The sequence below is a fragment of the Amycolatopsis sp. NPDC005232 genome (genome assembly GCF_040607795.1).
Taxonomy (GTDB): Bacteria; Actinomycetota; Actinomycetes; order Mycobacteriales; family Pseudonocardiaceae; genus Amycolatopsis.
Map to the genome: position 1 here is coordinate 55647 of NZ_JBEXHL010000030.1, position 55865 is coordinate 111511.

General features: G+C 70.7%; 52 protein-coding genes and 1 pseudogene (2 of these 53 cut by a window edge). 26 read left to right on the forward strand and 27 right to left on the reverse strand.

The window, feature by feature from the left end:
* The 3 genes in view from ABZU76_RS39035 to ABZU76_RS39045 are tightly spaced (at most 22 nt apart) and all read right to left on the reverse strand, a layout consistent with a single transcriptional unit that may run on beyond the window.
* On the reverse strand, positions 1-562 hold the 5' portion of the coding sequence (locus ABZU76_RS39035; protein ID WP_354879415.1) for an SMP-30/gluconolactonase/LRE family protein. Its footprint begins 356 nt before the window's first position; 562 of the gene's 918 nt are visible here — the first part of the coding sequence; its start codon is at positions 560-562; the stop codon falls past the left edge of the window.
* Positions 563-572: 10 nt separating this feature from the next.
* Positions 573-1229 (reverse strand): histidine phosphatase family protein, encoded by a 657-nt coding sequence (locus ABZU76_RS39040; RefSeq protein WP_354879418.1) that lies wholly within the window; start codon positions 1227-1229, stop codon positions 573-575.
* Positions 1230-1251: 22 nt separating this feature from the next.
* Positions 1252-2004 carry an SDR family oxidoreductase gene (locus ABZU76_RS39045; protein WP_354879421.1) on the reverse strand — a complete coding sequence of 251 codons (753 nt, stop codon included), beginning with the start codon at positions 2002-2004 and terminating at the stop codon, positions 1252-1254.
* 412 nt (positions 2005-2416) lie between these two features.
* Between ABZU76_RS39045 and ABZU76_RS39050 the strand changes: the two genes are divergently transcribed.
* Positions 2417-3343, forward strand: coding sequence for a hypothetical protein (locus ABZU76_RS39050; protein WP_354879424.1), 927 nt, complete (start codon positions 2417-2419; stop codon positions 3341-3343).
* Between the two features lies 1 nt (position 3344).
* Here the strand turns inward: ABZU76_RS39050 and ABZU76_RS39055 are convergent, their stop codons facing one another.
* Positions 3345-4982 (reverse strand): acyl-CoA synthetase, encoded by a 1638-nt coding sequence (locus ABZU76_RS39055; RefSeq protein WP_354879427.1) that lies wholly within the window; start codon positions 4980-4982, stop codon positions 3345-3347.
* 145 nt (positions 4983-5127) lie between these two features.
* Here ABZU76_RS39055 and ABZU76_RS39060 point away from each other — a divergent pair, with 145 nt between their 5' ends.
* The 4 genes from ABZU76_RS39060 (at position 5128) to ABZU76_RS39075 (ending at position 8380) form a co-directional block, all read left to right on the forward strand.
* Positions 5128-6819, forward strand: a complete 1692-nt coding sequence (locus ABZU76_RS39060) for a bifunctional 3'-5' exonuclease/DNA polymerase (protein WP_354879430.1) — start codon at positions 5128-5130, stop codon at positions 6817-6819.
* Positions 6820-6905: 86 nt separating this feature from the next.
* Positions 6906-7283 (forward strand): hypothetical protein, encoded by a 378-nt coding sequence (locus ABZU76_RS39065; RefSeq protein ID WP_354879433.1) that lies wholly within the window; start codon positions 6906-6908, stop codon positions 7281-7283.
* Between the two features lie 99 nt (positions 7284-7382).
* A complete protein-coding gene (locus ABZU76_RS39070; protein ID WP_354879436.1) occupies positions 7383-7853 on the forward strand; it encodes a hypothetical protein in 471 nt (156 codons plus the stop codon).
* A gap of 95 nt (positions 7854-7948) precedes the next feature.
* Positions 7949-8380 carry a hypothetical protein gene (locus ABZU76_RS39075; protein WP_354879439.1) on the forward strand — a complete coding sequence of 144 codons (432 nt, stop codon included), beginning with the start codon at positions 7949-7951 and terminating at the stop codon, positions 8378-8380.
* A gap of 3 nt (positions 8381-8383) precedes the next feature.
* On the opposite strand, the gene ABZU76_RS39080 is transcribed toward ABZU76_RS39075, so the two are convergent.
* Positions 8384-9466: an aldo/keto reductase gene (locus ABZU76_RS39080; protein WP_354879442.1), complete on the reverse strand. Its 1083-nt coding sequence runs from the start codon at positions 9464-9466 to the stop codon at positions 8384-8386.
* 152 nt (positions 9467-9618) lie between these two features.
* Between ABZU76_RS39080 and ABZU76_RS39085 the strand changes: the two genes are divergently transcribed.
* Positions 9619-10491 carry an AraC family transcriptional regulator gene (locus ABZU76_RS39085; RefSeq protein ID WP_354879445.1) on the forward strand — a complete coding sequence of 291 codons (873 nt, stop codon included), beginning with the start codon at positions 9619-9621 and terminating at the stop codon, positions 10489-10491.
* 26 nt (positions 10492-10517) lie between these two features.
* Here ABZU76_RS39085 and ABZU76_RS39090 read toward each other — a convergent pair whose 3' ends face one another.
* From ABZU76_RS39090 to ABZU76_RS39105, 4 genes are all read right to left on the reverse strand, one after another.
* A complete protein-coding gene (locus tag ABZU76_RS39090) occupies positions 10518-11141 on the reverse strand; it encodes a hypothetical protein (RefSeq protein WP_354879448.1) in 624 nt (207 codons plus the stop codon).
* A 127-nt stretch (positions 11142-11268) separates the two neighbouring features.
* On the reverse strand, positions 11269-15144 hold the full coding sequence (hrpA, locus tag ABZU76_RS39095; protein ID WP_354879451.1) for an ATP-dependent RNA helicase HrpA: 3876 nt from the start codon (positions 15142-15144) through the stop codon (positions 11269-11271).
* A 62-nt stretch (positions 15145-15206) separates the two neighbouring features.
* Positions 15207-16388 (reverse strand): cation:proton antiporter, encoded by a 1182-nt coding sequence (locus tag ABZU76_RS39100; RefSeq protein WP_354879454.1) that lies wholly within the window; start codon positions 16386-16388, stop codon positions 15207-15209.
* A gap of 43 nt (positions 16389-16431) precedes the next feature.
* Complete coding sequence (locus ABZU76_RS39105; RefSeq protein ID WP_354879457.1) at positions 16432-16743, reverse strand: hypothetical protein; 312 nt, start codon at positions 16741-16743, stop codon at positions 16432-16434.
* 113 nt (positions 16744-16856) lie between these two features.
* On the opposite strand from ABZU76_RS39105, the pseudogene ABZU76_RS39110 reads away from it, so the two are divergent.
* Positions 16857-17285 (forward strand): annotated as a pseudogene (locus ABZU76_RS39110) (DUF4262 domain-containing protein); the annotation flags it as partial.
* Positions 17286-17387: 102 nt separating this feature from the next.
* Here the strand turns inward: ABZU76_RS39110 and ABZU76_RS39115 are convergent.
* Positions 17388-18224, reverse strand: a complete 837-nt coding sequence (locus ABZU76_RS39115; protein ID WP_354879460.1) for an LLM class flavin-dependent oxidoreductase — start codon at positions 18222-18224, stop codon at positions 17388-17390.
* Positions 18225-18326: 102 nt separating this feature from the next.
* Between ABZU76_RS39115 and ABZU76_RS39120 the strand changes: the two genes are divergently transcribed.
* The 3 genes from ABZU76_RS39120 (at position 18327) to ABZU76_RS39130 (ending at position 21406) form a co-directional block, all read left to right on the forward strand.
* On the forward strand, positions 18327-19487 hold the full coding sequence (locus ABZU76_RS39120) for a saccharopine dehydrogenase NADP-binding domain-containing protein (RefSeq protein WP_354879463.1): 1161 nt from the start codon (positions 18327-18329) through the stop codon (positions 19485-19487).
* 323 nt (positions 19488-19810) lie between these two features.
* Positions 19811-20659 carry a chitosanase gene (locus ABZU76_RS39125; RefSeq protein WP_354879466.1) on the forward strand — a complete coding sequence of 283 codons (849 nt, stop codon included), beginning with the start codon at positions 19811-19813 and terminating at the stop codon, positions 20657-20659.
* Between the two features lie 63 nt (positions 20660-20722).
* Positions 20723-21406, forward strand: a complete 684-nt coding sequence (locus tag ABZU76_RS39130; RefSeq protein ID WP_354879469.1) for a L,D-transpeptidase family protein — start codon at positions 20723-20725, stop codon at positions 21404-21406.
* A 1-nt stretch (position 21407) separates the two neighbouring features.
* On the opposite strand, the gene ABZU76_RS39135 is transcribed toward ABZU76_RS39130, so the two are convergent.
* The 3 genes from ABZU76_RS39135 to ABZU76_RS39145 are packed head-to-tail and all read right to left on the reverse strand — an operon-like array spanning position 21408 to position 23578.
* Entirely contained in the window at positions 21408-22391 is a 984-nt protein-coding gene (locus tag ABZU76_RS39135; RefSeq protein ID WP_354879472.1) for a PHP domain-containing protein, read from the reverse strand.
* Between the two features lie 18 nt (positions 22392-22409).
* The gene (locus tag ABZU76_RS39140; RefSeq protein ID WP_354879475.1) at positions 22410-22913 is read right to left on the reverse strand and encodes a metallophosphoesterase; all 504 of its coding nucleotides are present in this window, start codon (positions 22911-22913) and stop codon (positions 22410-22412) included.
* A gap of 5 nt (positions 22914-22918) precedes the next feature.
* Positions 22919-23578 carry a GntR family transcriptional regulator gene (locus tag ABZU76_RS39145; RefSeq protein ID WP_354879478.1) on the reverse strand — a complete coding sequence of 220 codons (660 nt, stop codon included), beginning with the start codon at positions 23576-23578 and terminating at the stop codon, positions 22919-22921.
* Positions 23579-23724: 146 nt separating this feature from the next.
* On the opposite strand from ABZU76_RS39145, the gene araD reads away from it, so the two are divergent.
* The 4 genes from araD to ABZU76_RS39165 all read left to right on the forward strand — a co-directional run bounded on the left by araD (position 23725) and on the right by ABZU76_RS39165 (position 28448).
* Complete coding sequence (gene araD / locus ABZU76_RS39150) at positions 23725-25443, forward strand: L-arabinonate dehydratase (RefSeq protein WP_354879481.1); 1719 nt, start codon at positions 23725-23727, stop codon at positions 25441-25443.
* A gap of 90 nt (positions 25444-25533) precedes the next feature.
* Positions 25534-27297 carry a VanW family protein gene (locus ABZU76_RS39155; RefSeq protein WP_354879483.1) on the forward strand — a complete coding sequence of 588 codons (1764 nt, stop codon included), beginning with the start codon at positions 25534-25536 and terminating at the stop codon, positions 27295-27297.
* The gene (locus ABZU76_RS39160; protein WP_354879486.1) at positions 27298-27537 is read left to right on the forward strand and encodes a hypothetical protein; all 240 of its coding nucleotides are present in this window, start codon (positions 27298-27300) and stop codon (positions 27535-27537) included.
* A gap of 89 nt (positions 27538-27626) precedes the next feature.
* A complete protein-coding gene (locus ABZU76_RS39165; RefSeq protein WP_354879594.1) occupies positions 27627-28448 on the forward strand; it encodes a type 1 glutamine amidotransferase domain-containing protein in 822 nt (273 codons plus the stop codon).
* Position 28449: 1 nt separating this feature from the next.
* Here the strand turns inward: ABZU76_RS39165 and ABZU76_RS39170 are convergent, their stop codons facing one another.
* On the reverse strand, positions 28450-29262 hold the full coding sequence (locus ABZU76_RS39170; protein WP_354879489.1) for a class I SAM-dependent methyltransferase: 813 nt from the start codon (positions 29260-29262) through the stop codon (positions 28450-28452).
* A 144-nt stretch (positions 29263-29406) separates the two neighbouring features.
* Between ABZU76_RS39170 and ABZU76_RS39175 the strand changes: the two genes are divergently transcribed.
* A complete protein-coding gene (locus tag ABZU76_RS39175; RefSeq protein WP_354879597.1) occupies positions 29407-30159 on the forward strand; it encodes an ABC transporter ATP-binding protein in 753 nt (250 codons plus the stop codon).
* Positions 30135-31727: a hypothetical protein gene (locus ABZU76_RS39180; RefSeq protein ID WP_354879492.1), complete on the forward strand. Its 1593-nt coding sequence runs from the start codon at positions 30135-30137 to the stop codon at positions 31725-31727. Before ABZU76_RS39175 ends, ABZU76_RS39180 begins: the two co-directional genes overlap by 25 nt.
* Positions 31728-31767: 40 nt before the next feature.
* On the opposite strand, the gene ABZU76_RS39185 is transcribed toward ABZU76_RS39180, so the two are convergent.
* Positions 31768-33120, reverse strand: a complete 1353-nt coding sequence (locus tag ABZU76_RS39185) for a TrpB-like pyridoxal phosphate-dependent enzyme (RefSeq protein ID WP_354879495.1) — start codon at positions 33118-33120, stop codon at positions 31768-31770.
* Positions 33121-33218: 98 nt separating this feature from the next.
* On the opposite strand from ABZU76_RS39185, the gene ABZU76_RS39190 reads away from it, so the two are divergent.
* Positions 33219-33941 (forward strand): dienelactone hydrolase family protein, encoded by a 723-nt coding sequence (locus ABZU76_RS39190; RefSeq protein WP_354879600.1) that lies wholly within the window; start codon positions 33219-33221, stop codon positions 33939-33941.
* On the opposite strand, the gene ABZU76_RS39195 is transcribed toward ABZU76_RS39190, so the two are convergent.
* Entirely contained in the window at positions 33881-34381 is a 501-nt protein-coding gene (locus ABZU76_RS39195) for an SRPBCC family protein (RefSeq protein WP_354879498.1), read from the reverse strand. The two genes, ABZU76_RS39190 and ABZU76_RS39195, sit on opposite strands and share 61 nt — an antisense overlap.
* Before the next feature lie 52 nt (positions 34382-34433).
* Between ABZU76_RS39195 and ABZU76_RS39200 the strand changes: the two genes are divergently transcribed.
* Positions 34434-34781 (forward strand): dienelactone hydrolase family protein, encoded by a 348-nt coding sequence (locus tag ABZU76_RS39200; RefSeq protein ID WP_354879501.1) that lies wholly within the window; start codon positions 34434-34436, stop codon positions 34779-34781.
* Between the two features lie 170 nt (positions 34782-34951).
* A complete protein-coding gene (locus tag ABZU76_RS39205; RefSeq protein ID WP_354879504.1) occupies positions 34952-35959 on the forward strand; it encodes an FAD-dependent oxidoreductase in 1008 nt (335 codons plus the stop codon).
* A 268-nt stretch (positions 35960-36227) separates the two neighbouring features.
* Here ABZU76_RS39205 and ABZU76_RS39210 read toward each other — a convergent pair whose 3' ends face one another.
* The gene (locus tag ABZU76_RS39210; RefSeq protein ID WP_354879507.1) at positions 36228-36980 is read right to left on the reverse strand and encodes an MBL fold metallo-hydrolase; all 753 of its coding nucleotides are present in this window, start codon (positions 36978-36980) and stop codon (positions 36228-36230) included.
* Positions 36981-37047: 67 nt separating this feature from the next.
* Here ABZU76_RS39210 and ABZU76_RS39215 point away from each other — a divergent pair, with 67 nt between their 5' ends.
* Positions 37048-37923, forward strand: coding sequence for an aminoglycoside phosphotransferase family protein (locus tag ABZU76_RS39215; protein WP_354879603.1), 876 nt, complete (start codon positions 37048-37050; stop codon positions 37921-37923).
* A 13-nt stretch (positions 37924-37936) separates the two neighbouring features.
* Here the strand turns inward: ABZU76_RS39215 and ABZU76_RS39220 are convergent, their stop codons facing one another.
* Entirely contained in the window at positions 37937-38932 is a 996-nt protein-coding gene (locus ABZU76_RS39220) for a helix-turn-helix domain-containing protein (RefSeq protein ID WP_354879510.1), read from the reverse strand.
* 156 nt (positions 38933-39088) lie between these two features.
* On the opposite strand from ABZU76_RS39220, the gene ABZU76_RS39225 reads away from it, so the two are divergent.
* Together ABZU76_RS39225 and ABZU76_RS39230 are read left to right on the forward strand one after the other, a co-directional pair.
* A complete protein-coding gene (locus ABZU76_RS39225; protein WP_354879513.1) occupies positions 39089-42784 on the forward strand; it encodes a S8 family serine peptidase in 3696 nt (1231 codons plus the stop codon).
* A 111-nt stretch (positions 42785-42895) separates the two neighbouring features.
* Positions 42896-43357, forward strand: coding sequence for a phage tail protein (locus tag ABZU76_RS39230; RefSeq protein WP_354879516.1), 462 nt, complete (start codon positions 42896-42898; stop codon positions 43355-43357).
* 6 nt (positions 43358-43363) lie between these two features.
* Here the strand turns inward: ABZU76_RS39230 and ABZU76_RS39235 are convergent, their stop codons facing one another.
* Complete coding sequence (locus tag ABZU76_RS39235) at positions 43364-45175, reverse strand: substrate-binding domain-containing protein (RefSeq protein ID WP_354879519.1); 1812 nt, start codon at positions 45173-45175, stop codon at positions 43364-43366.
* Positions 45162-45857 carry a DUF6313 family protein gene (locus ABZU76_RS39240; RefSeq protein WP_354879522.1) on the reverse strand — a complete coding sequence of 232 codons (696 nt, stop codon included), beginning with the start codon at positions 45855-45857 and terminating at the stop codon, positions 45162-45164. The genes ABZU76_RS39235 and ABZU76_RS39240 overlap by 14 nt, the downstream gene beginning before the upstream one ends.
* Before the next feature lie 171 nt (positions 45858-46028).
* On the opposite strand from ABZU76_RS39240, the gene ABZU76_RS39245 reads away from it, so the two are divergent.
* Complete coding sequence (locus ABZU76_RS39245) at positions 46029-46649, forward strand: glyoxalase (protein ID WP_354879525.1); 621 nt, start codon at positions 46029-46031, stop codon at positions 46647-46649.
* A 290-nt stretch (positions 46650-46939) separates the two neighbouring features.
* Here ABZU76_RS39245 and ABZU76_RS39250 read toward each other — a convergent pair whose 3' ends face one another.
* Entirely contained in the window at positions 46940-47440 is a 501-nt protein-coding gene (locus tag ABZU76_RS39250; RefSeq protein WP_354879528.1) for a carboxymuconolactone decarboxylase family protein, read from the reverse strand.
* Between the two features lie 112 nt (positions 47441-47552).
* Here ABZU76_RS39250 and ABZU76_RS39255 point away from each other — a divergent pair, with 112 nt between their 5' ends.
* Positions 47553-48431 (forward strand): RNA polymerase sigma-70 factor, encoded by an 879-nt coding sequence (locus ABZU76_RS39255; RefSeq protein WP_354879531.1) that lies wholly within the window; start codon positions 47553-47555, stop codon positions 48429-48431.
* 63 nt (positions 48432-48494) lie between these two features.
* On the forward strand, positions 48495-49289 hold the full coding sequence (locus ABZU76_RS39260) for a PIG-L family deacetylase (RefSeq protein WP_354879534.1): 795 nt from the start codon (positions 48495-48497) through the stop codon (positions 49287-49289).
* On the opposite strand, the gene ABZU76_RS39265 is transcribed toward ABZU76_RS39260, so the two are convergent.
* Positions 49284-49682 (reverse strand): RidA family protein, encoded by a 399-nt coding sequence (locus tag ABZU76_RS39265; protein WP_354879537.1) that lies wholly within the window; start codon positions 49680-49682, stop codon positions 49284-49286. The genes ABZU76_RS39260 and ABZU76_RS39265 overlap by 6 nt on opposite strands.
* Positions 49683-49745: 63 nt before the next feature.
* Between ABZU76_RS39265 and mtnA the strand changes: the two genes are divergently transcribed.
* A complete protein-coding gene (gene mtnA, locus ABZU76_RS39270) occupies positions 49746-50732 on the forward strand; it encodes an S-methyl-5-thioribose-1-phosphate isomerase (RefSeq protein WP_354879540.1) in 987 nt (328 codons plus the stop codon).
* 53 nt (positions 50733-50785) lie between these two features.
* Here mtnA and ABZU76_RS39275 read toward each other — a convergent pair whose 3' ends face one another.
* From ABZU76_RS39275 to ABZU76_RS39295, 5 genes are all read right to left on the reverse strand, one after another.
* The gene (locus ABZU76_RS39275) at positions 50786-51841 is read right to left on the reverse strand and encodes an MSMEG_0565 family glycosyltransferase (RefSeq protein WP_354879543.1); all 1056 of its coding nucleotides are present in this window, start codon (positions 51839-51841) and stop codon (positions 50786-50788) included.
* Positions 51842-51843: 2 nt separating this feature from the next.
* On the reverse strand, positions 51844-52674 hold the full coding sequence (locus tag ABZU76_RS39280) for a carbon-nitrogen hydrolase family protein (RefSeq protein WP_354879546.1): 831 nt from the start codon (positions 52672-52674) through the stop codon (positions 51844-51846).
* On the reverse strand, positions 52675-53502 hold the full coding sequence (locus tag ABZU76_RS39285; protein WP_354879549.1) for a carbon-nitrogen hydrolase family protein: 828 nt from the start codon (positions 53500-53502) through the stop codon (positions 52675-52677).
* Positions 53503-53607: 105 nt separating this feature from the next.
* Positions 53608-54981, reverse strand: a complete 1374-nt coding sequence (locus tag ABZU76_RS39290; protein ID WP_354879552.1) for an MSMEG_0567/sll0787 family protein — start codon at positions 54979-54981, stop codon at positions 53608-53610.
* Position 54982: 1 nt separating this feature from the next.
* A protein-coding gene (locus tag ABZU76_RS39295) for an MSMEG_0568 family radical SAM protein (RefSeq protein ID WP_354879555.1) crosses the window boundary here: on the reverse strand, positions 54983-55865 show its 3' portion. 173 nt of this gene lie beyond the right edge of the window; the window shows 883 of its 1056 coding nt (coding positions 174-1056); the start codon falls outside the window, past its right edge; its stop codon occupies positions 54983-54985.

Below are 55865 nucleotides of genomic sequence, written 5' to 3' on the forward strand. Positions count from 1 at the left end.
GGGTGCCGTGGAGCCAGAAGCGGGTGACGCGAAACTCACCGGTTTCGGCGACGGCCACGAAGGACTCGTCCGGCGGCAGGGCGACGCCGTTGGCGAACTGGAGGCCGTCGGCGATCAGATCGATGCTGCCGTCCGGGGCGCGGCGCAGAAGACGGCCACCGGCTGTCTGTTCGATGAGGTCGTCGCGCCAGCGGTCGATGCCGAAGCGGCGCGAGGAGTCGGTGAAGTAGATCGTGCCGTCCGTGGCGACGGCGGCGTTGTTGCAGAACACCAGGTCGAGGCCGGCGGCGGAGGTCGCGAGGGTGCGCACCGCTCCCCCGGCCAGCGGCATCGTGAGCAGGCCTGCGCGGGCGTCGCAGATGAGCAGGTCGTCGCCGTAGAGCTCCAGGCCCAGCGGGCGGCCGCCGGTGTCGCCGAGGACGTCGATGCGACGGCCGTCGAGAGCGACGCGCAGGATGCGGCCGTCGTCGACGCCGGTGTAGACCCGGCCTTCGGCGTCGACCACCACGTCTTCGGGTGCGTGCCCGTTGACCGGGACCACCGTGACGTCACCGAAGTCCATCACGAACCTCCTACCGGTAGGTGAGCAGCTGCGCCGCCTCCGCTTCGAAGTGCGGGTGTTCGTTGAACGTCAACAGGTTCACGCCGCCGCGGCCCGAGGTGAGCTTGGTGATGCCGGTGTTCACGGTGACGCGGTTGAACTTCAGCAAGCCGACCTCGGGCACGCCCAGCACCGCGCCCGCGATCGTGCTGATCACGCCCCCGGAGGTGAAGACCAGCGCGTGCTCGCCCTTGCCGAGTGACTCGACGACGTCGGTCAGCCCGGCCGTGCAGCGTTCGAGGAACGCCGGCCACGTCTCGGCGCACGGCCCGTCGGCGCCCGCCGCCACCCACGCACCGAGCGCGGCGTCGAGCAGGCCCTGGTACTCGCGGGAATCCTCCTGCGGGGCGCCGCCGGCGTGGTGGCGCGAAATGTCCACGTGGTCGTATTCGTTCCACCGCGGGTCCTCGACCACGGCCACGTCCGCACCGAGTGTCTTCAGCGCCGTCGCCGCCGTGTCGCGCTGGCGGGCGAGCGAGCCGGAGCGCACCTGTGCGAACTCGACGCCGCGCCGCGCGAGCTCACGACCGACCACAGTGGACTGTTCGAAGCCGCGCTCGGACAGCGCGTCGTAGTCGGCCGCCCCGAACGAGGCCTGACCGTGGCGGACGAGGTAGATCGCACCCAACGCATTTGCTCCTTTTGGCTCGTCAGGAGAACTTGGCCAGCAACCCGGCGGGCAGCACGCGCATGACCGCACTGAGCGGCACCCACGGCCACGAAGGAACGTACGCCATTTTCGGCTCCGCCTCGATCGCCTTGGCCATCGCGCGGGCCCCCGCCTCGGCGCCGGTCAGCAACGGCGTGGTGCCGCTGCGGTCGGTCATTTCGGACGCGATGTAGCCGGGGCGGATCTCGGTGACGCTGATGTCCGTGCGACGCAGCTCGACCCGCGTGCCCGCCACGAAAGCGGAAATCCCGGCCTTCGAAGCGGCGTACGCGGTGAGGTTCTTGGGCAGGCCGCGGATCGCGCTGAACGACGAGACCACGGCGAGGTGCCCTTCGTGCTGCTCGCGGAAGATGCCGACGGCGGCCTCGATCTGCGCGGCCGCGGCGACGAAGTTGGTCTCCAGCGTCTGGCGGTTGGCGTCGAAGCGGCCCTTGCCCACGGGCTGGCCCTTGCCGAGCCCGGCGTTCACGATCACGCGGTCGAGCGAGCCGAGCTCGCCGCGGAACTCTTCGAAGACGGTGAACACGCGGTCGTGGTCGTTCACGTCGAGCGGGCGGGTGACGACCGTGATCCCGGGGAAGGCGGCTTTGAGCTCGGCCGCGAGCTCGTCGAGGCGGTCGGTGCGCCGCGCGCAGAGGGCGAGGTTGCGGCCGCGTGCCGCGAACTGGCGCGCCATGCCTTCGCCCAGCCCCGAACTGGCGCCGGTGATCAGGATGTTCTTCCGCAGGACCATGGGCCGGATCCTACCGGTTGGTAACCACCGTGCCTTGGCCCTTGACCGGTGGCCCGGCGCTGGGGGCATCGCCGGGCCACCGGTACCGGGTACGGCCGCCGGCCGTGCACGGGGCGCGGACCGCGGGCCGGGGCCGAAGTAGCTGCGCCGCAACCGGGATCGCCGGCGCGGGGCTCGATGGCCATACAAACGCGACCCCGCAGGTCAGGGCAATGGTTCACAGTTGCCAGTACTAGCCCGTTCGCCCCAGTGGTGACGCGGAGTGCCTGGTCGGCTGCTGATACGGTCTCGAGTGTCGGTTCGGACACTGTGGGTTTTCAGGCACTCCGTTTGGAGGACCACAGGTTTTTCGGACACGGGTTTTCACGGGTTTCACCACGAACCGGTGCGGTGCGAGACCACGGGCGGGGGCATGGCTGGTGGAACTGCGGACGAGTCCGGGGCCGACGGCGCCCGGACCGCGTTCGCGAGCGCGCTGCGCGCGGCGATCACCGCCAGCGGCCTGTCGCTCGACCGGATCCAGGCGCGGCTGCGCGCCCGCGGCGCGGCCGTCAGCGTCACGGCGCTGAGCTACTGGCAGTCGGGCAAACGCCAGCCCGAACGCGCGGGTTCGCTGTCCGCGGTGCGCCTGCTGGAGGAGATCCTCGACGTCCCGGCCGGCTCGTTGCTGGGCCTGCTGCCGCCGCCCCGCCCCCGCGGCGCGACCCGCCGCGACCGCGTCGGCGAAGAGCCTTTGACGTTCACGCGCGAGACGCTGCAACCGCTGCTGGACCGCGTCGGCGCGTCGAACATGCTCGACCAGCAGCAGCACCTCAAGCTCGTCGGCCTGCACGACCGCTGCGAGATCGCCGCGGACGGCGGCCAGCAGGCCGTCACGTCCCGCGCCGTCTTCCAGGCCGGCGCCGACGGCCTCGACCGCTGGCTGCTCGTCTACGCCCAGGACGACGCCGCGTCCGTGCCGCAGGTCCACGCCGTGCGCAACTGCCGCGTCGGCCGCTTCGAGGCGGATTCCTCGCACGGGATCCTGGTGGCGGAGCTGCTCTTCGACCGCCCGCTGGACCGCGGCGAGACGAACCTGATCGAGTACTCGCTGACCAACGCGGGCCCGCCCTACCCGCAATGCCGCGCCACGCACTACCGCGAGTTCCGCCGCCCCGTGCGCGAATACCTGCTGGAAATCCGCTTCGCCCCGGAAGCCGAGCCCGCGCGCTGCTGGCAGTACTCCCGCGGCGGCGACACCACCCCGTCCCGCCGCCGCCTCCGCCTCGACTCGGCGGGCGGCGTGCACGCCGTGGCGCTCGACTTCGGGCCGGGGATCTTCGGCATCGGGTGGGAGTGAGTCAGCTGAGCTTGGAGCGCAACACCTTCCCGGTCGCATTGCGCGGAAGCTCGTCCAGGAACTCGACGTCGCGCGGCACCTTGTAGCGGGCGAGATTCGACTTCACGTAGTCGCGCACCCCGTCGGCGTCGAGCGTGGAGTTCTCGCTGCGCACCACGAACGCCTTGAGCCGCTGGCCGAACTTCTCGTCCTCGACGCCGATCACGGCGGCCTCGATCACGTCTTCCCGCTCCACCAGGAGGTTCTCCACCTCCACCGGGAACACGTTCTCGCCGCCGGAGACGATCATCTCGTCGTCGCGGCCGTCGATGAAGAGCAAGCCGTCTTCGTCGAAGTGGCCGACGTCGCCGCTGGAAAGCAGGCCGTCGATGATCTCCTTGTGGCGGCCGTCGGTGTAGCCGCCGAAGCTGAGGCCGCTGCCGACGAAGACGCGGCCCGTCACGTTCGGCTCGGTGATCTGGCGGCCGTGCTCGTCGTACAGCGCGACGCGGCAACCCACGGGCGCGCGTCCGACGGTGCCCGGCGCCTTGCGCCAGTCTTCCGGCGTGGCGACGGTCGCGACGGCGACTTCCGTTGAGCCGTAAAGGTTGTGCACGACGTCGCCGAACTGCTCGTTGGCCCGGTTGCCCAGATCCGGCGACAGCGCGGAGCCCGCGACGAAGATGATCCGCAGGCACGAGGTGTCGTACCGGTCGCGCACCTCCTGCGGCAGGTCGACGATGCGCTGCAGCATCGTCGGCACCAGCACGAGCGTCGTGCAGCGGTGCTCGGCGACACCTTTCAAAGTCTGCTCCGGGTCGAACTTGCGCCGCATCACCACCTTGCAACCCAGCGCGAAGCTCAGGATGAACTGCGAAAGCCCGGTGCCGTGAAAGAGCGGCGCGCCCATGTACGTGGCTTCGCCCGCGCGCAGCGGGATGCGGTCGAGGAACTGCGCGGATGCAAGCGGCGACGTGTGCGGCCGCGGCGCGCCCTTGGGCGTGCCGGTGGTGCCGCTGGTGAGCAGCACGAACCCACCGGGCTTGGCGGGCGCGGGCAGCGGGCGGTCGTCGGTGCTGGCGATGATCTCGTCGAGCACGGGCACGGAGTGATCGCCCGGCTCGTCGACCCACGCGAGGTAGCGCTCGACGTCACCGGGGATCGCGTCGAGCAGGCCGGTGAACTCCTGGTCGTACACGAGCGCGGTGACGCGTTCACGCTTCGCGACGTCGGCCAGCTGCGGCTTCGCAAAGCCGGTGTTCATCAGCAGCAGGCGCGCGCCGAGCTTGCCGGCGGCCGCCATGGTGAGCACGAGGCCGCGGTGGTCGCGGCACAGCGCGGCGATCACGGTGCCCTCGCCGAGCCCGCGCTCGGACCAAGCCCTGGCGAGCGCGTTGGACCGGTCGTCGAGCTGTTTGAACGTGAGCGGGCCGAGCTCGTCGACGATCCCGACGGCCGCGGGGTCGCGGCGTGCGGCGATGTGGTTGGCGCCGGCGAACGGGCCGTACTTCCGGATGGCCACGACCGAGCGCACACCCTCGTCGAGCCGCGGGAACGGCACGAGTCCCGCGCGGCGCATCACGTCGATGCTGCGTACGGTCTCGGCCACCTTGTCCGTGACCTGGCTGGCGAGGCCGAACACCCCGGCCGGGTTCCTCATCCGGGCACCTCCGTTGTTGCTTCGGGGGAAAGCCGCCGGTATGGGTGGCTACTCGACAGTAGACCAAGCCGGGCGCGCGTGCACCAGACCACGGCGGCCGCGTTCGGTGACCGAAATTGTCGGTGTCCCCGCGCACAATGACGGCGTGCAGGTGATCACCGGCCAGGAGGAGGACTCCGGCTACACGATCTCGACGCCGGCGGGCACCTCCCGCGGGCTGTCGAGGGCCGGCTGGGTGGCCGAGGTGCGGCGGCTCGAGGAGGCCGAGGCGCCGCGCTGGGTGCTGCCCTCGGTCGACGCGCTGTACCCGAAGCTCATCGACGCGGGCGTGCGCCTGGGGCGCTGCTACGACCTGGGCTTGGCGGAAGGCCTGCTGCTCGCGTACGAGGGGCGTGAGAGCGAGTCGCGCAGCCTGCGCGCGGCGTGGGCGCGGGCGCAGGGCGAGGAGCCGCCCGACGACGGGCCCGCGTTCGGCGAGGCGGCGCAGCCCACGCTGTTCTCGCCGCGCGGACCGGGGCTGCCTTCTGGTGTGACGGTCGCCGACGCGGTCCGTCGCGTGCTGGCCGAGCAGGAGAAACGCGTGGCTTCCGTCGCTTCGCCAGGTCGGATGCGCGTGCTGCTGGCGGCGGAGTCGGCGAGCGCGCTGGCCGCGGCGGAGATGTCGGCGGCCGGGTTGCCGTGGCGGGCGGACCTGCACCGTGCGCTGCTGGAGTCCCGGCTCGGTCCGCGCGTGCCGTCGGGGCAGCGGCCGAAAGCGCTGGTCGCCTTGGCCGCGCAGATCACCGACGCGTTCGGCGGGCGGCCGGTGAATCCCGACTCGTCGCCGAGCGTCATCCGCGCTTTGGCCCGCGAGGGCATCGAGGTGCCGGCCGCGCGGAAGTACCTGCTGCGCGACATCGACCACCCGGCCGTCGCGCCGTTGCTGGAGTACAAGGAACTTTCCCGCCTGCACTCGGCCAACGGCTGGGCCTGGCTCGACGAATGGGTCACCGACGGCCGCTTCCGCCCCCACTACGTCGTCGGCGGCGTGGTCTCCGGCCGCTGGGCCACCCGCGGCGGCGGGGCGCTGCAGATCCCCAAGGTGCTGCGCACGTGCGTCCGCGCGGATCCCGGCTGGAAACTCGTCGTCGCGGACGCCGCGCAGCTGGAACCACGCGTCCTCACGGCGTTGTCCGGCGACCGCCGGCTGGCCGAGGTCTCGGCGGCCACGGACCTGTACGCCCGGCTGGGCGAGGCTCTTTTTTCGGGCGCCCGCTACGTTCCCCCGCCGTCCGGTTCCTCGGACGACCGCTCCCGAGCCAAGATCGCCATGCTGTCCGCCATGTACGGCGGCACCTCCGGCGAGGCGGGACCCCTCCTCGCCCTGCTCCGCCAGCGCTTCCCCGACGCCGTGTCCTATGTGGAACAAGCCGCGGCCGCCGGCGAACGCGGCGAACGCGTGCGGTCCCGGTTGGGCCGCACCTCGCCCGCGCCGTCCGCCGCTTGGCGCGCCCTCACCGGCGGCCTCGCCGACGACGAAGCCACGGAAACCCGCGCCCGCCGCGCCTCGCGCGGCTGGGGCCGTTTCACCCGCAACTTCGTCGTGCAAGCTTCGGCAGCCGACCTCACCGCCGTCCTGCTGGCCACGCTGCGCGGCCGCCTCCCCGCCCCCGCGCATCTGGTGTTTTTCCAGCACGACGAGGTGATCGTCCACACCCCAGCCGAACTGGCGCCCGCCGTCTCGGCCCTCATCGAGTCCACCGTGACGGAGTCGGCGCAGATGTTGTTCGGCGAGGCGTGCCCGGTGCACTTCCCCATGCAGGCGGCCGCGGTGGACACGTACGCGGACGCGAAATAGCTCACCCGACCGACGACAAAGGACACCTGATGGGCAATCTGTACGACTAGTTCGCCGCGAGCTCCGACGAACAGGCAGCCACGGCCTTGGAATCCCCCACCTCGACGAACTTCCCACTGGTCCAGCTGAAACGCATCGATCCGATCATCCACCTGAACCGCGCCGAAGCTCTCCTCACGGGGTCGGACTACGACACCGTTTCCGCGAACCCGAGATCGGAGCACCTCATCGCCGAGCTCGACGAATCCGTCTGGGTCACCACTCTCACCGACGAACTCCGCGACGCCCTGGCCGCCGCCGACGAAACGCACCGCCGGCGGGTCGCCGAGCTCTGGGCGCGTTCCGAAGAATTCGACGGCGACATCGACCCGGCAGATCTCCTCCCGGTGGTCGACGAACTCGCCGACCTCGCACGCCAGGCGAAAGCGGCGGGCGATCGCCTGTACTGCCGGACCTGCCTGTGACTCCCGAAGCGTCAGCCGCCGACGCGAAATAGCCGCGTCGGCCGTCAAAAGATCGAGTTCACCCGGCCTCGGACATGGGCCGGCAAACACGGAGGTTCAATGGGAGCGTCAGGCTGGGACTACCGCGCACCGTACGCGGGCAGCGTCGAAGCAACACACCTCGCGGTGCAGGAACAACTCCTGGCCAGCGGCGAGTTCCTCTGGCCATGGGAAGACATCAACCCCGAATACGTCGACGAAATGGTCCCCCGCCCGTCGTCGTTGGCCGACCTCGAGGCGGCGAAGGACGCCGAGGAGTTCTGGAACGCGGGCACCCACACGATCCTCGACACCCACGAGATCACCGAGGCCGACGGCGTCGGCACCGTCCGCCCGTTGAGCTCCGCGGAGCTCAACGGGGTGTTCGGCACCGACCGCCCCTCCGCCGCCGACTTCGAAGGCGTGCGCCGGCCCGGACCGTCAGGCCCCCTCGCGGATCTGACGGGCGACAGATGGACCGGCCGAAGCCTGGTGATCTACAAGAACGGCGCCGCCGACGAGGTCTACTTCTGGGGTTACTCCGGGGACTAGCCGGGCAGTCCGTCCACTTCCCCAAGCGTCCCCGTCGACACGTGCGCACAACAGTTCGGCTTTGTCGCGGGGTCAGCCTGTGGTTGAGTCACACCATGCTCTACAGCTACTTCACGGCGAATTCGGACGGAGAAGCCGTAACGTCCCTCGAGGCGCCTGAAGGCCCCGCCGCGTTGTTCCCCACGGCCGCCTTCAAGCACCTCGACCCCTACCTGCAGGTGCCGCGGGCCGAGGCGTTCCTGACCGGGATCGGCGAGGAGGCGGCCGCCGACAACCCGCGGGCGATGAAGCTGCTCGCGGAGGCCGGGGAGGGCGACGTCGTGGTCGTCACGCTCACCGACGAGTTCCGTGACGCCATCGCGGCCACCGACGAAGCGCGCCGCCGGGAGCTGGCGGGATTCTGGTCGAGCGACGAGAAGCTGGAGGGCACAGCCGGGGACCTGCTGCCCGTCGTGGACGGGCTCGCAGCCCTCGCGAAGCAGGCGAAGCCCTCGGGCGGCCGGCTGTACTGCCACATCGCCGGCTGAAGCTCAGTAGCGCACCGAGTTCTGCAGCAGCGGCGGGTACACCCCGTGTTCCTGCCCGTTCACGGTCGCGCCCGCGTAGCGCAGCATCGGGGCCATGCCGCGGTTCAGCTCGGCCGGGAAGTTCAGCTGCGGCGCGGAAACCTCGTCTAGCGCAGCGACCTGCTCCGCGCTCAACTTCAAGTCCAACGCAGCCAGGTTCTCCGTCAGGTGCTCGACCCGCCGCGGCCCGATCAACGTCGACGTGATCCCCGGCCGGCCCTGCACCCACGCCAGAGCCACCGCCGCCGGGCTCACGCCCAGCTCCTTCGCGATCCCCACCACCACGTCGATCACCCGGAACTGCTCCTCCGTCGGCCCCACCCCGAACGCCGCCCCGCGCCGCGTATCCGCAGCGGCGCCGTCGCGGGTGTACTTGCCTGACAGGAACCCGCTTTTCAACGGACTCCACGGCAGCATTGCCATGCCCGCGTCCTCGGCGAGCGGCAGCAGCTCGCCCTCGATGGTGCGTTCCAGCAGCGAATACTCCATCTGCAACCCGGCCACCGGCGCCCACCCGCGGAACTGGGCGATCGTCTGCGCCTTGGCCGTGAACCACGCCGGAGTATCCGAGAATCCGACGTACCGGATCTTGCCGGCCCCGACAAGATCATCGAGGGTCCGCAGCGTCTCCTCGACGGGTGTGTGTCGGTCGTAATTGTGCAAGTAGTAGAGGTCGATGTAGTCCGTCCCGAGACGCCGCAGCGAATCGTCCAGCTGGTGCAGAATCGCCTTCCGACCGGCACCACCGCCGTTGGGGTCGCCGGGGTGCAGGTTGACGAAGAACTTCGTCGCCAGTACCACCCGGTCACGCAGCCCTGGCGTCGCGGCGAGGAAATCGCCGACGATCTTCTCCGAGTGGGTGTTGGTGTAGAAGTTGGCGGTGTCGATGAAGTTGCCACCGCGGTCGAGGTAGGTCTGCAGGATCCTCTCGGACTCTTCGACACTGCAGCCGACGCCGGTGTCCTCGCCGAAGTTCATGGCACCGAGGCAGAACGGGCTCACGACGAGGCCGGACCGGCCGAGGTGGACGTAGGAATCAAGGCTCACGGGGATTCTCCTGGCTTATCACGGGATTTCGTTGCCGTTCAATGACACCAGCGCCGGGCGTGCCACCGTGAGCCCGAAAGTCGTAGCCTCTTGCCTGATCCTGTCACGATCGCCAGTTGCACCGGCGGGCGCGGCCGTGGTCGAATCAAAGCGTGTCCCTCTCCGAGCTGCGCACGCTGATCACCCGCTACGCCGGCCGCACCGACCTGCCGGGCGGCCTGATGCTGTCGTGCGAACGCGCGCCCACCGACCCGGCGGCGTCGCTGACCGGTCCGGTGCTCGCCGTCGTCGCGCAGGGCCGCAAGCGCATCGGCACGGGCGAGCGCACCTACGAGTACGGCGCCGGCCAGTACCTCGTGGTCACCGTCGACATGCCCGTGACCGGGCACTTCGTGGAGGCCAGCCCCACGGAACCGTTCCTGGGCGCCGGCCTGGTCCTCAAGCCGGAGGCCGTCGCCGCCCTCCTGCTCGAGACGGGCACCACGAACTCAGCCCCGGCCGCCCCGTTGGCCATCACCGTGAGCGACGCGCCCGCCGAGCTGCTCGACGCGTTCGTCCGCCTGCTGCGGCTGGCTGACCACCCGGCTGACCGCCGCGTGCTCGCGCCGCTCATCGAGAAGGAGATCCTCTGGCGCCTCGTCACCGGCGCCCAGGGCGCGACCATCCGCCAGATCGGCCTCGCCGACAGCAGCCTGTCACACGTCGGGCGCGCCATCCGCTGGATCCGCGACCACCACGCGGAGTCCCTGCGCATCGCCGACCTCGCGCGCCTCGCCGCGATGAGCGAGTCGTCCTTCCACCGCCACTTCCGCGCCGTGACGGCCATGACGCCCATCCAGTACCAGAAACACATCCGCCTCCAGGAGGCCCGCCTGCTCCTCCTGTCCCGCACCGACGACGACGTCGCGTCCATCGGCTACACCGTGGGCTACGACAGCGCGTCCCAGTTCAGCCGCGAATACCGCCGCCAGTTCGGTGTCCCGCCGGGTCAGGACTCGACGAGGCTGCGGGCGCACCACGGCTGACTTCCCCACCTCGTCGACTTCGGACTTCAGTAGTCGACGGTTACCTGCATGCGCACCGTGGTGCCGGGATGGGATCGGATATACGCCTGCAGCCAGCCACTGCTCGCCGTGCATCCGGCACTGGTCACACCATTCTCGGAAGTGGTATTCAAGACGACGGAACATCGAGCAAGATATTCATTTGCATCCGGCCGCAGAACGTAAAATGTCGCGGATCCGGCACCCTCGCCGCCGAGATTGCGAAAAATCGCGCTCATGGAGCACCAGGAGTCACCGCACGGCCCATTCCATTGTGAGGAGGTCACCTGGAACTGGGGTGAGGCCGGCGCGGTGGTTTCCGTTGACTCGCCGGCGTCTTCAGGGGGCGATGACGAGTCGTCGGCCGGTTCCTCGTCCACTTCGCTCGATCTCTGCGGCGGATCGTAGATCGGCACCTCTTCCGGAGTCGTCGAGGGCTGTATCCGGCTCGTTGCCGACTCCGAAGCGCCACCAGACTGGGATGTGAGGTCTTTCAACGGATTCCAGCCGGTCAAGCCGTTGATCGCCACCAGCACGGCGACGCCGCTGCCGATTGTAGCGACGACAACGTTCCATTTCTTATAGGCAGGCTCGTCGTCGGATTTCGCCGGCTTGTCCGGCTCTTCTGGCACGAGCGGCATTCTACTAGATCAACGCACGCCGCGGGCGAGATTGACCTAACCCGGATAAAGGCGTTCGACCACCCGTTGACCTGGTCATTTACCCGCCGCCGAAGCGCTTGACCGGGACGATCAGTCCTCACGCCAGCGCGTCGTCGAGGGCTTTAGTGATGCGTTTCAGCGACACCGGATACGCCGTCCCCAGCGTTTGGGCGAAGAAGGAGACCCGGAGTTCCTCGATCATCCACCGCACCTCCGACAGCGCGGGCGACGAGGTCCCCGCTGGCAGCGCGGCCAGAGCCGACCGGTACTCCTCCGTGATCCACGCGATGTCGGCGGTGCGCTGCAGATCGCGGGTGGGCTCGGAGACGAGTTTGTCCAAGCGGCGCGAGATGCCCCTCAGGTAACGCTCGACATCACGCAGCCGCGAAGCGCCCGATTCCGTCACGAAGCCCGCGTGGACCAGGCCGGCGAGCTGGGCGCGCATGTCCGCCAACGACTCGGCCGGGCCGCGGGTGTCCGGCAGGACCGACTCCACGTCGATGGTCGCGCGCAAGATCCGCTCGACGTCCGTCAGAACCGCGAGCACAGCGGGGTTCAGGCCGGCGCGGACGTGCTCCAGCAGCGAAGCGAAACCCGCCTCGTCCCAAGCCGGGCCGCCGTACGACGTCATCAGCGAGTCCACCGCGCAGTCGACGCAGTCCTCCAGCAGGGCGGCGACGCTGCCGTGCGGGTTGCGGTTCAGCACGAGCTTCGAGGAGTTCGACAGCGACCGCGTGATGAACTTCATCGGCGAGTTCAGGTTCAGCCGCAGCATGCGCCGGGTGCCGGCCCACATCGCGTGCTGCTGTTGCGCCGGGGTGTCCAGCAGGCGGACGGCGACCGAAGCACCCTCGTCCACCAGAGCCGGGTACGCCTTGACGTCGTGGCCGCGCTGGGTGGAGGCGAAAACCTGAGGCAGGGAGCCGAAAGTCGGCCTTACCAGCCCCGCCTTCTCGATACTGTTGGCGGCCTTCGAAATCGTCTCGCGCACCTTCGGGGCGAGGCTGAGCTTCAACGCCTCCAGGTCCTTGCCCTCGGCCACCTTGCGGCCGCGGTCGTCGACCACGCGGAACGTCACCCGCAGGTGGTCCTGTACGGAAAACAGGTCGTAGGCCGACAGCGGAACGTCGACGCGGCGCAGCGTGAACAGCTCGTCGGACAGCACCTCGACGAGGGGACCGTCCGAAGACGACACTCGCGAAAGGACATACGCGGCCGTGTCGGGAGCCGGGACGAAGTTGCGCCGCAAGGCTTTCGGCAGTGACTTGATCAGCGCGGTGGCCAGTTCCAAGCGCAGGCCCGGCACCTGCCAGTCGAACCCGTCCGGCGTCACCTGGTTCAGCACGGGCAGCGGGATGTGCACGGTGACGCCGTCGGCGTCCGCACCGGGCTCGAACTGGTAGGTGAGCCCGAAGACCTGCGAGCCCTGCGTCCACGAGTCGGGGTAGTCCGACTCGCGCACGCCGCCCGCGGTCTCGTTGATGAGCATGGACTTCTCGAACGACAGCAGGTCCGGGTCGCCGCGCCGCGCCTTCTTCCACCAGCTGTCGAAGTGGCGCACCGACACCACGTCGGCCGGCACGCGCTGGTCGTAGAACTCGAAGAGCGTCTCGTCGTCCACGAGGATGTCGCGGCGGCGGGCGCGGTTCTCCAGGTCCTCGACCTCGTCGAGCAGCGCGCGGTTCTCGGAGAAGAACTGGTGGTTGGTGTGCCAGTCGCCCTCCACCAGCGCGTGGCGGATGAACAGCTCACGCGACAGCTCGGGATCGATGCGCCCGTAGTTCACGCGGCGGTCGGCGACGAGCGGCACGCCGTAGAGCGTCACCTTCTCCACCGCCATCACGGCGCCCTGCTTGCGCTCCCAGTGCGGCTCCGAATACGACCGCTTCACGACGTGCGCGGCCAGCGGCTCGACCCACTCCGGCTCGATGCGCGCGTTCACGCGCCCCCACAGCCGCGAAGTCTCCACCAGCTCCGCCGACATCACCCAGCGCGGCTGCTTCTTGAACAGCGCCGAGCCCGGGAACACCGAGAACCGCGCCCCGCGCGCGCCGAGGTAGTCGCCCTTGGCCGGGTCCTTGAGGCCGATGTGCGAGAGCAGCCCGGCGATCAGCGACGTGTGCACGTGCTGCGGGTCGGCCGGCGTGGTGCTCAACGAGATGTCGAGCGGCTTGGCCAGCTGGCGCAGCTGGCTGAAGATGTCCTGCCACTCGCGGATGCGCAGGTAGTTGAGGTACTCGTTGCGGCACAACCGGCGGAACTGGTTGCCCGTCAACGCTTTCTGCTGTTCGCTCACGTACTCCCACAGGTTGAGGTACGCGAGGAAATCCGACGTCGGGTCGGCGAAGCGCGCGTGCTGCTGGTCGGCCGCCTGCTGCTTCTCCGCCGGACGCTCCCGCGGGTCCTGGATGGACAGTGCCGCGGCGATGATCATCACCTCGCGCACGCACCCATTGCGTGCGGCCTCCAGCACCATACGGCCCATCCGCGGGTCCACCGGCAGCTGCGCGAGCTTGCGGCCGATGTCGGTCAGCTTCGACGCGTCGTCCACCTCGAACGCGCCGAGCTCCTGCAGCAGCTGCACACCGTCGGCGACCTGGCGCCGATCCGGCGGCTCCACGAACGGGAACGCCGCCATGTCGCCCAGCCCGAGCGAGGTCATCTGCAGGATCACCGACGCGAGGTTGGTGCGCAGGATCTCCGGGTCCGTGAACTCCGGGCGCGACTCGAAGTCCTCTTCGGAGTACAGCCGGATGCAGATGCCATCGGACGTCCGGCCGCTGCGGCCCTTGCGCTGGTTGGCCGAGGCCTGCGAGATCGCCTCGATCGGCAGCCGCTGCACCTTCGTGCGGTGGCTGTAGCGCGAGATGCGCGCGTTGCCCGGGTCCACGACGTACTTGATGCCAGGCACGGTCAGCGACGTCTCGGCGACGTTCGTCGCGAGCACGATCCGGCGCCCGGTGTGGCGCTGGAACACGCGGTGCTGGTCGGCCGACGACAGCCGCGCGTACAGCGGCAGCACCTCGGTGTTGCGCAGGTCGAGCCGGTTGAGCGCATCCGCCGTGTCGCGGATCTCGCGCTCGCCGGAGAGGAACACCAGAACGTCGCCGGGGCCCGCGCTCTGCAGTTCCATGACGGCGTCGAGGATCCCCTGCGTCTGGTCGCGATCGGGGTCGGCCTCGGGGTCGTCGGGGTCGATGATCGGCCGATAGCGGACCTCGACGGGGTAGGTGCGGCCGGAGACCTCGACGATCGGCGCGTTGTCGAAGTGCTTCGAGAAGCGCTCCGGGTCGATCGTGGCCGAGGTGATGATCACCTTGAGGTCGGGCCGGCGCGGCAGCAGCTGCTTGACGTAGCCGAGGATGAAGTCGATGTTGAGGCTGCGTTCGTGGGCCTCGTCGATGATGATCGTGTCGTACTGGCGCAGCATCCGGTCGGTCTGGATCTCGGCGAGCAGGATGCCGTCGGTCATCAGCTTCACGAGCGTGTCCTGGCCGGACTGGTCGGTGAAGCGGACCTTGTACCCGACGGCGTCGCCCAGCTCGGTCTTCAGCTCGCTCGCGATGCGGTCGGCGACCGTGCGCGCGGCCAGCCGCCGCGGCTGCGTGTGCCCGATCTGCCCGCGGATGCCGCGGCCGAGCTCGAGGCAGATCTTCGGCAGCTGGGTCGTCTTGCCCGAGCCGGTTTCGCCCGCGACGATCACCACCTGGTTCTCGGCGATCGCCTTGCCGATCTCGTCCTTGAGCTTGCTGACCGGCAGCTCTTCGGGGTACTCGATCTTGGGCACGCTCTCGCGCCGGCGCTGCACACGCAGCTCGGCGGCGGTCACGTCGGCGGCGAGGCGCTCGGCCACGGCTTGCTTGTCACGCGACCGGCGCGCGCCGTCGAGCCGACGGCGCAGGCGGTGCTCGTCGCGCGACATCAGCTCGGGCAGCCGCGCGCGCAACGCCTCGAGGGGGGATTGAGTGGACATACTTGTTTCGAGGATAGCGGTGCGTGACAGGCCTGGCTCCTGAATATGCCCGGCGTCTCCCGTCACACCCGTTGCCGGGTCAGCCGGGCCGGCAACAGCCAGGTCAGCCGCTCCGAACGCACCACCGCGAGCGGCCCGATCACGGCGAGGAGCAGCACGTATCCCGCGACGAACGGGGCCACGCGCTCGTCGAGCCCGGCTGCCACCGCGAGCGTCGCGAGGACCAGCGAGAACTCGCCCCGCGTGAGCACGGTCAGGCCGATGTTCACCCCGGCCTGGCGATCGAAGCCGTGCAGCCGGGCGGCGAACGCGCCGGCCGCGAGGTTCAGCACGAGGGTGAGCGCGACGGCCGCGAGAACGGGAACCACGACCGTCCCCACAGCGCCCGGGTCGATCGAGAGGCCGAAGATGAAGAAGAACAACGCCCCGAACGCGTCGCGCAGCGGCAGCACCAGCTTGTGCACGCGCGGCGCGACCTTCGAGCCGCCGAGCATCATGCCGACCATGAACGCGCCGATGGCGTCGGACACGCCCACCTCCTCGGCGACGGCCGCGCCCAGCACCGCGACGCCGACGAAACACACGGTGAGCAGCTCGTCGTCGGCCGAGCCGAACAGCCGTGACACGAGCCGGCCGCCCCAGCGCGCCAGCGCCGCGAGCACGAGCAGGAAGCCGAGTGCCTTGCCGAAGTCGGCGAGCGCCGCGCCGAAGCCGTCGGCGCCGCTGAGCACGGGCTGCAGCAGGGCCAGGTAGAGCGCGAGGAACAGGTCTTCGAGCACGATCACGCCCATGATCAGGCGTGATTCGGGGTTGGCGGTGCGGCGGGTTTCGAGCAGCAGCTTGGTCACGATGGCCGACGACGAGATGCCGATCGCACCCGCGATCACCAATGCCTCGCGCGTGCCCCACCCCAGCGTGAACCCGAATGCGAGGCCGCCGCCGACGTTGAGCACCAGGTAACCCAGCCCCGCCGCGGCCAGGCGTCTGCCGCCGCGCGCGAGGTCGTCGAGCGAGAACTCGAGGCCGAGGTAGAACAGCAGGAACACCAGGCCGAGGCCGGCCAGAACGCCGAGCTCGGCGGGGTCGTCCACAAGCGACAATCCGGGCGTGTGCGGGCCGAACACGAAGCCGGCCAGCATGAACAACGGGATCGTCGGCAGCCCGATCCGCGCCCCGACGCGCGCGACGACACCGGCCGCCAGGAACGCACCGCCGACGGCCAGCAAGGCATGACCGTTGGTCATGGGAAACCTCCAACAGCTGAGTACGGGTCAGTGGGCGACGTACTCAGCCGGCGGGAGGTGCCCGAGCGGGTGCTGTCGGGTCGGACCGGTGCTCTGCGGGAGTGCTTTTGTCGACGGTAGTGGTTCTTGACGCGGCGGGCCGCTGCTTCGCTTGCTCCGGCGGCGTGGCTTCCGGGATCGGTTGCGCGGCAACGAAGTGCGGTGACTGCTGGGCAACCAGTACCGGCTGCGGATCGTCGTGCGACAGGCCCGGATGCACCGGCCCGGGCGCCGCGACGCCGAGGAGCAGCAACGCGGCGAGCAGGACACTGAGCATGGACCGGTGCCGTGGCGCGGTGGTGGCGGCAGCGATCATCGTGGCGTCAGTTTACCATTGCTTTAATATTGACCCGGCGATCCACAGTGGACATTCACTACGGGGTGGGGCCGGATACCGTTCCTTTCATGTCCACCGACTCCTGCAGATGCATGGTCTGCCTCGACTACGGCGACCGCGACCGCCTCGGCTCCGTCGACGCCGGCCTGTTCGAGCACGTCGCCGACCCAGGCTGGGGTCTGCTCGCGATCCCCGAAGACGAGGTCAGCGCGGGCTGGACGTTCACGATCGGGCTGTGGCACTCGTTCCGGGTGCCGGAGCTCGCCGTGTTCGGGCTGGAGCCGGAGCTCGGGATGGGGCTGCTCAACGTGATCGGTGAGCAGGCGGCCGCGGGCCGGCGACCGGCCGCCGGTGACGAGCTGGACGACGTCCTCGAGTCCGGCCGCCTGGCGCTGCGGCCGGTCGACGAGGGCTGGCACGACGTGTTCTTCGGGACGGCACAACGCTTCTACCGCGCCACACGGCCCGCCGCCCCCTTCCTGCAGGTGCTCTGGCCTGATCGCGACGGCCGTTTCCCGACGCAGGACGAGTTCGCTCCGGAACTCGCGCTGAGGCAGCCTCGGCTGTGGCTCAGCCCGTCCGGGCACCCGAAGGGCCCTGGACCGCCGACCTCTGAGCGGCCGTCACGCCGAGCGTTCCGCCGCCACCTGCTCCCGGACGTCCGGGATCGTCTCGGCGAGGAACACGTGCGATGCCACCTCGTCCGCGCCGGAGAGCACGAAGGTGTCGAAGCCGCCGGCCAGGGCGAAGTCGGCGAGTTCCGAGGCGGTCGGGGTGGCGCCGACGTTGAGGACGCGGCGGATCGACGCCGGGTCGCGGCCGGCGTCGAGGGCGGCGGTGTCCACGGCGGAGGCCATGCGGAGGGCTTCGGCGGGGTCGTCGCGGAGGCTGACGACCCAGCCGTCGGCAAGGCGGCCCGTGAGGCGCAGCGCGCGGGGGCCGTACGAGCCGAGCCAGAGGCCGATGGGACCCGCCGGCACCGGGCCGGAGTGGGCGCCGGCCAGGGTGTGGAAGCGGCCGTCGAAGCGGAGGTTGCCCTCGCCGCTCCAGATCTTGCGGATGACGGTGATCGCCTCTTCCTCGGCAGCGAGGGCGTCGCCCGGCGTCCGGCGCGGGCCGCCGTAGGCGACGATCGCGTCCCAGAACGCGCCGGCGCCCAGCGCGAGGTCGAAGCGGCCGCCCGACAGCAGGTCGAGGCTGGCGGCGGCCTTCGCGAGCACGGCGGGGTTGCGCAGCGGCAGGTTGGCGACGTCGGGGAACACCCGGATCTTCGTCGTCGCGCCGAGTAGCACGCCCATGAGGGAGAAGGTCTCCACGTACCGGCGCTGGTACGGGTGGTCCTGCACGGCGAGGTGCTCGAACCCCATCCGCTCCAGCTCGCGTGCGTGCTCGACCAGGGGGTCGGCCGCGTTCGGCACCAGGAAGTAGCCCGTCGAGATGTCCCGCCCGAAGTCTGTCATCACCACTCCTTCGCGGTGGTCAACGACGCCGGACGAGCGGAGATTCCGGCCCCGAAGTGACCCGGCGGTAACCTCGGGGCCGGACCTTCGGGAGGCACGCGCATGGCCGACTACGACCTGGTGCTGTTCGGCGCCACCGGCTTCACCGGCACGCTCACCGCGGAATACCTCGCGCGCTCCGCCCCGCCCGGCTGCCGCTGGGCGCTCGCTGGCCGCAACCGCGCCAAGCTCGAGGACCTGCGCACGCGGCTGGCGGCGATCGACGAGCGTCTGGGCACGTTGCCCCTGCTCAGCGCCGACATCGCGGACCCCGACTCACTGCGCGCGATCGCCGCGTCGGCGAAGGTCGTGGCCACCACGGTCGGCCCGTACCTGCACTACGGCGAGCCGCTGGTCGCCGCGTGCGCCGCCGAGGGCACCGATTACGTCGACCTCACCGGCGAGTCCGAGTTCGTCGACCGCATGTACCTCGCCCACCACGCGAAGGCCGCCGAAACCGGCGCCCGGCTCGTGCACAGCTGCGGCTTCGACTCGATCCCCCACGACCTCGGTGCCTGGTACACGGTGCGCCAGCTGCCCGAGGACGTCCCGTTGCAGGTCGACGGCTACGTCCGAGTCGGCGCCATGCCCTCGGGCGGCACCTTCCTCACGGCGATGACGGCGTTCTCCCGCCAGTCCGCCGCCAACCGCGCGGCCAAGGACCGCGCGGCGGCCGAACCCCCGCTCGTCGGCCGCCGCGTGGGCACCCCGATCGGCGGCCCGCACCGGGTACCCGGCACCGGACAGTGGGCCGTGCCGCTGCCGACGATCGACCCGCAGGTCGTGGGCCACTCGGCGCGGGCGTCCGCGCGTTACGGCCCGGACTTCCGCTACCGCCACTTCGCGGCCTTCTCCGGCCTGCCGTCGGTAGCGGCCGCGACAGCCGGCGCGGGCGCGCTGTTCGCCGCCGCCCAGCTGGCCCCCGCGCGCGAGGCACTGTCGAAGCTGGTCGCGCCAGGCCAGGGACCGAGCCTGGCACGCCGGTCTCGGTCCTGGTTCACCGTCCGCTTCACCGGCTCAGGCGGCGGCGAGCACGTGACCACCGAAGTCTCCGGCGGCGACCCCGGCTACGACGAGACAGCCAAGATGCTGGCGGAATCGGCTCTGTGCCTGGCTTTCGACGAGCTGCCCACCACTGCCGGCCAGGTCACCACGGCGACGGCGATGGGTGATGCGTTGATCGAGCGGCTCATGCGGGCGGGTATGTCGTTCAGGACTTTGTAATCCAATGTCCTTTGTGGACTTACACTAGTTCACAAAGGACTTCATACAGCGCGCAGACCTCCATTTCACACCGGGCACAAACAGTTTCCCGATCACCGGAACCCTGTACCACCCTCCGGGCACCAGATCTCACCGCGTGTTCACATCCGCGAAAACCCGATCTGCCCCTTGCCGCCGGGATCACGCGCGGTTATCGTTGCGCTACGCCGCAGCAGCACCGGAGCCGTGTTTACCCTGGTACGCCAGGGAATTCCCGGCTTCGTCCGCCTTGCCCACCTGTCATGGCCATGCCCTGACAATTCTGCGGAAAGGGAATTCCCCCCATGCGCAAGACGATGCGGCCTGCCCTTGTTGCCGGTCTCACCGTGGCGTCGGCCCTCACCGTCGTCCTGGCCACACCGGCTCTCTCGAGCGCCGCCCCGACCCCCGCACTCAGCAACGCAGCCTCGATCCTCGCCTCCGGCGGCGACCTCGCCTCGCCGGAGAAGAAGGACATCGCGATGCAGCTCGTCTCCAGTGCGGAGAACTCGAGCCTCGACTGGAAGGCCCAGTACAGCTACATCGAGGACATCGGCGACGGCCGCGGCTACACCGCCGGCATCATCGGCTTCTGCTCGGGCACCGGCGACATGCTCGAGCTCGTGCAGGCCTACACCAATTCCGTGCCGAACAACCCGCTGGCTAAGTACCTGCCGGCGTTGCGGAACGTCAACGGCACCGACTCGCACACCGGCCTCGGCCAGGCGTTCGTGGACGCGTGGAAGGCCGCGGCGAAGACGTCGCAGTTCCAGGCCGCGCAGAACAGCGAGCGCGACCGCGTGTACTTCAACCCGTCGGTGAACCAGGCGAAGTCAGACGGTCTCGGCGCGCTGGGCCAGTTCATCTACTACGACGCCATCGTGATGCACGGCCCCGGCAACAGTTCCGACAGCTTCGGCGGCATCCGCAACTCCGCCATCAAGAAGGCGAAGCCGCCGTCGCAGGGCGGCAACGAGACCACCTACCTCAAGGCGTTCCTCGACGCGCGCAAGGTGATCATGAAGCAGGAGGAGGCCCACGCCGACACTTCGCGCGTGGACACCGAACAGCTCGTGTTCCTCAACGCCGGCAACCTCGACCTCCACACGCCCCTGAACTGGAAGGTCTACGGCGACCCCTACACGATCAACTGAGCACGAACCCGGGCCGCCGATTTACCCGCGGCGGCCCGGGTCCTTGCCGTAAGGTCTCGCGCCATGAGAACCGTTCTCGGGACGCTGGTCTGCGTCGCACTGGGTACGCTCGCAACCGCCGCACCGGCTTCGCCCGCCCAGAGTCCTGCGCACAATCCCCCGTTGCCTTACCACGGTTCCGCCGGCCAGATGGTCACGGTCACCGCCCCGGACCCGTCGTCGACCACCGCGACACTGATCGCCTGGCAGCGCAAGGGTTCCCACTGGGTGCGCGCTCTCGGGCCGTTCCCGGCGTTCGTCGGCACGCAGGGCATCGGCGAAGCGAGCGAAACGACTTCGCACACCCCCGCGGGTGTCTGGACGCTCACCGAAGCGTTCGGCGTCCAGCCCACCAACGGCACCCGGCTGCCCTACCGCCAGGTGACCGCGAACGACTGGTGGGTCTCCGACGTCAAGTCGCCCTTCTACAACACGCACCACTCGTGCGCGCCCGGCACCTGTCCGTTCAACGAGGCGGCCGGCGAGGACCTCGGCAAGGCCGGTCCCGTCTACGACCACGCCACTGTGATCGACTACAACCGCTCGCCCGCCGTGCCGGGCAAGGGTTCGGCGTTCTTCCTGCACGTCTCGTCGGGCAAACCGACGGCGGGCTGCGTGTCCGTCCCGGGCGCGGACCTCGACGCCGTGATGCGCTGGCTCGACCCGGCCGGGCATCCCGTGATCAACATCGGGATCAGTCCACAGTAGACTAGACGAGCTCCTCCACCGGCCGGGTGTTGATCACACGATCCGCGGTGAGACCGACCTTTTCGGCGCGTGCGCACCCGTAGACCTGCCAGTCGAGCTGGCCGGGTGCGTGCGCGTCGCTGTCGATGGCGAACTCGCAGCCCAGCTCCACGGCCATTCGCAGCAGCGGCATGGGCGGGTCGAGCCGCTCCGGGCGCGAGTTGATCTCCACCGCCACGCCGTGGTCACGGCAGGCGGTGAACACCTTCTCGGCGTCGAACGTCGACGGCGGCCGCGCGCGAGGACCGCGCACCAGCCGGCCGGTGCAGTGGCCCAGCACGCGCACGTGCGGGTTCGCGACGGCCGCCAGCAGCCGCGGCGTCAGCTCGCGCGAGGGCATGCGCAGCTTCGAGTGCACGCTGGCGACCACGAAATCCAGTCGCTCCAGCAAGTCCGAGCGCTGGTCGAGCGCGCCGTCGTCGAGGATGTCGACCTCGATGCCGTGCAGCAGCCGGAACGGGGCGAGTTCGGAGTTGACGCGCGCGACCTCGTCCATCTGCTTGCGCAGCCGCTCGGGCGAAAGACCGTTGGCCACGGTCAGGCGTGGCGAGTGGTCGGTGAGCACGATCCACTCGTGGCCGAGGTCGCGCGCGGCCTCGGCCATCTCCTGGATCGGGCTGCCGCCGTCCGACCAGTCGGAGTGCGTGTGGCAGTCGCCGCGCAGCGCGGCGCGCAGTTCGCCACCGTCGGGCAGATCGGCTTCGGCGACCTTCGCCGCGTACGCGGGCACGCGGCCGAGCCACGCGTCCTCGATGACCCCGGCCGTCGCCTTGCCGATGCCCTTGAGCGCCTGCAGCGTGCCCGAGCGCACGCGGCTCTCCAGCTCTTCCTGCGACAGGTGATCGACCACCGCCGCCGCCTGCCGGAAGGCGCGGACGCGGTAGGTCGGCTCAGCCGCGCGTTCGAGCTGGAACGCGATGTCGCGCAGTGCGCGTGCCGGGTCCATGCGTCCTGTTCTACCCGTTCAGGCGCGCCGGGGCAGCTCGTGGAGCTCGACGTCGGTGAGTTTCCCGGCGCGGATCTCGGCGGTCTGGTAGGTGCAGAACTCCTGGCGCCGCCGGTCGGTGGGCGAGCCGGGGTTGAGCAGGCGCAGGCCGCCGGGTGTCACGGTGTCCCAGGGGATGTGGCTGTGCCCGAACACGAGCACGTCGGTGTCGGGGAACTGCGCTTCACAACGCGCTTCGCGGCCCTTCGCGTCACCCGTTTCGTGGATCACGGCCAGGCGCACACCACCGAGCGTCACGCGGGCGACCTCGGGCAGCCACTCGCGCAGCTCGGGTCCGTCGTTGTTGCCGTAGACCGCGACGAGCCGTTTGCTGGCCACGGCGAGCTCGTCGAACGCGTCGAGATCGACCCAGTCGCCCGCGTGCACGACGACGTCGGCCCGCTCCACCTCGGCCCAGACCTCGTCAGGCAGCTCTTTGGCGCGTTTGGGCAAGTGGGTGTCCGCGACGAGCAGCAGCCGCACGGTCGTTACGCCCCCTCGTCCGGGATCGCGGCCAGCACTCGCTCGAGGAACGCGCCGATGTGCTTGCGCAGCAACTCGGCCGCGCCCTCGGCGTCACCCTTCTTCGCTACGCCGAGCACAGTCTTGTGCTCGGTCCACTCCTTGCGCCAGCTGGGGTTCGTGTCCCAGCCGACCACGGTGATGAGCGCGGCACGGTCCTTGAGGTCGTCGAGCATCGAGACCATCAGCGGGTTGCCGCAGCCGGCGTAGAGCGCGCGGTGGAAGCGGCGGTTGAGCAGGCTGAGTGCCGTGTGGTCCTTGTCCGCGAGCGCCGCCTGCGCCTCCTTCAGCGCTTCGGCCGCGTCGTCGAACGACGCCCCCGCCGCCACCGAACGGCGCAGCGCCTCGGGCTCCAGCACCATCCGCACGTCGTACACCGAACGCGCGAGCTCCGCGTCGACCACGCACACCGACGCGCCGCGGTACGGGCTGAACGTGACCAGCCCGGAGTTCGACAGCACCTTCAGCGCCTCGCGCACCGGCGTCTTCGACACGCCGAGGCGCTGCGCCAGCTCGGCCTCCACCAGCGGCTGGCCCGGGAGCAGCTCGCGGGTCAGGATGCCGCGCCGGATCTCCTCCAGGACCACTTCGGTCCGGGAGGCGGGCAGGCTGAACGTCGGTGGCATCGGACACTCCAGGCTCGCGCGGTCTGCCGCGGTGAACAGACCGACATTCAACCAGGCGGGCGCGGACGGTGCCCGCGACCCGCGCGGCGGCCTGTGATCATATATCAGATGCCATACTGCTCGTAGCGACGAAAGGCGGCCCGGCCATGAAAACACCGGAGGACCTGCGCAGCCACCGCTGGTTCGGTGGCGACGAGCTGCGCAACTTCAGCCACCGCGCCCGGGCCCGCCAGCTCGGTTACGAGCCCGGGGAGCACCTGGGCAAGCCGGTGATCGCCGTGCTCAACACGTGGAGCGACATCAACCCGTGCCACATGCACCTGCGCGAGCGCGCCGAGCAGGTGAAGCGCGGCGTCTGGCAGGCCGGTGGGTTCCCACTGGAGTTCCCGGTGGCGACGCTGTCGGAGACCTACCAGAAGCCCACGCCCATGCTGTACCGCAACCTGCTGGCGATGGAGACCGAGGAGATCCTGCGCTCCTACCCCGTCGACGGCGCGGTGCTGATGGGCGGCTGCGACAAGACCACGCCCGCGTTGCTGATGGGCGCGGCGAGCGCCGGGCTGCCTGCGATCTTCGTACCCGCCGGGCCGATGCTGCGGGGCCACTGGCGCAACGAGGTGCTGGGCAGCGGCACGGACATGTGGAAGTACTGGGACGAGCGCCGCGCCGGCACGATCGGCGACGAGGAGCTGTCCGAGCTCGAACGCGGCCTGGCCCGCTCCCCCGGCCACTGCATGACGATGGGCACCGCGTCGACCATGACGTCGGCCGCGGAGGTCCTCGGCGTGACGCTGCCGGGCGCGGCGTCGATCCCGGCCGTGGACTCGGCGCACCACCGGATGGCCGCGGCGAGCGGCGCGCGGATCGTGGACATGGTGTGGGAGGACCTCACGATCACCAAGGTCCTCGACGAGCGCGCGTATGCCGACGCCATCACCACCGTGCTCGCGCTCGGCGGCTCGACCAACGCCGTGATCCACCTGATCGCGATGGCCGGGCGCAGCGGCCTGTCGCTGAGCCTGGCCGATTTCGACGAGATCGCGCGCCGCGTGCCCGTGCTCGCCAACATCCGCCCGGGCGGCGCGTGGCTGATGGAGGACTTCTACTACGCGGGCGGCCTGCCCGGGCTGCTGTCGCGCCTGACGGACCTGCTGCACACCGAGCGGCTCACCGTCTCCGGCCGCACCCTGGCCGAGACGCTCACGACCGCGCAGGTGCACAACGACGACGTGATCCGCCCACGCGACAACCCGCTGGCGGCCGAAGGCGGCGTCGCCGTGCTGCACGGCAATCTGGCACCCTCGGGCGCGGTCATCAAGCACATCGCCGCGACGCCGGAGCTGCTCACCCACACCGGGCCCGCCGTCGTGTTCGACGACTACGCCGACCTCAAGAAGCGCATCAACGACCCGTCACTCGGCATCACGGCCGACTCCGTGCTGGTGCTGCGCGGCTCCGGCCCGCTCGGCGGCCCGGGCATGCCCGAGTACGGCATGCTGCCGATCCCCGACCACCTGCTCGCGCAGGGCGTGCGGGACATGGTGCGCATCTCCGACGCGCGCATGAGTGGCACGTCGTACGGCGCGTGCGTGCTGCACGTCGCCCCGGAATCGCACGTCGGCGGCCCGCTCGCCCTGGTCCGCGACGGCGACCTGATCACGCTCGACGTGCCCGCCCGCTTGTTGCGGCTGGAGGTGCCCGACGACGAGCTGGCGCGCCGGCGGGCGGACTGGCTCGAGCCTGCACCGCGCTTCGAACGCGGTTACGGTGCCCTGTACGCCGAGCACATCACCCAGGCCGACGAGGGCTGCGACTTCGACTTCCTCGCGCGGGCCGGCGCCAACCCGGAACCCGACGCCCGCTGACCGGTTTGTTCCGCAAGGGGCACTAGTCCGGCATGTCCGGCTCAGGCCGTACGCTGTGGCGCGGGACGCAGCAAACGGAGGGTCGAACAGGTGCCGTACGAACCGCGCTGGCCGGAGTCCGAGGACGAGCAGACGGTCGTGCTGCCGACGGTCCCCGCCGAGCCCGAAGCGCGCGCCCGCCTGCGCAAAGCCCTGTGGATCTCCGGCGGGGTGCTCGCCGCGCTGCTGGTCGTGTACCTGATCGACCTGCTCACCAGCCAGGGCAGCGTGCCACGCGGGACCACGGTGGCGGGCGTCGACGTCGGCGGCCTCGACCGGCCGGTGGCCGAGCGAGAGCTGCGGGGTCTCATCGAGCCGCGGCTCACGCAGCCCCTGACCGTGACCGCGGGCGAGGTCCGCACCACGCTGTCGCCGACGCTGGCCGGCTTGCGCCTCGACTGGTCCGCGACGCTCGACCAGGCGGGCGACCAGCCGCTGAACCCGTTCACGCGGCTGGCGTCGTTCTTCTCGACGCACGAGATCGGCGTCGTCTCGCACGCCGAGGGCGACCGGCTGGATCCGGCTCTGGAGGACCTGCGGGGGCGGGTGGATCGTGCCGCGGTGGAGGGCACGGTGCGGTTCGACGACACCACGCCGGTCGCCGTGGCACCGCAGCCGGGGCAGAAGCTCGACGTCGCCGCGGCGAAGGCTGCCGTGCTGAGTCAGTGGGCGACGGGTGCCGAGCTGGCTTTGCCGGTGGTGCCGGCGCCGGTGCGGACCACTACTGCCGGGGTGCAGGCGGCTTTGGAGCAGTTCGCTCGGCCCGCGGTGGCTTCGCCGGTGACTGTCGAGGGTGAGGGCGCCGCCGCTGTTTTGCAACCGCGTGACATCGCCGCGGCGTTGACTTTCGCGCCTGCCGACGGCGGCGGGCTCGTGCCGGTTGTGGATCAGAAGAAGCTGGTGACGGTTGCCGGCCCGCAGTTGAAGTCCACCGAAAAGGAGGGCAAGGAGGCGACCGTCGGGTTCAGCGGCGGGAAGCCGACCGTCGAGCCTTCGGTGGACGGGAAGACCGTCGACTGGGAGCCGAGCCTGAAGCCGTTGCCCGACGTGCTGAAGCGCGCCGACGGTCGTTCGCTGAAGGCCGTGTACAAGAACAGCCCGGCCAAGGTGACGACCGAGCAGGCCAACGCGCTCGGCGTGAAGGAGGTCGTCGGCGAGTTCACCACCGGCGGCTTCGCGCCCGACTCGGGCGTCAACATCCGCGTGGTCGCCCAGAAGGTGAACGGCGCCATCGTGAAGCCCGGCGAGACCTTCAGCCTCAACGGCTTCACCGGCCCCCGCGGCACACCCCAGGGCTACGTCGAGGCCGGCGTCATCGAGAACGGCGCCCCCGCCCGGGAGGTCGGCGGCGGCATCTCGCAGTTCGCGACCACGCTGTACAACGCGTCGTACTTCGCGGGCATGAAGGACGCGGGGCACAAGGAGCACAGTTACTACATCAGCCGCTATCCCGCGGCGCGCGAGGCGACGGTTTTTCAGAACCCCAATGGATCCAGTGTGATCGATTTGAAGTTCACGAATGATTCTTCGACGGGGATTGCCATTCAGACGATTTGGTCGCCTTCGTCGTTGACGGTGAAGCTGTGGGGGACGAAGCGGTATTCGGTGGAGTCGATTCCCGGGGAGCGGATCAATCCGACGCCTCAGCCGACCAAGCCGGGTCCGGCGGAGAACTGCCACGCTTCGAACGGTGCGCCTGGGTTCACGACCACGGATACCCGGGTGTTGAAGGACGCTGCCACGGGCCAGGAAGTCTCCCGACACACGCGGACGGTGCGGTACAACCCGCAGCCGAAGATCACCTGCGGGGCGTAGGTGCTTGTGGTCAACATGGTGGAGAAGTTCGGCGCGGACGAGTTCCTCGAACGGGAGTGGGATCTGCCGGCGGAGGTCGTCGAGCCGTTGCGCGGGCAGGTCGACATGACGCCCGAGGGCTGGATCATGCACGTGTGGCGGATGACGGCGGAGATCGCCGCCATCGTGCAGCCTTGGGTCGACGAGCCCATCGACGTCGAGTCGGGCTCCTGGTACGTCAGCTCGGCGCAGGTCGACTGAAGCGGAGACGGCTCGGCCGGTGCGTTTCGCAGTGAAGATCGCGGGCTGGCATCCTTCTGACTGAGCTTCAGGAGGATGCCTTGGCGACTGTGCTGATCCCCGTCCCGGCCCGGGACTCGGACCCGTCCGAAGTGGCCGTCAGCCGGGCGGTGCTCGACGGGCACACTGTGGTCTTCGCGACTCCCGGGGGCGCGCAGGCGACCTGCGACGAACTGATGGTCTCCGGCGAAGGCCTCGATTTGTGGAGCCGCGTGCCGGGTCTGCGGAAGCTCACCGCCGTCGGCCGAGTGCTGCGGGCGGACGCGGCCGCGCGCTCGGCGCACGCCGCGTTGCTGGCGGATCCGGCGTGGCGCACCCCGATCCGCTGGGCCGACATCAACCTCGACGACTTCGACGGCCTGCTGCTGCCGGGCGGGCACCGGGCCCGTGGCATGCGCGAGTACCTCGAAAGCCCGGTGCTGCAGGAGGTGGTCGTCTCCGCGTTCCGGCGGGACCTGCCGGTCGGCGCGATCTGTCATGGCGTGCTGCTCGCCGCCCGCAGCGTCGACCCGGACACCGGCCGCTCGGTCCTGCACGGCCGCACGACGACGGCGCTGACCTGGCAGCTGGAACGCACCGCCTGGCGGCTCGCGCGGCGGACGCGCTTCTGGGACCCGGACTACTACCGCACGTACCGCGAGGAGCCGGGCCAGCCCGCGGGGTACATGTCGGTGCAGCAGGAGGTCACCCGCGCCCTGGCGGGTCCGGGGGACTTCCGCGACACGACGGACCGAGTGCAGGCGAGCGGCCGCGCCCGCGACTCGGTGGACAACGCCCGCCCGGCGTTTATCGTCGAGGACGGTAACTACGTGTCGGCTCGGTGGCCGGGTGACGTGCACACGTTCGTGAAAACGTTCGCCACGCGCCTCTGACTCACGCGGGCGACCAGCACACCGTGACCAGCTCCCGGCCCGAAGACCCCAGATCGGGCGGCAGCGCCGGATCGACACCCAGCTCAAGCAGCGCGTCGGCCACCTCACCTGAGCGCGCGACGGGTAGGCACAGCCGGCGCCGCGTCACGTCGACGAGGTCGGCGAACGTCTCGTGCTCGGCCTCGTCCGGGCGGCGCCACAGCGTGGTCTGCGGTTCGACGCCGAGTTCGACCAGCGCGGCGCAGAAGTCCTGGGCGGTCGGGCCGGCGGGGCGGCGGACGCCGTGGAACCGCGCCCACAGCTCGTTCAGCTCAGTCAGCGGGTGCTTGAGCGCGGTCTCGACCACCACGCGCCGGCGGGCCCGCTTCGTGAGGGCGCGAACGAACGGCTCGAGGTCGGGCACGTTGTAGATCACGTTCCCGCACAGCACCAAGTCGGCGTCGGCCACCTGCTCGGCGACGCCGGGCCAGTGCCCGAGCACCGTCTCGGCGGGCACGCCGAGACGCGCGGCCCGGGCGGCGAACGACGAGAGCAGCTGGTGGTCCCCGTCGACGCCGCACACTGCCGTGACGCCGGCCCGGCCCACCAGCGACAGGCTCGTCGCGCCGGCCGCGGCACCGACGTCGAGCACGGTGCCCGGCTCGGCCAGCACCGCCGCCGCCTCGGCGAAAGTCCGGCCGATCGGCGCCGCGATCTGGGCGTCGGCGCGGCGCTCGAACACCCGCCGGGGCAGCACCCACGGCGGGTCCGCGACGGCGTCGGCGATCTCACCGGGCACCGCCCACGCGGCCAGCTGCTCTGCCCATCTGCGCACCGCCGACACCCGCATCTCCTCCCACTCGGATTCGTCCCTGGAATCCTCCCGCAAACATCGCGCACACCTCCCCCAACCCGCGTAATCTCCCCATCCAGACCACGGAAGGGGGCACTCGTGGCCGAAAACGGCGCGGACGCCGCAATGGGCCTGTACGGGCTCACCAAACGGTTCGGCACCACGCTCGCAGTCGACAGTGTCACCTTGGAGGTCCCGAGGGGATCGTTCTTCGGGCTCGTCGGGCCGAACGGCGCGGGCAAGACCACGTCGCTGTCGATGGCGGTCGGGTTGTTGCGGCCGGACCAGGGGCAGGCGAACGTGTTCGGCATCGACGTGTGGCGGGATCCGGAGCGGGCGAAAAGCCTGATCGGTGTGCTTCCGGACGGACTGTCCATTCCGGAGCGCCTCACCGGCCGCGAGCTGTTGACCTACATGGGACTTCTCCGGGGTCTCGCTCCCGGCACCGTCGCGGAGCGGGCGCAGGAGTTGCTCGGCGTGCTGGAGCTGCTGGAGGCCGAGCGCACGCTCGTGATCGACTACTCCGCGGGGATGCGCAAGAAGATCGGGCTCGCGATGGCGCTGCTGCACGGGCCTCGGCTGCTCGTGCTGGACGAGCCGTTCGAAGCGGTGGACCCGGTGTCGGCGTCGACGATCCGGACGATCCTGCAGCGGTTCGTCGCCTCGGGCGGCGCGGTGGTGCTCTCGAGCCACGTGATGGCGCTGGTCGAGCAGCTGTGCAGCCACGTCGCGGTGATCACGCGCGGCCGGGTGGTCGCGGCGGGCGCCGTGGACGACGTGCGGGGTGGCGGGAGCCTGGAAGACGCGTTCGTGCACATCGTGGGCGGGCGCACCGGCGGAGCGGAAGGGCTGTCGTGGTTGGCGTCCTCGTCCGACTGAAGCTGCGCGTTCTGCGCAATTCCCTGCGCGGCGGCCGGGTCGCGGGCATGGTCGTCGGCGGGGTGATCGGGCTCGTCGCGGCGGTGCTGACGATCGTGCTGGGCCTCGTGCCGATCCGGGGCGGCGACGGAGTCACCGTCGACCTGCTGGCCACGGTCTACGCGGGGTGGGCGGCCGGCTGGGTGCTCGCGCCCATCGCCACCGGCGGCGGGGACGACACGCTGCGCCCGGAGCACTTCGCGCTGCTGCCGATCGGCCGGCGCAAGCTCGCCGTCGGGCTGCTGGCCGCGAGCTTCGTCGGCGTGACGACGCTGGTCAGCCTGGTCGCGTTCCTCGGCCTGTTCTTCTACGGCCTGCGCCTCGGCGCGGGCGCGGCGCTGGTCGGGCTTGTGTTCACGGTGCTGCAGCTGGCGTTCGTGGTGCTGCTCTACCGCGTGGTGATGGCGGCGCTCGGTGCGCTGCTGACCTCACGCAAGGGCAAGGAGCTCGGCATCATCCTCGTCGCCCTCACCGGTCTGTCCGGCGTCGGCGTGAACCTGGCGATCAACAGCCTCGGCCCCGCGATCATCAACGGCCGCGTGCCGGGCTTCGTGAACGTGATGCACGTGCTGCCGTCCGGCTGGGGCACGGTCGCGGTGCACGCGGCGGGCACCGGCGAGTGGGGCACCGCGCTCGGGTTGCTGGTCGCGATGCTCGCGCTGATCGCCGTGCTGATCGCGGCGTGGGGCGCGCTGCTCGCGCGGCAGGTGACGAGCCCGTCATTCCGCGGCGCGTCGCGCACGAAGGTGCGGGCCGAGGGGGCGCGCGTGCGCCGCAGCCTGCTGCCCGCGACGCCCGTGGGTGCCGTGGCGCGCAAGGAGCTGTTCACGTGGTGGCGCGACGCCCGCCGGCGCGTCGCCCTGCTGTCGACGCTGATCGTCGGCGTCGTGGTCACGGTCCTCCCGGCGCTGTCCGGCGGCGGGCGGCCGGCGATCGTGCCCTACCTCGGCGTCGCGGTGGTGTTCTTCGCGTGCATGCAGTCGGGCAACCTCTACGGCTTCGACGGCAGCGCGCTGTGGCACACGCTCACCGTGCCCGGCGCCGAACGCGCCGACGTGCGCGGCCGCCAGCTCGCGTGGGCATTGATCGTGGCGCCGGTGGCGCTGGTGCTGGCCGCGGTCCTGCCGGGCGCGGTCGGCGAGAGCGGCGCGTACCCGTGGGTGTTCGGCCTGGTGCCGTCGCTGCTGGGCGCCGGCGCGGGCGTGCTGATGCTGCAGTCGGTGTACCTCGCGTACCCGCTGCCCGACCAGCGCAAGAGCTCGAGCCCGTGGTCGTCCGGCGGTCGCCCGGGCTGCGCGCGGCTGCTGCAGATGTTCGCGACGATGCTGCTGGTCGCAGCCGGGGCTCTGCCGGTGCTCGTGCTGTGCATCGCCGGCGCGGTGCTCGGCTCGCCGGTGCTGCAATGGCTCGGTGTGCCGGTCGGGATCGTGGTCGGCGCCGTGCTGGCGTGGTGGTGGGGCGGGCTCGCGCGCCAGCGTCTCGCGACGCGTGGCCCCGAGCTGCTGGCGACGGTGTCGAAGGAGCGGTGAACCGCGGGCCGCGGATCCGGGTGACCCGCGGCCCGTGGCGTCACGGCAACGCGGCCAGCGAAGTGGCGAGCACGTCGTCGGACAGCTCGTTGTCCACCATCTCGCCCGAGAGGTACGCGCCGTACGCGGGCAGGTCGAGGTGCGCGTGGCCGCACAGCGCCGTGAGGATCACCTTCTCCTCCCCGGTTTCCTTGCAGCGCAACGCTTCCTGGATGCACGCGGCCAGCGCGTGCGTCGGCTCGGGCGCGGGGACGATGCCCTCCGCGCGGGCGAAGCGCACGCCCGCGGCGAAGCACTCCTGCTGCCCGACGGCGAGCGCCTCCATGAGGCCCAGCTCGTAGATGTGCGAGATGAGCGGCGACATCCCGTGGTAGCGCAGGCCGCCCGCGTGGATCGGGTCGGGGATGAAGCCGTGGCCGAGCGTGTGCATCTTCAGCAGCGGGGTGAGGCCCGCCGTGTCGCCGAAGTCGTACGCGTACGTGCCGCGCGTGAGCGTCGGGCACGCCGCCGGCTCGACGGCGCGGATGACCGGGTTCATCCGGCCCGCCAGCTTCTCACGCAGGAACGGGAACGCGAGCCCGCCGAAGTTGGAGCCGCCGCCGGTGCAGCCGACGAGGATGTCCGGGGTGTCGCCCGCGAGCTCGAACTGCTTGAGCGCCTCCTCGCCGATCACCGTCTGGTGCATCAGCACGTGGTTGAGCACGCTGCCGAGCGCGTACCGCGCGTTCGGGTCGGCCGCGGCCTGCTCCACGGCCTCGCTGATCGCGATGCCGAGGCTGCCGGTGGACTCGGGGTCGTCGGCGAGGATCTTCCGCCCTGACTCGGTGAGCGCCGACGGGCTCGGGTGCACGGTCGCGCCGAACGTCTCCATCATGAGCTTGCGGTAGGGCTTCTGGTCGTAGGAGGCGCGGACCTGCCACACCTCGCACTCGAGCCCGTACTGCGCGCACGCGAACGCCAGCGCGCTGCCCCACTGGCCGGCGCCCGTCTCGGTCGTCAGACGCGTGACGCCCTCCGCGGCGTTGTAGAACGCCTGCGGCACCGCGGTGTTCGGCTTGTGCGAGCCGACGGGACTCACGCCCTCGTACTTATAATAGATGCGCGCCGGCGTACCCAGCGCCTTCTCCAGCCGGTGCGCGCGGTAGAGCGGCGAGGGGCGCCACAGGCGGTAGACGTCGCGGACCTCCTCGGGGATGTCCACGTAGCGCTCGGTGCTCACCTCCTGCGCGATCAGCGCCTGCGGGAACAGCGGCGCCAGGTCCTCGGGCCCCACGGGCTCGCGCGTGCCCGGGTGCAGCGGCGGGGGCGGGGGCTCCGGCAGGTCGGGCACCACGTTGTACCACTGCGTCGGGAGATCGGCTTCGTCCAGGATGTACTTGGTGCGCTCCGCCATCACGCCTCCTGAGTTCTGGAAAACTCAACATAGATCGCCGGAGGCCGGTGGGCCAGCCCGTCGTGATTGTCCACAGTGGAATTATTTTGGGAGGAAACTTGCCCACTCGTGTCGATCGCCTGCAGCTCGCCGACGGTCCCGTCGACCTGCCCGTGTGGCTCCCCGCCGGCGGCCACGGCCCCGGCCTGGTGCTGATCCAGGAAATCTTCGGCCTGGACGCTTATCTCTCCGGCGTTGCCGCGGACCTCGCCGAGCTGGGTTACGTGGTCGCCGTGCCCGAGCTGTTCCACCGCTTCGCGCCGGGCTGGTCGTCGGCCCACGACGAGGCCGCGGTCGCCCGGTCGATGGAGATCGCCGGTCAGCTCGACCCCGCGCTCGCTCTGTCGGACGTCCTGGCGACCCTCGCGCACCTGCGCGGTGTGAGCTCTGGTGCCGGCGTGCTGGGCTTCTGTCTGGGCGGGTCTCTCGCGTTCGCTGCCGCTGCCGCGGGCACGCCGGACACGGCGGTGTCGTTCTACGGGTCGACGGTGGCGGGGGAGATCGCTTCGCTGGACGAGGTGAGTTGCCCGATCCAGTTCCATTTCGGGGGCCAGGATCCGTTCATTCCTCGGTCGGATGTCGCTGTGGTGGAGGCAGCGGTGGCCTTGCATCCTGGGGCGGAAATTTTCGTGCAGGTCAGCCCCATACGCCAGGCTTGTGCTCGACGACGCCGGACAATGCCCAGCGCCGTGCTCGTGGGGAGTCAGAACGCAGTGGGTGATCAGGTTGAGGCGGCGCTCTCCACGGCGGTGATGGTCCGGGTTAGCGCCGACCGCATGTAGCGCCGCCAAAGAGGGGCCAGTCCGAGGCCGATGAGGGCGTGGCGAGCTGGGCGGGGCTTGAACTCGTAGGTCCACCGGATGACGGTTCCGTCGCCGTCGGGGGTGAAGGTCCACTCGCCGCGAACACCCGATACCAGCCGTCCGACGGAGTTGGTGAAGCCGGTCAGCTCGTAGGCGAAGCTGTGGCCTGGCTCGTACTCCGTCAGGGCCTCGGTCGCCGTCGACCCATCGGTCAGGTCGGGGTTGCGCGAGGCTCCCACGCGGTCCCAGGGGCCGGTCTGATTTCGCACGCCTCGAACGCCCGGGAATGGCCCCCAGCGGCGGAACACCACCGACAGGTCGATCGGCACCACCACGGCGAACGCCGTTGCAGGCCCGACTTCGGCACGTGCTTGCACCGTCACCGGCACTGTCCGGTCCGAACCCGAGATCAACGCCATGCATGCATGCTGCCACAGACCGACAGCCACACGCTCTTATGCCGAACCGGTGATGTGCTCTCCTGCCGCTAAACGGGATTTCCTCGGCGGCGAGGCGTTGAGGAAATCGCCACCGCTGCTCAAGCCATGTCGCCGTGCCCAAAGCAAGCGCATCGCGCAGGAATCGATATGTAAACAAAACTCACTCCACTTCGGTGGGCAGGACCCGTATATCCCGCGTTCCGATGTTGCGGTGGTGGAGGCTGCGGTGGCCTTGCTTCCAGGGGCGGAGATTTTCGTGCAGGAGGACGCGGGGCATGCGTTCCACAACCGGGTGGCGCCGATGTTCTGCCGGCCGGAAGCCGCTGCACGTGCTTGGGAGTTGACGACGGAGTTCCTGCGCCGGACTCTGCCGGTGTAGAGGCGGCGTCACGACCTCCGTTCCCCAATGGCGGACGCCTTGAAGCACGCCTACCCGGATCGATGAGTGCGTTTCCACACTGAGCGCACCATCTCCTGGCTGCTGCGCGACAAACCGTGCGGGGGCGGAGCCCCGCTGACCGTAAGATCATCAACATGGTGAGCTCACAGATGAGCAGGAACCTGGTGGTCGTCGGCGGCGGCATCGTCGGTGCCTCGGTGGCCTATCACGCCGCTCGGGCCGGCGCCGGCGTGACCCTGGTCGACGGCGGGCGGCCGGGAGCCGGCGTGACGGCGGGCTCGTTCGCCTGGATCGGAGCGGCCGGTGTGCGCACCGGTCCGGCGGCCGGGCTGCGGGTGAACGCGGCGGAGGAGTACCGCCGGCTCGGGGCCGAGCTGCCGGGACTCCCCGTGACCTGGTCCGGCTCACTGTCCTGGGGCGCGGCGGACACCGTGCCGGAGGCCGGGCCCGGGCAGGAGATCGTGGACGCGGCCACCGTGGCAAAGCTTGAGCCCACCCTGACGCAGCCTCCGGAGTGGGCCGTCTGGGCACCCGGTGACGGCGCCGCCGACCCGGTAGGCGTGAGCGAGCGGCTGGTCGCGGGCGCCCGCGCCCACGGCGCCCGGGTGCATCCGGACACCCCGGTCATCGCGGTCCGTCGGGACGCCGCGGGTCGGGTCGCCGGGGTCGAGACGGCCGCGGGACCCCTCGCCGGTGAGACTGTGGTGCTCGCGGCCGGAGTGGCCACGGCCGCGCTGGCCGCGCCGCTCGGCGTTCGCGTCCCGGTCGACCCGTCGCCGGCGACGCTCTTCCGGCTCCGCGCCCCGGCCGGTCTGGTCCGCACCGTGGTCCACAACCGGGACTTCGATCTCCGGCAGGTCGCCACGGACCGGCTACATGCCGCCGCAGACTCGCCCGAACGGACTCTCGCCGCCGTCCGGTCCACCTTCCGCGGCGCCGCGAACGTCGAGCTGCTCAGCACCCGGGTCGGCGTACGCCCCATGCCGGCCGACGGCGAGCCGATCATCGGCCCGGTCCCCGAGGTGCCCGGCCTCTACCTGGCGGTGATGCACTCGGCGGTCACGCTCGCCGCGGCTGTCGGCCACCTGGTCGCGCGGGAGCTGGTCGACGGCACTGTCGAGCCCTCGCTGGCAGGCTGCCGCCTCGACCGCTTCTAGTCCGAGTCGCCGCTCACGGGCGAAAGCGACACGGCGAGTTCTGAGATCAGGTCTTGGTATCGCTGGATTTCATTGAGGGAAACGGCATTCGCGCCCGGACTTCGACGGCTGCGGCCTCCGCGGAGGTTTGGAGTCCACCGCGCAGGTCGCGCCAGGTGAGCGAAGGGCACTCCGCCGCGGTAGCGAGGATCCATTCTCCCCGCCCGACAGCCGCTGCCCGTGCGTGGGAGCCGACGACGGAGTTCCTTCAGCGGACCCGAAAACGCGATCAGCCGGCTGAGCGTCGAGCCAAGTTCGCCTGATGCGGGCCCGCGAGCCAGTCCTGTTCGAGACGCACGTCGACCGGTTCCTCGCCCCGCCGCAGCGCGTCGATATACGCACGGTCGGCGGCAATGCGGGCCGCCACCTCGGGCCCTTCGGCGACGGCGCCGTGGCCGGGGACCAGGACGTCGACGTGCCGGGCGGCCTCGGTCAGCCGGTCGAGTGCCGCGTCGTAGGCGTCCACCTGGCCGGGGCGGCGAGGGTCCAGCAGCGGGATGAGGACATCGGAGAGCATGTCGCCGGCGAGCAGGACGCCCCGGTCCGCGAGGAGGACCGCGGCGTGGCCGGCGGCGTGCGCCTCGTGCTCGACGAGCTCGCCCGGCACCGGTCCCCCGTCCGCGGGCAGCGGGGTGAGCAGCGCGACCAGGTCGAGTGGGATGCCCGACGCGCTCTCCGCCGCCATCGTCCGTGCCCGCTCCCGGGCTCCACTCGCGACCTCGGCGCAGGCGGCGGTGGCGTAGCGCGGCACGTCGCCGAACCGGGAGTGCCAGAGCAGGTGGTCCCAGTGGGGATGGGTCGCGAACCCCGCGACCACCGGAACACCGAGCCGCTCCACGTCGTCGGCGAGCTCGTTGAGATCGGCACCGCCGATGCCGGGGTCGACCAGGACCAGCCCGTCGTCGGCGCGCACCACGGTGGCGTTGCTCCAGACCCACTCGCTCTGCCGCACCCAGACGCCGTCGGCCACCCGATTCAGCATCGGTCCACTGTGTCAGGTGTCCCCACCTGACGCGAGGGCCGCCGGGGTGGAGACTTCCGGCGTGGACATGGCGGAGGTCGGTGCGAGGTTGGCGGCGCGGTTCGGTCCGGCGGTCGAGGATTGGCTCGCTGAGGTCCCGGCACTGGCTGCGCGGCTGGCTTCCCGGTGGGGCCTCGTGCTCGGTGAGGTTTTCGCGAGTGGAGCGTCGTCCGTGGTCATGCGCTGTCGATGGCACGACGGGACCCGAGCGGTTCTCAAGCTCAGTCCGGATCGGGCGTTGTTGACCAAACAGGTTGAGATGCTGCGCGTGTTCGCGCCCTCGGGGCGGGTGCCGGTCGTCTTGGCCGCCGACGCGGAAGCCGGGGTGATGGTGCTGGAGGAGATCGTCCCCGGCACCGAGGCCGAAGACCTGCCGCAGCCGGCCTTGCCGCGGCGGTGGGGTGAGTTGCTTGGCGCGCTGCACGCCGTGACCCCGCCCGCGGACTGGCCATGGCACCTGCGCGGCCGGTGTGACGAGGCGTTCGCCCGGATCGGCCGGAGGCTCTCCGACCCGGCCATCGGCGCACGGATCGATCAGGCCACGTGGCGACGGGCGATGCGGCGCTGCGAGACATTGCTGGCCACGCAGACCAAGCTCGTGCTGGTGCACGGCGACCTGCATCTCGGCAACGTCCTGGACGGCGGCCCGTCGCGGGGTCTGGTCGCGATCGACCCGAAAGCGTGCCTGGGCGATCCGTGCTTCGATGCCGTCGACTACGTGGTAGCCGGTGCCGGGCACGAGGGTGTCGCAGCCCGTTGCCGGCGGGTGGCGGCCGCGTGCGGGCTCGACGAGGACCGGCTGTACGCCTGGAGTCAGGTGATCGCACCGATGGTAACCATCGCGCGCCTCACCTACGGCGGGCCGGAGCCCGTGATCGAGGAACTGCTCGACCTCGCTCGGTGATCAAGCCGCCCGCTCACAGCCACCCGCGGCGTTCCGCCAGACTGCCCGCCTGAAACCGGGTCGACGCGCCCAGCTCGGTCATCAGGCGCTGAAGCCGGCGGTACGTCGTCCGGGTGCTCCAGCCGTTCACGCGCGCGATGGCCGTGTCGGTGAGGCCCGCCATCATCATCGTGAGCAGGGCGCGGGTTTCGTCGTCCGGCCGGGGACCGCCACCAAAAGGACCCGGCGTCACCGCGGACGCGTCGAGCGGGGCGGCCTGGGCCCATTCGCCCTCGAAGAGGGCCTCGAGGGCGGTGAGGAGCGGGGAGCGGCGGACGAGGTAGGCGACCTGCAGGCCGCTGTGGCTGAGGTCGAACGGGATGAGGGCGTCCTGGTCGTCGCGGATGATGAGTTTGATGGGCAGCGTCCGGCGGGTCCGGGCTTCTTCGCCGCCGCGGACGGCGGGCAGGATGTCGGTTTCCAGCTTCTGGGGCCACGCCACCGCGTCGAGGCTGTAGATCACGCGGTGCGCGACGCCGTCGTTCTGGTGGCGGGCGATCTGCGCCTGGGTGTTGCGGGCGGCGCCTTCGCCCCCGGGCGGCTCGTAGTACGGCGGTGTGTCGAACACGCGGACCTGCTGCAGCGCCTCGGATTCCAGGTGCGCGACGGCCGCGGCGATCGTTTCGCGGTCGGTGAGCTGCTCGATCACGAGCTCGGGGCTCGTGCGGTGCGCGCTGCGGTGGATCTCCGAGAGCGAATGCACTTTCGCGCGCGCCGCGCTGAGTTCGCGCTCCCGCTGCGCCACGAGCTGGTTGATCGCGATGTCCGGCGGAGCGGCCAGGTACCGCGCCGGGCTGCCGCTGGCGGCCACCAGGTGCTTGTCGACGAGAGCGTCGAGCGTCCGCTGCAACGGGCCCTCCGGGCCCGACAGGTGGTCGGCGAGCGCGGCGACCGTCGACCCGGGCAGGGCGACGAGCGCTTCATAGACCCGCTCCTCGTCGGCGGACAACCCCAGGACAGCGAGCTCCATGCGAATGTCCTACCCGAGTTGTCGGGATTGTGCCAGGTGGCAGTGAGCAGCCACTCGGGGATCTTGTGACGGGTTCCGGCGGCTGGCACTGTTCGGCCGTTCCGGTGTGGCAGTTGCGCCCGCCGGTCTGCCCCTGCGCAGGAAGGAATCCCCTCGTTGAGAACTTCACGCAAGCGTCGGGCCGTCGCGGCGGCCGCGTGCCTCGCGTCGTCGCTCAGCTCGATTCTGGTCGCCGGTCCGGCCTCGGCCGCTCCCGGCAGAGCGTCGGGGCCCGCGGCCCCGACAACCCACACCGTCACCCTGGTCACCGGCGATGTCGTCACGGTGAACACGACCGGCGACGCCGGTGACAGCGGGGGGACGATCTCGGTCAAAGGGTCGGACGGCGGCCCCTCCGACGCGCGGATCCTCGAGTCGGCAGGCGACGTGTACGTCTACCCGTCCTCGGCGATGTCCTACCTCGCCAAGGGGATCCTGGACCGCCGCCTCTTCGACGTCACGGACCTGATCGCCGCCGGCTACGACGACGCGCACCGCGCCGACCTGCCCCTGATCGTCTCCTACACCAACCCTTCCCCGGGATTCCAGGCGAACACCGCACCCCGCGGCTCGGCCCTGGTCCGGCCGCTGGCGAGCGTCGACGGCGCCGCCGTCACCGAGAACCACGCGCTTGCGCGGGACTTCTGGGCCGCGGTGACGGCGGGGGCGCCGTCGTCCTTCGCGGCGGCACCGGCGTTCGCCAACGGCATCAAGCAGATCTGGCTCGACGGCAAGGTCTACGCCGACCTGGCCGAATCGACCGCGCAGATCGGCGCGCCCGAGGTCTGGACCGGTGGTGACACCGGGCAGGGCGTCGACGTCGCGGTCCTCGACACGGGCGTGGACGAGGGCCACCCCGACCTGGCGGGACGCATCGTCGACACGCGCAGCTTCATCCCCGGCGAGGACGTCAAGGACCTCCACGGCCACGGCACCCACGTCGCCTCCACCATCGCCGGCACGGGCGCCGCGTCCGGCGGCACCGAGAAGGGTGTCGCCCCGGGCGCTCGCCTGCACATCGGCAAGGTGCTGGCGAACTCCGGCTCCGGCAGCGACTCCGAGATCCTCGCCGGCATGGAGTGGGCGGCGGTCGACGAGCACGCCAAGATCATCAACATGAGCCTGGGCACGCAGGAGCCCTCCGACGGCACGGATCCGATGTCGCAGGCGGTGAACCGGCTCAGCGCGCAGACCGGCGCCCTGTTCGTGATCGCCGCGGGCAACACCTCCGGCCCCGGCACCGTCAGCTCGCCCGGCGCCGCCGACGCGGCGTTGACCGTGGGCGCGGTGGACGGCACCGACCACCTCGCCGAGTTCTCGAGCCAAGGCCCCCGGGTCGGCGACGGCGCACTCAAGCCGGAGATCACCGCCCCCGGCGTCGACATCCTGGCCGCGCGGTCGCAGTACGCGTCCGAAGGCGAGGGTTTCTACCAAACGCTGAGCGGCACGTCGATGTCCACGCCGCACGTGGTCGGCGCCGCCGCGCTGCTCGCCGCGAAGCACCCCGAGCTCACCGGCGCCCAGCTGAAGGACCTGCTGACCAGCACCGCGAAGCAGACCCCCGACTACACCGCGTTCCAGGCCGGCAGCGGCCGCGTGGACGTGGCGGCCGCCGCCCGCGCCGGGATCTTCGCTTCGGCCACCGCGTACGCCGGACAGGACGGGGCCGGCGCCGTCAGCCGCCCGGTGACGTACACCAACTTCGGTGCCACGCCGGTGAACCTCGCCCTGTCGATCGCCGCGCCCGGCGTGCCCCAGGGGATGTTCACGCTCTCGGCCGACCGGGTCACCGTGCCCGCGCACGGCACCGCCGCGGTCACCGTGACCATCGACCCGCACGCCGCGCCCGGCGGGTCGGACGGCTTCACCGCGCAGATCCTGGCCACCGGAGGAGACGGTGCGCTCGCCGCGCACACCGCCGTCTCGCTCGGCGCGCTGACGCACCTGCTGACCATCAACGTCAAGGACTCGGCCGGGCAACCCGCGTCCGCCTTCGTCATGGTGCTCCGGGCGGGCGACCCGAACCCGATCCCGGTGCCGGTCGACGGCAGCGTGAGCTTCTACACGCCGGACGACCAGTACTCGGCGCTCGGTTTCCTGACCGTGCCCGGTGTCCACGGCCCGAATTCCCAGGGCGTGGCGCTGCTCGGCGATCCCGACTTCACTTTCGACGGGGACCGCACGATCACCCTCGACGCCGGACACGTCCGGCTGGTCGACGAGACCACTCCGCAGCCCGGCGTCCCCAGCTACCTGCGGCTTGAGTACTCGCGGATGCTCAACCAGGACGGCCGCTGGCACGACTTCGGTCTCGCCAACACGGGCGTCGACAGCCTGTGGATCCAGCCGCAGGGCAAGGTGACGCACGGAGACTTCGTCGTCGGCGCGCGGTGGCGCAAGGAACAGCCGGCGTTGACGGTGTCCGACCGGGGCACCGACTACACCGACGTCCTGCGGCAGGGAGGTGTCACCCCGCTGCCTGACGGAACCCGGAACCTGCCGCTCGTCTTCGCGGGTAATGGCGCGCCTTCGGACTACGCCGGCCTCGGCGCGCGGGGCAAGGCGGTGGTCATCCGGCGCACCGCGTCGGCGACCCCGGCCGCGCTGGCCAAGGCGGCGGCCGACGCCGGCGCCAAGCTGCTACTGGTCGCCAACGATCAGCCCGGACGGCAGAGCCTGTTCTTCGGCACGGACTCGCTGCACCCGAGCCCGATCGACGTCGGGCTCCTCAGCCCCGACGAGGGCAACAAGCTGATCGCCCAGGCGCGGCAGCACAACGCGACGCTGCACACGGAGTCGCACCCGGCGCCGGCGTACCTCTACGACCTCATGCACACGTGGCAGAACGACCTGCCCAAGGACATGGTCGTCCACGCGTCGGGCAAGAACCTCGCGCGCGTCGACGAGACGTTCGCCGGGTCCGTTCCGAACGGCGGCGGTGAGGAGTGGCGGTACGACTTCCCGTCGTACTCGGAGTGGGGCATCGGGAACTACGTCGCCATGGCCGCCAGCGGCCACCGCACCGACTGGGTCACCACCGACGGTGCGAACCGGTGGGGCCACGAAGTCACGGACGGCGTGCTGGGCGAATGGGGCGTCGCGCGGACGTACCGGCCCGGCACCGTGTCGAGCGACGACTGGTTCACGCCGATCCAGCGGCCGTACCTCAACAACAACTACCTCGGCCCGACGCGCACCGGTGACCAGATGCGGATCGACGTGCCGGGCTACGGCAACGCCGACCACGTCGGCGCCAGCTCCGACGCGCAGCAGACCGTCACCCTCTTCCAGGGCGACACCGAGCTGGGCAAGTCCGACAACGGGCTCATCATGTACCCCACCGCCCCCAGCTCCGGGCCGCGGCAGTACCGCCTGGTCGTGGCGAACGAGCGCGACACGAACCCGTACTCGTCCTCGACCACGACGGCGTGGACGTTCACCTCGGCCGCCCCGAAGGTCTTCGGTGAACAGGATCTGTTGCCCCTGCTGCAGATCCGCTACGACCTCGACCCGAACGCCTCCGGATCCGTACCGCGCGACTCGAAGTTCGGCGTCACCGCCGAACAACGCGCCCCGGTGTCCGTGGGCCTGACCCCGGTCTCGATCGCGGGCGGCGGCACCGTTCGCGCGCCCCGCGTCGAGGTCTCCTACGACGACGGCACCACCTGGACCCGCCTCTCCGACGACCACCGAGGCGGCTACCGGCTGGACGCACCGAAAAAGGCGCGGTTCGCCTCGCTGCGGGTGACCGCTTCCGATTCGGCGGGCAACTCCGTCACGCAGACGATCGTGCGGGCTTTCGGGCTTCGCTGATCGTTTCTTGCGGCCCGCCTCTCGTTCGGGGCGGGCCGCAAGAGCGCACCCTCGCTCCTCTGCGCCTACGCTCGGTGGACGACACCGGACCCGGACGCGGAGGAACTCGCCATGCCCTACACCGTCGACTTCGTCACCGTATCGACCGACGGCCTGGAGTCCTCACCGGTCGCTGCGGCGCTCGCCGGCCTGCGCGCGAACGAGGCCCGGTACTTCAAGAACAAGTACGACCACGTCTTCACGGTCGAGCCCGCCGACGACGCCGCGGCGACCGTCGACTGGGTCCACCGGATCCTCTCGGAGGAACGCGGCATCGTCATCGCCTCCCGCTCTCTCGAGGCGACCGCGTTCCAGGTCGAGAACATCCGGATGGCTTACGTCTTCTACGAGGACGGGTTGTCGATCAACGTCATGTACGGCCTCGACGAGTCCGGGAAACGGGCCGTCGGGTTCAAGCTGTCCGACGGGATGGAGGTCCCTTCGGAGCTGTCCTCGTTCAAGTTCGCTCGCCAGAAGTCGAAACTGGCAGGGACCATCCGCGGGTCGTACTTCGTGATCAAGAACGAGTACTGACCCACGTCACCGCTGGCTGCAGAGATCCTGCTCCCCCGCCGCGCACGCGTAGTACTCGAACCCCACCATCGCATTCCTCGCCTCAGGCGTCAGCAGGTAGTCCCGAAACGCCGCCGCCAACGACCCCGACTCCAAGGGTCCCCGGCTGAAGACATACTCGACCGTCCAAAACGGATAGCCGCCGCGGATGTCGTCGAGGGTGGCGTCGCGGCCGTCCAGGCTGATCTTCCTCACGGCGCTCGACTGGGCCACGTCGGAGACGTCCGCGTAGCCGATGGCGTCGCCGAGGGTGGCGATGCGGTCGATGAGGTCGCCGGTCGAGCCTTGTTCGCAGATGATCGGGGATGAGGCGGCGACGCCGGGGCGCAGGTCGCGGCAGGAGTCGGACGTGGCCTGGGCCTGGCCGACCGGGGCGGAAGGCGTACCGAGGAGGTACTTCTCCAGCGTGCGGCGCGTGCCGGACGAGGTGGAGCGGCCCGCGACGCGGATTTCGCCGGTGTCGCGCGGGTTGCCGGTGATGTCGCTCCAGACGCGGGCGCCGCCGGTGAAGATCTTGCGCACGTCTGCCACGGACAAGCTGTCGACGGGCACGTTTTTGCTCGCCACCAACGTGAACGGGACGATCGCGAGCTTCTGCGGCACGAACTGCGCGAAGTCGGGCTCGTCGAACTTGCCGTCGGACAGGGCGAGGTCGATGGTGCCGTCGTGCAGGCGCTGCAGGCCTTCCACGCTGCCGGGCGTGCCGACCTTCACGGCCGCCCCCGGGCAGTACGCCTCGTACGAGCCGGCCAGTTCCGTCGCGGCCCGGCCGAACGCGCTGGAGCCCTCCACGCTCAGCGAACCCGCCTCGCACGCCACGCCCCGCGGCAGCTTGGTGAACGGCGCGACGTTGTTGAGCAGCAACACCACCGCGAGCGCACCGGCGCAGATCGCCGTGAGCCCGCCCCACGCGAGCGTTCCCGGGCCGACCTTTTCCTTGCCTTCGCGGGTGGTGATCCGGCCGTCGCGCAGGAGCCCTTCGACGGCGATCTGGTGCTTCTCGCCCGGCCTCGTCCCGGAGAGCACGATCACGAGCTTGTACGAGGCTTCCCGTTCGAGCGGGACCTTCGGCAGCTGCACCCGGTCTTCCTCGATCGTGAACCCGGGCAGCTTGTTGATCACCCGTTGCAGCTCGACGGGCTCGAACTCGGTGGCGTCGACCGAGATCACCTGCCGGCCCGGGAAGTGCAGGGCGAGCGGGGACACGTAGTCCGCCGCCGTGATCGTCGAGCCGCCGGTGTTCTTCACCCGCACCACGACGACACCCGGGTCGGTCACCGTCGTGTGTTCGCCTTCCAGGCGCACGGTTTCGCCGATGTCGACGCCGAACGGCGCGTCGATCCGCACCCGGCACGACAGGATCTGGCGCCGGCGCACCCGCACGTAGCTGACGCTCGTGGCCAGCGCGGCCACCACCGCCGCGATCGACAGGCCGAGGATGCCGTCGCCGCTGATCGCGGTCTCGGCGACCCATTGCCGCTGCGCGATCCCGAGCACGAGGGCCACGAGCACCACCACGGCCAGCACCACCGCGGCCGCGATGCGCGGCCCCCGGCGCGGCTTCGGTGCGGCGCGGTTGATCACCGCGTCGGTCAGCGGGCGGGCGCCCGGCGACGTCGAGGGGTCGGCCTGCTCCGCGCGGCTGATCCGCTCGACGGCCACCGACACCTGCTCCTCGACCCAGTCGGGATCGTCGGTCCGCTCCGGGTACGCCGCCTGGTAGAGACTCCTGGCGATCTCGTCGACGGTCTGCGGCGGCTGCGAGTCATTCGCGGGCATCGGTTTTCCCCTCCCCCTTCGCCGCGGTTTCCTCGCACACCGGGCACTTTCCGGACATTCCGTCCAGGACGTAGGAGGCTTCGAGCACGGCCTGCCACATCGCCTGACGCGGCCCGTGGGTGCGATCGGACTCGGCGGCGTTCAGGAACTTCTCGACGATGATCTCCCAGTGGTCCTGCGCGCGAGCCCAGTCTCCGTCGTGGCGCAGGGCGAACCGGATGCCGAAGTAGTGCGGCACCTCGAACCCGTGCCGGCGGTACTGCAGGCGGTCGAGCAGCGGGATGAGGGCGATGCGGCGCGCGTTCCCCCGGCCGCGCATCCGCCCGATATTGCGGTTGTCCGTCACCTCGGTCACCACGTAACCCGCCACGGCGCCCGCGAAACCGGTCACCACGAGCCAGCCGGAGAGTGACAACGGCAGGGCGAGCGCGGGGCTCGAGGTGTCCCACGGCGAGTCGATCTGCAGGGTCACGTCGTAGGCGACCCGGCCCCCGATGACCACGGCGTTGACCACGAACAGGCCCGCGAAGGCGGCGAGGAAGTAGTAGCCCCGCACGCGCAGCCAGTACTGGATGCCCCTGAACCGGCCGACACCCCGGCGCCGACGCCGCAGCAACGCCCGCAGCGACTCGCGCGGCGGCGGTGGATCGACCTTGCTCGTTTCGGTGATTTGCCTGGTCATGTGCCGCGCGGCCACGCTCGAACTGAGCGAGGCCCCCCTCCGCCACCCATGACCGAAAATCTACCGGACAGCGGCGGTCAGTCAAAGAAGCGTGGCACGAGGCTGCCACCCGGAAATACCGAGCAGGAATGGAGAAGCACTGGTCACGGGTGCGCGCCTACCGTTCCAGCCATGACCTCAATCGACACCGTCACCCTCGAAGTGACCGATCCCACCGCCGCCGAACGCTTCTACGCCGACGCCTTCGGGCTCGGCTCCCGCCTGCGTTTGCGGGCGTCGCAGGAACCGTCCGACGGCTTCCGCGGCTTCACCCTCTCGCTGACGGTTTCCCAGCCCGCCAACGTCGACGCCCTCATCTCCGCTGCTCTGAAGGCCGGCGCCACGACGCTCAAGGCCCCCGCGAAATCCATGTGGGGCTACGGCGGCGTCGTCCAGGCGCCCGACGGCTCGATCTGGAAGGTCGCGACAGCGGCCAAGAAGGACACCGGCCCGGCCACACGGGAGTTCGACGCCATCGTGCTCCTGCTCGGCGTGGACGACGTGGTGGCGAGCAAGAAGTTCTACGCCTCGCGCGGATTGAGCGTGGGGAAGAGCTTCGGCCGCATGTACGTGGAGTTCGAGACGGGCCCGGTGAAGCTGGCCCTGTACCGCCGCCGCGCGCTGGCGAAGGACGCCGGCGTGGCCCCCGCGGGGACGGGTTCGCACCGGATCGCGGTGGTCAGCGGAGAGGAAGTTTTCACGGACCCGGACGGTTTCGCGTGGGAAACCACCGCGTCGGCCGAGGTGTCTTGATGTGCCGCTACCGGTTGTACGCGATGGCCCGGCCGGGGTCTGCCGAGGAGGAAGACCCTTGAAGAGATCGGGCCGACGAACGCGTCATGGCGGCCGGCCGGGTCGAGGAACCGAACCGGGAACGCCGTCTCGACGGAGAAGAGGAAGTCCCTGCTCAGGCCGCCGTTATGTCCACTTCGGACAGCGTGCTGCCCTGACCGGCCCACGATTCCCGAGAGACGCCCGGAAAGACATCGGAGAGCATCGCGCCCACCACCCGGCCCGGGGCCGAAACCCCGGGCCGGACAGTTTCACTTCACCAGCTCGTCGAACATCCCCGCCTCGTACGACCCACCCGGGTTGCGCACGATCACGTTCATCCGGTTGGCCGCGTTGATCATCGACACCAGGCACACCAGCGCCGCGATCTGGTCGTCGTCGAAGTTCTTGCGGACGTGGGACCACGTTTCGTCCGAGACGCCCGCGGAGTCGGCCATGCGGGTGGCCTCCTCGGTCAACGCGAGGGCCGCGCGCTCGGCTTCGGTGAACACGGTGGACTCGCGCCACGCCGCCACCAACGCGAGGCGCACCGCGGTTTCGCCGGCGGCCGCGGCGTCCTTGACGTGCATGTCGACGCAGAAGCCGCAGCCGTTGAGCTGGCTGGCGCGGAGGTTGACCAGCTCCTGGGTGGCCTTGGGCAGGGCCGAGGATTCGAACAGGAGGCTCGCGGAGGCGAAGCGCTTGGCGAACTTCGTGGCGAACTCGTTCTCGAACAGGTTCATGCGGGTCATGGAGTAGTCCTCACTCGTCATTTCGCGAACTGATGACCACCAGATGCCGGCGACGCCGTCGTTGTGACATGTCACGAAACACAGCCGGTCGGCGTCTGGTGGGGGAAGCTGTCGAAACCGAAGGGGGAAGCGCATGGCCGACCGCAGCACGGAGCTGTTCCTCACGCACCGCAACCTGCTGTTCACCATCGCCTACGAGATGCTCGGCTCGGCCGCCGACGCGGAGGACGTGCTCCAGGAGACGTGGCTGCGCTGGGTGGCCGTCGACTTCGACGCGGTGCAGAACCACCGCGCGTACCTGGTGCGCATCACCACGCGCCAGGCACTGAGCCGGCTGCGGACGCTGGGGCGCCGCAAGGAGTCCTACGTCGGGCCGTGGCTGCCGGAGCCGTTGCTGACCGCGCCGGACGTGGCCGAGGACGTGGAGCTCGCCGACAGCGTGTCGATGGCGATGCTGCTCGTTCTGGAGACGCTCACGCCGACCGAACGCGCGGTATTCGTGCTGCGCGAGGTGTTCGACCTGGGCTACGGCGAGATCGCCGACGCCGTCGGCAAGAGCGTCGCTGCAGTGCGGCAGATCGCGCACCGCGCGCGGGAGCACGTGGCCGCCCGCCGGCCGCGCGGGCCCGTCTCGCGCACCGCCACGCGCGACGCCCTCGCCGCCTTCCAGCACGCCATCGAAACCGGCGACCTGCAGCACCTGCTCGACATCCTCTCCCCGGACGTCGTCTTCCTCGGCGACGGCGGCGGCGTCAAGCAGGCCGTGCTCAAGCCCGTCGTCGGCGCCGAACGCGTCGCGCGCATCCTGGGCGCCGGCCTGGGCCACCTCGCCACGGCCACCCGCCTGCCCGCGCAGGTCAACGGCTACCCCGCCCTCACCGTCCACTTCGACGGCGCGCTCGACACCGTCCTGGCCCTGCGCATCGACGACGGACTCGTCACCGGCATCTACGCGGTGCGGAACCCGGAGAAGCTGTCGCACATGGACAAGGAGTGGAGCCTGCAGCGATAGGCGAGGCCGGAATGTTTGCCCGGCCACCGGATTTTGTCGGTCCCCGCGGGTAAGTTCGATGACATGGCAACAATGGTGACGTTCCACGCCCACCCCGACGACGAGTGCATCGTGACCGGGGGCGTGATGCGCAAAGCGGCCGACGACGGGCACCGGGTGGTGCTGGTGGTCGCGACGCGCGGCGAGGTGGGCGAGGTGCCCGACGGGTTCCTCGGCGACGGCGAACAGCTGTGGGAGCGCCGCGTGCGCGAGACCCACGGGGCGGCCGAGGTGCTCGGCGTCAAACGCGTGGAGTTCCTGGGCTATCGCGATTCCGGGATGATGGGCGAGGCGACCAACGACGAACCGGGCGCGTTCTGGCGGGCGTCGGTCGAGGAGGCGGCCCAGCGGCTCGCCGAGATCCTGCGTGAGGAAGACGCCGAAGTGCTCACGGTCTACGACGACTACGGCAACTACGGCCACCCCGACCACATCCAGGTCCACCGCGTCGGCATGCGGGCCGCCGAGCTGGCGGGCACGCCGCGCGTCTACCAGGCCACCTCGAACCGCGACCACATGCGCCGCGGGCTGGAGCTGGCCGTGGAGATGGGGGCGATGCCGCGCGAGGCGGTGCCGGACGTCGACGCGCAGGAGAAGCTCGGCAAGCCCGAGGCGGAGATCACGGCGGCGGTCGACGTCAAGCCGTACCTCGCCGCGAAGCGCGCCGCCATGCGGGCGCACCCGAGCCAGATCAGCGAGGAGTCGTGGTTCCTCGCGATGCCCGACGAGGCGTTCGGCCACGCGTTCGGCATCGAGTGGTTCATCCGCGAGGGCCACGGTCCGGGGATCACGGAGACGGACCTGATGGCGGGCCTATGACACCGCGGCAGTCACGTCCAGCTCCACCAGCTGGCCCGGATAACCCAGGCACGTCACGCCCAGCAGCGTGCTCGCGGTGCTGAACGCCGGCCCGATCGCCGAGCCGGTGAACCGGTCCCACACGGCGGAGAGCACGGCGCGGTCGGCCGTGGCCACGTAGATCACCGTGCGGACCACGTCGTCGGCGGTGGCGCCGGCGGCCGCGAGCGCGGTGGCCGTGTTGGCGACGACCTGGTCCACCTGCGCGAGCACGTCTCCCTCGACCACCACGCCGTCCAGCCCGAGCGGGCACTGGCCCGCGAGGTGCACATCTGCCCGGCCGGAGACGGTGGTCACGCGGTGGTAGCCGGGCGTCGCGTGCAAGGCGGGCGGGTTCTGCCGTTGAATGGTCACGGGCCGCATGGTGGTGCACCCACCGCGCGGCCGGGAAGCGATTTTCGGGGCTCGGGAGGGCAGATGCGCAGGACCGTGAGCTGGGCCGACGGCGCCGTCGTGATCATCGACCAGGTCGCGCTGCCCGGCGCGTACCGGACGCTGGAGCTGCGGACGGTCGACGAGCTCGTCGACGCGATCCAGCGGCTCGCCGTGCGGGGCGCCCCGGCCCTGGGTGCCGCGGGTGCGCTCGGTGTCGCGCTGGCGGCGTTCGCGGGTGGCTCGGACGACGCTGTGCGGGCCGAAGCCGAACGCCTGGCCACCGCCCGCCCGACGGCCGTCAACCTCCGCTGGGGCGTCAGCCGTGCCCTTGGCAAGCTCCACGACGGCCCCGAAGCCGTGCTCGCCGAGGCCCTGGCCATGCTCGACGAGGACGAACACCTCAACCGCACCGCGTCGGGCCACGCGGCGGAAGTCGTGCTGCGCGAGACCACCCGCCGCCCGCTGCGGCTGCTGAGCCACTGCAACGCGGGCCACCTCGCCACCGTCGCGTGGGGCACGGCGCTCGGCGTCGTCTGGCACCTGCACGAGCGGGGCCTCGTCGAGTCGGTGCTGGTCGACGAGACCCGCCCCCTCCTGCAGGGCTCCCGCCTCACCGCGTGGGAACTCGCCCAGGCCGGCGTCCCCTACCGGGTCCAGCCCGACGGCGCCGCCGCCCTCGCGATGTCCCGCGGCCTCGTCGACTGCGTCCTCGTGGGCGCCGACCGCATCGCCGCCAACGGCGACGTCGCCAACAAGATCGGCACCTACGGCCTCGCCATCGCCGCCGCCCACCACGGGGTGCCGTTCGTGGTCGTCGCCCCGGAGTCCACTGTGGACGCATCGATCGCCACGGGCGCGGACATCGAGATCGAAGAGCGCCGGGCTGCGGAGCTGACGGAGTCCGGCGGCGTCCGCATCGCACCCGACGGCGCCGAGGTCTTCAACCCGGCCTTCGACGTGACACCGGCCGCGCTCATCACGGCGGTGGTGACGGAAAACGGCGTCCGGCTCCCTCAGCCGACTCCGTAGACCGCGACGGTTCCCTTGCCCGCCACCACAATCCGGTCGCTCGTCGCGAGCAATTACCCCGCGAGCGACCGGTACAACTCCAGATGCGCCCGCGCGGCAGCGGCCCACGTGTGGCGCTCAGCCAGGGCCACGCCCGCCGCGCGGTCTTCCGGTCCGGAATCCAGCGCCGCCTCGATCGAGGCCGCGAAGCCGTGCGGCGTGGTGGCGAACCGGGCCACCCCGCCGAAAACCTCGCGCAGCACCGGGAGATCACGCGCCACCAAAGGCACTCCCGCAGCCAAAGCCTCCATCGCCGCCAGACCGAAGCCCTCCTTCGTCGAAGGGAAGGCGAACACCGCGGCCGACCGCACCAGCGACGGCAGCGAGTCGTGCGCAACCGGCCCCAGCACCACCGGATCCACGCCCAGCGCGGCCGCCCGCTTGTCCCAGCGTTCGCGGTAGTCGCGGTAGTCGAAGAGCGTCTCGCCGCCCGCGATCACCAGGCGCACCGCGGGGTCGAGCAAAGCGACGGCCTCCAGCAGGTCCAAAGAACCCTTGCGCGGCTCGATCCCGCCGACCGCGAGCACATACCGGCCGAACCGCGCCCGCCAATCCCCGTACGGAGCCGAAGAAAACCGCGCAGCATCAACGCCGTTGGGAATCACCGTGGCTTCGATCTCCCAGCCCGCGCGCACCTCCGCGGCCACCGACGCCGACACGCACACATGCGCGAACGGCCGCGTGATCGCCCGCTCGTGACACGCGGCCAGCTCCGGTGTGGTGAACGTGTCGAGGTGGTGCACCGTCCGCACACAACGATCCACGGCGTTGGCCGAAATGCAGTCCTGCGCGTGCACGATGTCGTACTCACCGCTCGGGAAAGCCGCCCCCAAAACCGCGATCGAGCGCACGATCCGCGAACCCACCGACTCACCCGGCACCTCGGGAAACGGCACCACCATCGTCGTCACCCGCGGATCCACCGGCCGGAAGAACCCACTGTCACCACCACGGCCCAGGGTCCACACCGTGACGTCCGCACCGAGCGCGGCCAGGGCCTCCGCCAACGCCAGCGTGTGCACCACGCCGCCGCGGGGTTTCGTCGAATAGCTCAGCAACGCGATGCGCAACGTCAGCCCTCCCGGTACGCGAAAGGTTTGCGTTCCCCCAGGTGGTGCAGCACGCGGCGGGCGTTCGCGACTTCCCCCGCCACGTCGACCTCGGCCACCGCGAGCCCCGCCTTCGACCAGGTGCGCGCGAGGATCTCGCCACCGGGGCCGACGACCTTGGCCTGGCCGAGGAACCGCATGCCACCCATCGCGCCGGTCTGGTTGGACGACACGAGCACCACCTGGTTCTCCGCGGCGCGCGCCTGGTCGTACAGGTCGAACAGCCGCGACTGGCGGTCCTGCGCCATCCGCGGTGCCCGGTCGGTGATGCTCGTCGGCCACGCCGAGAGGCACGCGACGATCTCCGCGCCGTCCACCGCGAGCGAGCGCGCCGACTCCGGGAACGTCTTGTCGTAGTCGATCAGCATCCCGACGCGCCCGACGGGGGTGTCGAACGCGGTGAAGGAATCCCCCGCGTCGTACGCGACGCTCTCCCCCGGCGGCTGGTGCACCTTCCGGTGGTGGCCGAGCACACCGTCGCCCGTCACGCACACGGCCGCGTTGTAGCGGCGCGCACCGTCGGCCTCGCAGTAACCCACGCACACGGTCATCTCCGCCGCCAGCGCCTGCACCGTTTTCAACTCGGGGCAATCGGGTTCGAGCGCCGGCGGCAGCGCGTCCGGGTCGGGGTGGCGCAGGTCGGCGAGGTAGCCGCCGAGCGCCGCGTCGGGCAGCACCAGCAGGTCGGCGCCGCTCTGGCGCGCGTGGTCGATCAACGTGGCGATGCGCCGCAGGTCGAACTCGAGGTCACGCCCGAAGTGCGCGGCCACGGCGGCGATCCGGAGCCGGCCCATTCACCCGCCCACGGCATACGCGGCGGGCCGGCGGTCGGCCAGGTGCGCCATCGCCCGGCGCGCGCCCGCCAACGCGGCGGCGACGTCCAGCTCGGCGATCGCCAGCCCCTCGCTCACGCCCGTGTCGACCAGCACCTCACCACCCGGGTCGACGATCTTCGCGCTCGCCACGAACCGCAGGTCGCCGAAGGTGCCCGACTGGTTGGCCGAAACCCACACGATCTGGTTCTCCAACGCACGGGCCCGGTCGAACAGGTCGAACCGGCGCTTCCACCGGTCCTCGGCGAGGTCGGCACTCGGGTTGGTCCGGCTGCCCGGCCACGCCGACATGCACACCACCACCTGCGCGCCGTCGAGCGCCAGCGCCCGCGCCGATTCCGGAAACGCCTTGTCGTAACAGATCATCATGCCCAGCCGGCCCACCGGCGTGTCGAACGCGGCGAACCCGCTGCCCGCGCCGTAGCTGGCGTCCTCCGACAACGGCTGGTGCACCTTCCGGTGGCGCCCCAGCACGCCGTCGCCGGTCACGCACACCGCCGAGTTGTAGCGCAGGTCGCCGTCGCGCTCGCAGTACCCGGCCGTGACCACGAGGTCGCCCGCCAGCTCGGCGAGGCGGCGGATCTCCGGGCCCGCCGGGTCGAGCGCGGGCGGGCCTTCCGCGTCACCGTCGAGGTTCGCGAGGTACCCGCCGAGCGCCGCCTCGGGCAGCGCGAGCAGCCCGACGCCCTCCGCCCTGGCCTCGGCGATCAGCTTCTCGATCCGCGCGAAGTCGCCCTCGACGTCGCGGTCGAAGGGCGCCGCCACCGCGGCCATCCGCACCGTGCTCATGCTCTCTCCTCGGTCATGCCGCCTCCTCTTCGGACACGCCAAGGCGCGGCAGCATCACACCGTCGGCGAGCATGGTGTTTGATGATTCGGACCTGCAAGCAGTCCTCATGCTGCCTCCCCCAACCCTGTAACCCCGCCGTCCACGACGGTGGTCACCTCGCCGTCCGGCCACCGCAGCCGCACGCCGGATCCCGCCACGAGCTCGCCGCATTCGGCGGTCACGGCGGCGCGGGCCGGAGCGGGCGCCCCGGCCGTGAGCATCGCGAAGCCCGGGAAGCAGGTGAACCAGTCGCCCACCGTCGTCCCGGCCGGGCGCGGCACCTTCGTGACGTCCAGCACCGCGCCGCAGCCCGACGCCTCGGCGAGCATCCCGAGCGTGCCGGCGAGGCCCGCCATCGACACGTCCTTCGCCGCCGCGGGCCGCGCCCGGGCGACGGCGCCGAGCTGGTCACGCAGCTCTGGCGTACGCCGCGCGCTCGTCGAATCCCATAACCGCCCGGTGTATCCGGGCCGCCAGCGGCCGTCGAGGTCGGCGGTGAGGTACACCGCCTGGCCGGGTTTCCCGCCGCCACCGGGCACCGGCTCGGCAGCGCGGCCCAGCGCGGTGACGGCCAGCGACGCCGGGACGCCGAACTGCGTGTGCCCGCCGAGCACCGGCACCCCGTACGCAGTGCTCGCCTTCCGGAGTCCGGAAAGGACTCTCGCCGCGAACGACGCGTCCCGCGCGCCCAGAGCGTCCAGCAGCGCAACGGGTTCCGCACCCATCGCCGCCAGGTCGTTCACGTTCACCAGCACCGAGCACCAGCCCGCCCACTCCGGGTCGCGCTCGACCATCGACGGCACGATCGCGTCGCACGCCGCGACGAGGTCGCTGCCCGGAATCGGCACGCCGTCGTCGCCGAAGAAGCCCGGGCTGCCGGTGAGGCCGGGCAACAGTGTCCCCAGTGGACGTTTGGTGGCCTGCGCCAACGCGGCCACTCGGCCGATCGGCCAGCGCATCAGGACGTGGCGGACATCCGCGACCGTGACCGGCCGGACGTGCTGCCAGCCCAGACGCGTGAACATCCGCTCGTTCTGCACCTGCACGGTCGCCTCGAACCGCAGCGCGCCTTCCGTTTCGGCCCGGGCGCACGCGGCGCGCACGAGAGCGCGTCCGACACCGTGCGGGCTGCCCGGCGCGACGACCAGCCGTCCACCGGTCCACCAGCCGAAATCCGGGCCGTCTTGCGCCGGGCCGAGCCGGACGCCGCCGAGCACGGTGCCGGCGGCGCCGCGCGCCACGAGCACGAGCGTCCGCGGGTCGGTGTCGCGGTCGTCGACGTCATGGCTCGCGAACAAGCCTTGGCGCTCGACGAACGTCTCGTGCCGCAAAGCCCGGTAGGCCGTCAGTCCACTGTGGTCGGCCGGTTCGATCCGAAACTCGGGTGGGGCAGCGGCGCTGCGGGAATCGCCGAGCAACGCCAGGATGTCGTGGTCCACTTCAGCCTCCCGCCGCACTGAGCACGCTGCACGCTCCGCAAGCCGCGCAACCCGCGCCCTGGTCCGCCCCGGTCATTCCCTCGGCCCGCAACAGCTCAGCCACCCGCAGCGTCACGTCACGCACCAACGCAGGCGTTGGGGCCACGGCGCCGTCGCGTCGGGCAAGCGTGCCGAGCATCGGCCGCATCGGTACCACGAACGGGTACACACCCCGCTCGATCAGCCGGCCGGCGCCCGCGACGAGCTCATCCGGATCCTCACCGAGGCCGATCAGCAGGTACGTCGACACGCGGTTGGGGCCGAACACACGCACGGCCTCGTCCCACGCCGTCTCGTACTCCGCCATCGGCACACTCGACTTGCCGGGCATCCACCGCCGGCGCACGTCCTCGTCGAGCGACTCCACGTGGATGCCGATCGACGTCGCGCCCGCCTCGCGCAGCTCGGTCAGCACGGCGAGGTCGCCGGGCGGCTCGATCTGCACCTGGATCGGCAGCCCGGGCACGGCTTCGAGCACCGCGCGGACGCAGCGCACGAGGTGCCGCGCTCCGCGATCCGGCCCGGCCGTGGTGCCGGTGGTCAGCACCATCTGCTTGATCCCGTCGAGCCGCACTGCCGCTTCCGCGACCTCGGCGAGCTGCGCCGGGGTCTTGGCCGCGACCGTCGAATCGGCGCGCAGCGACTCTTCGATGGTGCAGAACCGGCAGCGCTGGTCTTCGACGTAGCGGATGCAGGTCTGCACGACGGTGCTCGCGAGCACGTCCTTCCCATGCAGTAGCGCAATCTTGCGGTAGGGCACTCCATCCTCAGTGGACAGATCGTAGAACTTCGGCCGGGCCACCGGTTCCACCGAGAGGCCGAGGTCCAGCGAGCCGCGGAACACG

What these genes read in the sequence shown, in the direction of transcription:
- ABZU76_RS39045 (WP_354879421.1), bottom strand. Translation starts at nt 2,004, where the DNA reads ATGGTCCTGCGGAAGAACATCCTGATCACCGGCGCCAGTTCGGGGCTG.
- ABZU76_RS39050 (WP_354879424.1), top strand. Translation starts at nt 2,417, where the DNA reads ATGGCTGGTGGAACTGCGGACGAGTCCGGGGCCGACGGCGCCCGGACC.
- ABZU76_RS39055 (WP_354879427.1), bottom strand. Translation starts at nt 4,982, where the DNA reads ATGAGGAACCCGGCCGGGGTGTTCGGCCTCGCCAGCCAGGTCACGGAC.
- ABZU76_RS39070 (WP_354879436.1), top strand. Translation starts at nt 7,383, where the DNA reads ATGGGAGCGTCAGGCTGGGACTACCGCGCACCGTACGCGGGCAGCGTC.
- ABZU76_RS39075 (WP_354879439.1), top strand. Translation starts at nt 7,949, where the DNA reads ATGCTCTACAGCTACTTCACGGCGAATTCGGACGGAGAAGCCGTAACG.
- hrpA (WP_354879451.1), bottom strand. Translation starts at nt 15,144, where the DNA reads ATGTCCACTCAATCCCCCCTCGAGGCGTTGCGCGCGCGGCTGCCCGAG.
- ABZU76_RS39100 (WP_354879454.1), bottom strand. Translation starts at nt 16,388, where the DNA reads ATGACCAACGGTCATGCCTTGCTGGCCGTCGGCGGTGCGTTCCTGGCG.
- ABZU76_RS39105 (WP_354879457.1), bottom strand. Translation starts at nt 16,743, where the DNA reads ATGATCGCTGCCGCCACCACCGCGCCACGGCACCGGTCCATGCTCAGT.
- ABZU76_RS39115 (WP_354879460.1), bottom strand. Translation starts at nt 18,224, where the DNA reads ATGACAGACTTCGGGCGGGACATCTCGACGGGCTACTTCCTGGTGCCG.
- ABZU76_RS39120 (WP_354879463.1), top strand. Translation starts at nt 18,327, where the DNA reads ATGGCCGACTACGACCTGGTGCTGTTCGGCGCCACCGGCTTCACCGGC.
- ABZU76_RS39125 (WP_354879466.1), top strand. Translation starts at nt 19,811, where the DNA reads ATGCGCAAGACGATGCGGCCTGCCCTTGTTGCCGGTCTCACCGTGGCG.
- ABZU76_RS39130 (WP_354879469.1), top strand. Translation starts at nt 20,723, where the DNA reads ATGAGAACCGTTCTCGGGACGCTGGTCTGCGTCGCACTGGGTACGCTC.
- ABZU76_RS39135 (WP_354879472.1), bottom strand. Translation starts at nt 22,391, where the DNA reads ATGGACCCGGCACGCGCACTGCGCGACATCGCGTTCCAGCTCGAACGC.
- ABZU76_RS39145 (WP_354879478.1), bottom strand. Translation starts at nt 23,578, where the DNA reads ATGCCACCGACGTTCAGCCTGCCCGCCTCCCGGACCGAAGTGGTCCTG.
- araD (WP_354879481.1), top strand. Translation starts at nt 23,725, where the DNA reads ATGAAAACACCGGAGGACCTGCGCAGCCACCGCTGGTTCGGTGGCGAC.
- ABZU76_RS39175 (WP_354879597.1), top strand. Translation starts at nt 29,407, where the DNA reads ATGGGCCTGTACGGGCTCACCAAACGGTTCGGCACCACGCTCGCAGTC.
- ABZU76_RS39185 (WP_354879495.1), bottom strand. Translation starts at nt 33,120, where the DNA reads ATGGCGGAGCGCACCAAGTACATCCTGGACGAAGCCGATCTCCCGACG.
- ABZU76_RS39195 (WP_354879498.1), bottom strand. Translation starts at nt 34,381, where the DNA reads ATGGCGTTGATCTCGGGTTCGGACCGGACAGTGCCGGTGACGGTGCAA.
- ABZU76_RS39200 (WP_354879501.1), top strand. Translation starts at nt 34,434, where the DNA reads ATGTGCTCTCCTGCCGCTAAACGGGATTTCCTCGGCGGCGAGGCGTTG.
- ABZU76_RS39205 (WP_354879504.1), top strand. Translation starts at nt 34,952, where the DNA reads ATGAGCAGGAACCTGGTGGTCGTCGGCGGCGGCATCGTCGGTGCCTCG.
- ABZU76_RS39210 (WP_354879507.1), bottom strand. Translation starts at nt 36,980, where the DNA reads ATGCTGAATCGGGTGGCCGACGGCGTCTGGGTGCGGCAGAGCGAGTGG.
- ABZU76_RS39215 (WP_354879603.1), top strand. Translation starts at nt 37,048, where the DNA reads ATGGCGGAGGTCGGTGCGAGGTTGGCGGCGCGGTTCGGTCCGGCGGTC.
- ABZU76_RS39220 (WP_354879510.1), bottom strand. Translation starts at nt 38,932, where the DNA reads ATGGAGCTCGCTGTCCTGGGGTTGTCCGCCGACGAGGAGCGGGTCTAT.
- ABZU76_RS39230 (WP_354879516.1), top strand. Translation starts at nt 42,896, where the DNA reads ATGCCCTACACCGTCGACTTCGTCACCGTATCGACCGACGGCCTGGAG.
- ABZU76_RS39235 (WP_354879519.1), bottom strand. Translation starts at nt 45,175, where the DNA reads ATGCCCGCGAATGACTCGCAGCCGCCGCAGACCGTCGACGAGATCGCC.
- ABZU76_RS39240 (WP_354879522.1), bottom strand. Translation starts at nt 45,857, where the DNA reads ATGACCAGGCAAATCACCGAAACGAGCAAGGTCGATCCACCGCCGCCG.
- ABZU76_RS39245 (WP_354879525.1), top strand. Translation starts at nt 46,029, where the DNA reads ATGACCTCAATCGACACCGTCACCCTCGAAGTGACCGATCCCACCGCC.
- ABZU76_RS39250 (WP_354879528.1), bottom strand. Translation starts at nt 47,440, where the DNA reads ATGACGAGTGAGGACTACTCCATGACCCGCATGAACCTGTTCGAGAAC.
- ABZU76_RS39255 (WP_354879531.1), top strand. Translation starts at nt 47,553, where the DNA reads ATGGCCGACCGCAGCACGGAGCTGTTCCTCACGCACCGCAACCTGCTG.
- ABZU76_RS39260 (WP_354879534.1), top strand. Translation starts at nt 48,495, where the DNA reads ATGGCAACAATGGTGACGTTCCACGCCCACCCCGACGACGAGTGCATC.
- mtnA (WP_354879540.1), top strand. Translation starts at nt 49,746, where the DNA reads ATGCGCAGGACCGTGAGCTGGGCCGACGGCGCCGTCGTGATCATCGAC.
- ABZU76_RS39280 (WP_354879546.1), bottom strand. Translation starts at nt 52,674, where the DNA reads ATGGGCCGGCTCCGGATCGCCGCCGTGGCCGCGCACTTCGGGCGTGAC.
- ABZU76_RS39285 (WP_354879549.1), bottom strand. Translation starts at nt 53,502, where the DNA reads ATGAGCACGGTGCGGATGGCCGCGGTGGCGGCGCCCTTCGACCGCGAC.